We start from the raw sequence: 55,357 nt of genomic DNA on the forward strand, positions 1-55,357 counted from the left end.
AACAGGACCCTCAGCAAGTCCTATCGTTGCAGGTCAAGGGCACTTTCCGTGTTTCTGATCAACTCTTGGACAGCCCACCTCGTGAAAGCGCGAGGCTAGCCGTAGGAGGGCTGCTGTCGGCTGTCGTCGCCGTGATCGTTCCCGCTGTGACTGGCGGCTGAGCGGACACGACCGAGCGCCTGGGGCAGGTAGAAGGCACGGCGTGCATGGCTGCGACTGCGGCGGCCCGCTTCCGCTGCTCTGACCGGCGTGGGAGCGGAGATCCCGCCCGATCTCCGAGAGGTCTCGAAAACCGTTGGGGGCTCCCGCTCCCCTCCACCTACGATCCCGGACATGCCCCGACCCCACGGATTCACCTACCAGGACCACGCCAACGGCACCGTCCACATCACCCACCACGGCCGCCCCGCCACCACCCTCCAGGGCTCCCGCGCCGCCCAGTTCCTCGCCGAAGTCGAGTCGTCCGACCCCCAGCTGGTCATGGCCCGCTGGACCGGGAACTACAAGCACGGCAACGAGCGCACGGCCCGCGATCACCCCCGAAACCGGCGCTGACCCGAACGGTCTCGGGTAAGGGAACGGTAAAACGCCCCCGCTCGTTCACCCGGCATGACAGCTATGACCCCCGGCTCGAACATCCCTCTCTCCGCTGCGCGCGTGACGGTGGACGTCGCCGCCCCCGTGCGGCTCGACGTATCGGGCCTGCTGCTCACCGCCGACGGCAAGGTGCGCTCCGACGACGACTTCATCTTCTACAACCAGCCCCAGGGCCCCGGCGTGACGTACCGCTCAGGCGGTGGCACCAGCCCCGACGCGATCACCGTCGACACGTCGGCCGTTCCCCCCGGCATCGAGAAGATCGTCGTCACCGCCAGCCCGGACGCCGCCGGCCAGACCTTCCAGGGCATCGAACCGACGGCCACCATCCGCAACGCGGACGACAACAGCGTCCTGGCCACGTTCACACCCCCGCAGCTCGGTACCGAGACGGCACTGGTGATCGTCGAGGTCTATCTGCGGGGCGGCGCCTGGAAGGCCCGCGCGGTCGGCCAGGGCTACGCCAACGGGCTGGCCGGCATCGCCACCGACTTCGGCGTCACGGTCGAGGAGCCGGCCCCGGCCGCCCCCGTGGCCCCGCCGCAGCCCGCCATGCAGCCCCCGGCCGCCCCGCCGGCCCCGCCGATGTCCACTCCCCCGGCGCCGCAGGCCCCCGCCGCTCCCCCGGCCCCGCCCGCCCCACCCGCGCCCGCGCCCGGCGCCGGAAAGATCAACCTCGACAAGGGCCGCGTCAGCCTGCAGAAGAACCAGACCGTCTCCCTCGTCAAGGGCGGCCGCCCCCTGCTCTCCCAGGTCAAGATGGGCCTCGGCTGGGAGCCGGCGTACCGCGGCAAGGACATCGACCTGGACGCCTCGGTCATCGCGTACGGCCCGCAGCGCAACCACATCGACAGCTGCTACTTCGGCAAGCTCCAGATCGTGCAGGGCGCCATCCGCCACTCCGGCGACAACCTCACGGGTGAGGGCGGCGGGGACGACGAGGTCATCACCGTCGACCTCGGGCGCCTGCCCCAGGAGGTCACCGGCCTCGTCTTCACGGTCAACTCGTTCTCCGGCCAGAAGTTCACCGAGGTCGCCAAGGCCTACTGCCGACTGATCGACGCCGCCTCCGGCGAGGAACTGGTCCGCTTCGACCTCACCAGCGCCGAGGCGCAGACCGGCGTGATGATGGCCAAGTTGATCAAGCAGTTCTCCGGTGAGTGGGAGATGACGGCCATGGGCGACTTCGTCAAGTCCCGCACGGTGAGGGGGATGGTGAAGCCGGCGGCCCAGGCGCTGTAGACAGCCGTACGACGTCCAGGGCGCCCCCGGCCGAAGGGGGCGCCCGGCGCGACCGGAAGCCGGGATGGGGCTCGGGCCTCCCCGGTCACATCTTGGTGGCCCCCGCCGCCAGATCCCGCAGGAAGTGCCGCGCCCCGATCAGGAACACGATGATCAGCGGGATCACACTCATCAACGCCCCGGCCATCACGAGCGCGTAGTCGGCGTTGTACAGCACGTTGAGGTTCGCCAGGGCGACCTGGAGGGTGACCTTGTCCGGGTTGATCATGACGACCAGCGGCCAGATGTAGTCGTTCCAGAGGCCGATGAAGGTGAAGATGCCGAGGAAGGCGAGGGCCGGCCGGAACAGCGGCAGCGCGACCTGCCAGTAGAGGCGGAAGAAGCCCGCGCCGTCGATCCGCCCCGCGTCCAACAGCTCGTCCGGCAGCGAGTTCTGGGCGTACTGACGCATCCAGAAGATGCCGAAGGCGTTGGCCGCGCCCGGGATGATCAGAGCCTTCAGCGATCCGGCCCAGCCGAACTCGGCCATGGTGACGAACTGCGGCACCAGCGAGAGCTGCGCGGGGATCATGTAGGTGACCAGGAGCGTGCCGAAGAGGAACTTCTTGCCCGGGAACTCGTACTTGGCGAAGGCGAACGCGGCCAGCGAGTCGAAGAACAGCACCAGCGCGGTCCCGACCACGGACACGGCGATCGTGTTCCAGAGGGAGCCGAAGAAGTCGATGGTGTCGAGCACCCGACCCATGTTGTCCAGGAGATGCGGGCCCGGCACGAGTTTGGGCGGGTAGCTGTAGATGTCCTGGGTGGTGCCGGAGGCCATCACCACCAGCCAGTAGAAGGGGAACAGCGAGATCAGCACGCCCAGGAGCAGCGCTGCCCGGACGCATATCCGGGTGAGCCGGCTGCCGGAGCCGATGGCCAGCCCCGCGCTCCCGGCCGTCCTGCCGCCGGACGTCCTGCCGTCGGACGTCCTGTCGCCTGCCACCCTGGTGGCGGTCGTCCCGTCGTGATCAGCGGCCATCGCGAGCCCCCTTGCGGCGCAGCAGCCCGGCGAGGCCGGGGCGGCGGTCGTCGCGGTCGGATCCGGAGACCAGCCGCCAGTTGATGATCGTGAAGACGGCGATGATCGCGAAGAGGAGCCAGCCCATCGCGGCGCCGTAGCCGAACTGGTGCTCCTTGAAGGCCTTCTGCCACAGATAGAGCACGATGGTCATGCCTTCCTGGCCGGGTCCGCCCGTGGTTCCGACGTCGGTCGACTGGAAGAGCACCTGGGACTCGGTGAAGATCTGCAGGCCGTTGATGGTGGAGGTGACGGCCGCGAAGAGGACCACCGGCCGCAGTTGCGGCAGCACGACCCGGAAGAGGGTCTGCCAGCTGTTCGCGCCGTCGACCCGGGCGGCCTCGAAGTGCTCGGTGGGGATGGCCTGGAGGCCGGCCAGGAAGATCAGGGCGTTGTAGCCGACCCACCGCCAGATGATCATGAGGGAGACGGACGACTTGATGCCCCACTCGGAGGACAGCCAGCCGATCCCGTCCACCCCGATCGCCCTGAGCGCCGAGTTGGCGAGGCCCGACTGGGCGAAGACCGAGCCGAAGACGACAGTCATGGCGACCATCGAGGTGACGTTGGGGATGAAGTAGGCGACCCGCATCGCACCGCTGAAACGGACCTGCGAGTGCAGCAGGAAGGCCAGCACCAGGGCGAGGAACAGCATCGGCACCGTGGACAGGAACCAGATCTCGAAGGTGTTGAGCACCGAATGCCAGAACACCGGGTCCTGCAGCAGCCAGCCGTACTGCTGGAGTCCGACGAAACGCATGTCGCCGATGCCGTCCCAGTCCTGGAAGGACAGATAGAGGGAGTAGAGCACCGGGAAGGTACCGAAGACGGCGAACAGCACGTAGAACGGCGAGATGGCAAGGAGGGGCGGGAGGTGACGTCTGCGTCCGCCCGGGGCGTTGGACCGTGTACGGCGGACAGGGCGCCGTTCGTCGGCGGGCGGCGCGCCCGCCGGGTCGAGGACCGTGGCCATGTCAGCTCACCCCCAGTCGGGACAACGTGGTCTCAGCGGTGTTCACCGCGTCCCGCCAGGCCCGGTCGGGGTCCTTGCCGAGCATTTCCACGTTGGTCAGCTCCTGGAAGAACGGGGTGTTGGCGGTCTCCTCGTACGGGCTGAAGTAGTTGACCGGGGCCTTCTCGGCGGCCGGGCCGAAGACGTCGATGGGCTGCTGACCGCCGAAGAAGGGGTCCGGCTTGTGCATCGCCGGGTCGGCATAGGCGGCCGGAGTGGTGGGGAACAGGGAGATCTCCTGGTAGCTCTTGAGCTGGTTCTCCGGGCTGAGCAGCCACTTGAGGAAGGCGAACGCCGCCTCGGGGTCCCGGCAGTAGCGGGTCAGGGTCATGTACGAGCCGCCGTAGTTGGCCGGGCCGTCCGGCATGGTGGTCAGGCGCCAGGTCCCGGAGGTCTTCGGCGCGGAGTCCTTCAGGCCGTTGATGGCCCACACCGCGGTGGTCATCGTGGCGACCCGGCCGCCGCTCATGGCCGCGTTGAAGTCGGGCGTCCCGTCCGTGATCCTGCCGCTGAGCCGCTGGCGGAGGATCTCCACGGAGAGGTCCCAGCCGCGCTTGACGTGTTCCTGGTCGCCGATGAAGCGGTTGTCCTTGTCCACGAACTGCTGGGGGCTCTGGAGCAGGACCTGCTGGAAGACGTTGCCGATGTTGCTCACCAGGTACGGCTTGCCGGGCGCCTTCGCGCGCAGCGTCTTCCCGGCCGCGATGAACTTCTCCCAGGTGGGGATCTCCTCGGCGACGTCCGCCGGTTCGTAGGCCAGTCCGGCCTGCTGGAAGAGGTCCCTGCGGTAGTAGAGCGCGGTGGGGCCGGCGTCGAGGGGGAAGCCGATCATCCGGCCCGACGGGGTGAAGCAGCTCTTCCACTTCCAGTCGAGGTACCGGTCGCGGACGGACTCCGCGCCGAGCGTCCTGAGGTCGAGGAACTCGTCCTCGTCGGGGAAGAACGTGGCGAGGTTGTCGGAGTTCGCGACGGTGATGTCCGGAACGTAGGCGCGGGCGGCGAGGCTGGTGCGGACCTTGGAGTCGATTTCGCCGTCGGGGATCTGCGAACCCCGCACCCTCAGCCCCGGTACCCCGGGGACGCCGCGCTTGGCGGTGGCGAGCAGTTCGTCGCTGAGCGCGCCCTTCCAGTACCAGAGGCTGAGGTGGTTGGTGCCCGCGGAGGCCGATCCGCTGGGGGCTCCGCATCCCGACAGGCCCAGCAGGGCGGCACCCGCGCCGCCCAGCGAGGCCCCCAGAAATCGTCTGCGGGACATGGTTCGGTGTTCCATGGGGGGCGCACTCGCTTTCCGGACGTGCGTATGACAACGATGTCGACCACTTCGTCCCAGCGGCTCGGCATCGCGCTGTGGGGAGATTGCTGTGGGGAGAATCTGGGGTCCGTGAGCGTTCACGTGAACGTTGCCGTCGAGTATCGAGGCGGCCGAAAAGCAGTGTCAAGGGATGGGCACGGCTGATGTGTTGAGGGATTTCCGGCCAGGTGTCGGGGCATTTCCGGGTATGCGGTGGAGTGTTTCCGGCTGGGCGTCGAGGCGATGCCGACCGCGCCGGCGCGCGCTCCCGGCTGCGCGTGGGGCGTCACCGGCTACACGCCAAGGCGCCCTCGGCTCCGCCTGAGACTCCTGGGCACCGACCGCACGTCGAGACGACCCCGGCCTCCCCCGAGGCCCACCGACTACATGTCGAGACGGCCCCGACAGCACCCGAGCCATCACGGACGCCGGACCGCAGTCGAGACCGGCAGCGATGACGCGGCCCCTGCCGCACACCGATCGATGTGCGGTTGGTGATGCCGCAGGGGTGGCTGGGGTCGGTACGACCCGCCTGTGCGTGGCGCGATCCCGGCGGCACGTCGCCCGTGACCCGGCCCACCGGCACCGGCTTCGTGCGAGGTCTGGGCGCCGTCGCCCCGGCGGCGTGGCCGTCAGGTGGAGGCTCGCACCACCAGTTCGGGGACCACCCACGCCTCGGCACCCCGCAGCGGCTCCGCACCCGACCTCAGGCGGGCCACCTGGTCGACGGCCAGCCGTCCCAGTCGCCGCTTGTCGATGTGCAGGGTGGACAGCGCGGGCTCCACCAGCTCTCCCAGCGACAGCCCGTCGAAGCCCAGGACGGCCAGATCCTCCGGCACCCGCCGGCCCCGGCGCCGGGCGGCGCGCATGGCGCCGACCGCGATCAGGTCGTTGAAGCCGAAGACGGCGGTGACGTCGGGCCGGGCGTCCAGCAGTCGCTCCATCCCGGCCTCTCCCCCGGCCACGCTGTGCTCGGCGCACAGCGCGATCCAGCTGTCGTCGACCGGCAGGCCGTGCCGCCGGGCCTGCTCCAGGAAGGCCGCACGGCGCGGGCCGGGGCCGTGCACACCGTCCAGCATGCCGATCCTGCGGTGCCCCGCGCCCACCAGGTGGGCCATGCCCTCTGCGACACCGGCGGCGGCGTCGATCCCCACGGCCGCGAAACGGGTCTGCTGCGGGCCACGCTCCAGCAGCACCAGCGGTACGCCGCCGAGATGCCGGGCCAGCACGTCGTCCGGGCTCTTGAAGTAACCCACGATCGCGTCGGCCTGATGCGACAGGACGTCGAGCGCGTCCCGCTCCCGGGCCTCGTCGATGCGCGAGTCCCACATCACCACCTGCCAGCCCCGCTGCTCGGCCGCCTCCAGGACACCGGCGGCCACCTCGGGGAAGAAGGGGTTCATCAGATCCGGGATCACCAGCCCCGTCGTCACGGCACCCTTGCGCACCATGCCGCGCGCGAACCGGCTCGGCCGGTAGTCCAGCAGCCGAGCCGCCTCCAGCACCCGTTCCTTCGTGGCCGGGTCGATCTCACCCTTGTCGTTGACCGCGCGGGAGACCGTCTGCCGTGACACTCCGGCCAGCTTCGCGACATCGTGGATCGTGGCCCGGCGGCGGGTGCCGTCAGGCTGCTCGACACCCGGCTCCCGCTGCTGATCGTCCGCCCACACGCTGTGCACTGTAGCGCTCCGCTCGAAGGGCCGCGCAAGGGTCGTCGGTTGTCAGCGGCGCCGTTGTGGCTGGTCGCGCCCCGCGGCGGAGCCGCATGTCGATGCAGCCCAGCGCCCCGCCGCTCAGAACAGCGCGCTGTACGCGTTCAGCGCCGGCTGCCCGCCCAGGTGGGCGTACAGCACCGTGGAGTCGCGGCCGATCTCCCCGCGCTCGACCAGGTCGATCATCCCCGCCATCGACTTCCCCTCGTACACGGGATCGGTGACCATGCCCTCCGTGCCGGCCGCGAGCCGCATGGCCTTCAGCGTCGGCTCGTCCGGGATGCCGTATGTGCCCCCGTGGTACCGCTCGTCGAGCTCGACGTCGGCTTCCGTCAACTCGCGCTTGAGACCGATGAGTTGACCGGTGTTGTGGGCGATGCGGGCGACCTGGGTCCGGGTCTCGGCCGGCTTCGCGGAGGCGTCGATGCCGATGACACGCCGCGGCCGGCCGCCCGCCTCCTCGATCGCGGCGAAGCCGGCGACCATGCCGGCCTGGGTGGAGCCGGTCACCGAGCACACGATCACCGTGTCGAAGAAGACCCCCGACTCCCGCTCCTGCTCGGCGACTTCGTACGCCCACCCGGCGAAGCCGAGCCCGCCGAGCGGATGGTCGGACGCCCCGGCCGGGATGGCGTACGGCTTGCCGCCCGACTCCTCCACCTCCCTGAGCGCCTGCTCCCAGCTCTCCTTGAAGCCGATCCCGAACCCGGCCCGCACGAGGCGAACGTCGGCTCCGGCGAGGCGGCTGACGAGGATGTTGCCGACCTTGTCGTACACGGAGTCGGGCCAGTCCACCCAACTCTCCTGGATCAGCACGCACTTGAGCCCGGCCCGGGCGGCGACGGCGGCGACCTGGCGGGTGTGGTTGGACTGCACGCCACCGATCGAGACGAGCGTGTCGCAGCCCTGCGCGAGCGCGTCGGCGACGAGGTACTCCAGCTTGCGGGTCTTGTTGCCGCCGTAGGCGATCCCGGAGTTGCAGTCCTCCCGCTTGGCCCAGAGGGAGGCGCCTCCGAGGTGGGCGGTCAGGCGCTCCAGCGGGTGCACGGGTGACGGGCCGAAGAGGAGGGGGTAACGCTCGTAGGAGGAGAGGGACATGGGGCGCCTCCAGAGGCAGCGGCGTCGGTGTCGGCGTCGGTCGGTGTCTACGTCAGTCAGCGTCGGCGTCATCGGAGTCGGCCAGGTCGGCGAGGGTGCGCCAGATCTCCGCCGTGACCCGGACCGCCGCGTCCACGTCACCGGCGGCGCACGCCTCGATCAACCGCTCGTGCAGCCCGGCCGAACGGCAGGTCCCGCCCTCTCCGAAGCGCCGGCGCTCCAGGCGGCGGATGAGCGGGGTGTAGCGGGCGACGGTGGCGGTGGCGGCGCGGTTGCCGCTCACCCGCACCAGTACGTCGTGCAGCTCGTCGTCGGCCCGCAGGGCGAGGTCCACCTCACCGGCCGCGACGGCGGTGGCGAAGCGTTCGTTGGCGGTGCGCATGATCTCCACGTCCGCGGCCATCAGCCGGGGTACGGCGACCCTCGTCACCAGCTCGTGCATGGCGCCGACCACGGCGGCGGCGTCCCGGACGTCGGCGGCCACGACCGGTGTCACCCGGGTGTAGCTCTGGGGCTTGCTCTCCAGCAGTCCCTCGTCCACGAGCCGCGAGAACGCCTCACGCACCGGCGCCCGGGACAGCCCGAGCCGCTCCGCGAGATCGGCGTCCCGCACCACCGCGCCGGGCTCGATCTCCCCGGCCACGATGGCGTCCCGGATCGCTTCGTACGCCCGGTCCCTGAGCAGGGTCCGGCCTACGGGTCGTATCGCCTCCACGAACTGAAATGTTAGATGTCAATCCGGGGTCCGGACAAGGGTGTGGCCCGCACCCCCGTGAAGTGCGGGCCACGCTCAGGGCCGGTGCCTCAGGCCGCCCACGGCCAGTCGGCGTCCCGAGCGCTCTCCAGCAGCGGCACCATGCGGAAAGCCGCGTCCGACAGGCCCCCGAAGGTGTGCCTGTTCGCCCTGCCCGACGGGCCGTGGCCCGCGCGGTAGCCGGCGAGGTTCCAGGTGTAGACCGGCACCTGGTCGGGGACCTGCTGGGTCGGGTCGCCGTGCCGGTTGAACGTGTACTGCTCGTCGGTGACGATCAGCACCCGGTCCTGTCCCCGATAGTGCGCACGGACCGCCGAGGTGGTGTCCGTGCCGCCCAGGTCACCGAAGCGGCCAAGGATCTTCAGCACCGACTCCCCCTTGCGGAACTTCAGCCGCCGGCTGGTGGTACCGAACTCGACGAGGTCCGCGTCCTCGGCCCGCAGCGCCAGCGCCGTGCCGAAGATCGCCGCCGCGTCCGCCCGGTTGAGCTGCGAGCGGTCCGACAGCCGCGCCCACATCGAGCCCGAACGGTCGACGAGGACCAGCGTCCGGCCGGGCAGCGCGGGCACGTTGGCCAGCGAGTGGCCGAGCGCCTGCTCCAGCGGGTACGCCCAGCGCAGCGAGGGCGCGTGCTGGTACGCGGCCAGGTACCGGAAGGGGAACTGCCGCGACCGCGCGACCTCCGCCGGGTCGCTGATGCGCGCCGCGACCCGGGCCGCGACCTCGTCACCGACACCGGCCTGGTCGAAGTTCCGCAGGTTGCGGACCAGAGCCATGGCGCCCATGGACGGGATCACGGCCTCCCAGGCCGCCTTGTCCATCGGGCCCTGCAGCCAGCCGGCCAGCGCCTCCCACGTCATCCCGGCCGCGGCGAGCCGATCGGCACCGCCCTCGGACGTGACGACGGCACGCCGCTGCTCGACCGGCAGCGCCATCAGCTCGCGGTGCGCGGTGAGCACGGTGCTCGACGCGGGCGGCACGGCGGTGTCGGGGTTGTGCCGGCGGTCGAGCGCGTACCGGAACAGCTCGCCCTGCCACGGCTTGTCCGCGTCGGGCGCCGCGTGCACCAGGTTGAGGATGTCGCCGAACCGGTAGCCCTTGGTCGCGGTGTCGTACTTCAGCAGCGACTTGCCGCTGTAGAGACGCTGTACGGCGTCGGCGACACCACGCTTGACGGGCTTGGGGACATTGCGGCCGTACGTAGCCGTCCAGTACGCGAGCAGTTCGCCGGGCTCGTCCGGGCGCCGCAGCACGGAGGCGATGACCTGCCGGTTGGCCGGGCCGTCGGTGGCGCCCGCGTCGAGGCGGGCCTTCACGTACTCGGCGGCGCCCACGATCGAGGCCGTACGGAGGTTTCCCTCGCCGCGCAGCCAGCCGAGCAGGCCGGCCGTCCACGCGGGGTCCTCGACAGCGAGCTGCCGGACGAGGCGTGCGAACCGGTCGTCACGGTCGGCGCCGCTCTCGTAGAAGGTCCGCTGCGAGACGAAGTTGGCGACCGACAGCAGGAAGAGCTCGGAGCGCGTGTCCCGCTCACGGCCTCGGCCGCCCTCGTACGACCGCAGTACGCGTCCGGTGGAGGTGACACGCGAGGTGGGCTGCGCCCGCGCCGCCCTCTTGTTGAATCGCGCCATGGTGAATTCCCCCGAATTCATTGTTGTTTCGGAGGGAGGCGCAGCAAATGGAGGGTGACCGAGTTCGAAGTCGGCTGCGGTGACTATAAACTGGCGCGTCTTCCGTTCCGCCACATCGACTCTGGGTCGATGACGGGATTCGAACCCGCACGAGGGTCCAGCCCCCACCAGTTCCCGAAGTATCCGCTGCCTGCGCACCGGGCACCCACCATGAGCTGCGCCTCCCCGAGATCAGTGAACGCACCGGGAGGTGCATGAAGTTGTGGTGTCCAGAGTTCAGGCCGGCGGAACCGACATCAGGTGCTCTGCCGCTGAGCTACACCGGCACGTGGTACCGGTGGCGGGATTCGAACCCGCGGCCTCCCCATTTGGAGTGGAAGTAGGTCCTGCCTTCGCACCTGGACGTTCATCACTCTAAGAGGGCGGCCGCGAGACGGGCGAGCGAATTAATTACCCGCGCTTCTGACGCTTCCAGGGGCCGGTGATGGCGAGCATGATTCCGGGCGTCTGGATGTTGGCGTACAGCGTCCGGCCGTCGCAGGAGAAGGTGACGCCGGTGAACTCGCTGTACTCGGGCTCGTCCTCGGTGCCGATGTTGAGTTCGTTGCGGGCGATGGGGTACGTACGGCCGCTGTCGGTGGCGCCGAACAGGTGCTGGACGCCCTCACCGTCCTCGGCGATGACCAGGCCGCCGTACGGGGAGACGGTGATGTTGTCGGGGCCGTCGAAGGCGCCGTCCTTGGACGGGTCGGGGTTGACGCCGAGGAGGACCTTCAGGGTGAGGGTGCGGCGCTTGGGGTCGTAGAACCAGACCTGGCCGTCGTGCCGGCCGGGGCTCTCCTCGCGGGCGTAGGAGGAGACGATGTAGGTGCCGCCGTCGCCCCACCACATGCCCTCCAGCTTGCGGGCACGGGTGATCTCACCGTCGGCGAACTGCTTGCGGACGGGGGTGGTCCGCGCGTCGCGGTCGGGGACGTCCACCCAGTCGACGCCGTACACCGTGCCGATCCTCGTGGCGCGGGAGAGGTCGTCGACGAACTTGCCGCCGGAGTCGAAGCACTTGGGTGCCTGGAGGACACCGGCGTCGTCGGCCAGCGCGCGGAACCTGCCGCGGCCGTACGCGAAGCCCTTCGGCGGGGTCCAGCGGAAGAGCAGGCCGTTGGGCGCGGCGGCGTCCTCGGTGAGGTAGGCGTGGCCGCGCCTGGGGTCGATGACGACGGCCTCGTGGTCGTAGCGGCCGAAGAACTTCAGCGGCTTGGGGTTCCTGTTGGCGCGCCGGTCGCCGGGGTCGACCTCGAAGACGTAGCCGTGGTCCTTGGTCATGCCGTTGGTGCCGGCCTTGTCGGAGTTCTCCTCGCAGGTGAGCCAGGTGCCCCAGGGGGTGCTGCCGCCCGCGCAGTTGGTGGAGGTGCCGGCGATGCCGACCCACTCGGCGACCTGGCCGTCGGGGCGGACCTCGACGACCGTGCAGCCGCCGGCCGCGGCGGGGTCGTAGACGAGGCCCTCGGTGAGCGGGACGGGGTGCTCCCAGTTGGCGCGCGGGCCCTTCAGCTCGTGGTTGTTGACCAGGAGGGTGGTGCCGCGCGGGCCGTCGAAGGCGGCCGTGCCGTCGTGGTTGGACGGGGTGAACTCGCCCGACTCCAGCCTGGTCTTCCCGCTGTGGGTGATGACGCGGTACCTGAACCCGGCGGGCAGCGCGAGGATGCCCTCGGGGTCCGGGATCAGCGGTCCGTACCCGACACCCCCGCCGTGGGCGTCCGCGGACTCCTCGCTCGCGGTCTCGGACTCCGTGGACGCGAGCGCGTTCGGCGCCGTGGCGAGGACGCCGGTGCTGCCCGCCAGCGCGACACCGGCACCGGTGATCGCGGAGTTCCTGGCGAAGTCCCTGCGGGTGAGCGACATGGTGTCTCCTGTGACAGTGGGTGTGCCGTGGGAGGTGGCGGACTTCGGTCGGCGCAACGGTCCCGCCCATGTCTGAACACCGGTTGAACGCCAGGGGTCTTCAGGGCACCTGCTTCCATGAATCAACGCCGGGCGCGGCGACGTCCTCAGGGGCGCGGGACGGTGTCATTCGCGGCTCCGCCGCGTGGGCGCGACAGCCCCCACGCACCCGCACCCGCAAACGGCCGTCACCCACCCTGCTGCGACCGCGCCTTGAACGCGGCCTTCCGAGCCTCCTTGGCGATCTTCTTGTCCGGATGCAACCGCCCCATCGCCTCCAGCACATCCGCCGTGGCCGGGTGGTCCACCCGCCACGCCGCCGCGAAGAAACCGCTGTGCTGCGCGGCCAGCCCCTCCACCAGCGCCCGCAGCTCCTCGGAGTTCCCCTCGGCGGCCAGTTGCGCGGCAAGCGTGTCGACGGTCAGCCAGAACACCAGATCCTCGGACGGCGCGGGAACGCCGGAGAACCCGGCCTCGGTCAGCCACACCCGGGCGAGACCGCCCAGCTCCGGATCGTCGAGGACCTCCCGCAGCGCCGGCTCGGCCTCCGCGCCCACCAGGGACAGCGCCTGCTGGCAGCGCAGCCGCCGCAGCGGCGCCCCGGTGTCCAGGCCCCGTGCCGCGGCCAGCAACTCCCTTGCCGCGGCGAGGGGTTCGCGCCGGGCCAGCCACTGCTCGGTCTCGGCATGCGCGGCGGCCTGCGGGAAGACGGCCGTGCCGTCGAGCAGCGCGTCGGCGCCCTTGTCGGCGAGGTCCCCGACCGCGGGGGCGTCCAACCCGGACTCCAGCAGCCGCGACCGCAGCCCGAACAGGCCGAGCGGGGTCAGCCGCACCATGCCGTAGCGCGACACGTCGGTGTCGTCGACCGGGGCCGCCGTCTCCTCGGCGCCCTCGGCATCCGCCATGAGCGCCTCGTCCACCGGCTGGTACTCCACGAGGCCGACCGGCTCCAGCACCCGGAACTGGTCGTCGAGGCGCATCATCGCGTCGGAGACCTGCTCCAGCACGTCGTTCGTGGGCTCGCCCATGTCGCTGGGCACGATCATCGACGCGGCGAGGGCCGGCAGCGGCACGGGCCCGTCGCCGGGGCCGTCCTCGCTGACCGTGAGCAGATACAGGTTGCCGAGCACTCCGTCGAGGAACTCCGCCTCGGCCTCCGGGTCCCAGTCGAGCGAGGAGAAGTCGATCTCGCCCCCGGTGTCGACCAGGTCGACCAGGTCGTCGAGGTCGGGCACGCTCGCGTCGGCGAGCACCGCCTCCAGCGCCGTCAGCCACACCCCGAGCACGTCCTGCGGCGAACCGCCGGTCAGCAGCGCGAGGTCGGCGCCGGACGTGACCGTGCCCGCCTCCTCGTCGACGATCTCGACCAGCCCGGCGTCCACGGCCACCCGCCAGGCCTCGCTCGCGTACGCGGCGGCGTCGTCCCCGCTCAGCCCGAGCAGCTCGGCTGCGGCCGGCAGCTGCTCGTCGACGAGGCCGCCCCCGGCGTCGACCCGGGTGTCGGGTCCGGCCCAGCGGGCCAGCCGCGTGGCCCGGGAAAGCAACGGCGTGGACAGCGCGTCCCGCGCCAGCTCCGCTTCGGGGTGCAGCCGCGCCGGCGGCAGGGGGGAGCTGTCTGACATCGGCTGTTTCTCCTAGGGCGTTCTGCATGGCCGTAAGCGACACGGCCCTTGGCCGTACGCATCACGGCTCAACCGCTCAGCCTAGACGGATTTCCACCCATGCCACCCGGTTCATCTCCTCGTCGGGCCCTGTACATGGCCGAAACCTTGACAAGTGGCTTGACCAGGCAGGAGATTGACGCGCGTAGAAACCGAGCGGACATGTGTTCACTGTATTTTCTACGCGCGTCGCCGCCGCCCCACCGGTCGCGCCTGCACCCACCGTTCCACGCACCACCCTCGTCCCGGCGCTCATTCACGTCCCCGGAGGGATTTCCGTTGCCGAGCAAGAAGTCCGCGCGTCTCGCCGCGCTCACCGTCGCCGCCGTCTGTTCCGCGGCGTCCACCGTCGTCCTCACGGCTCCCGCGCACGCGGACTCCGTGCGCATCCATGACGTCCAGGGCAGCACGCGCATATCCCCGTACGCCGGCAAGGAGGTCACGGACGTGGCCGGAATTGTCACCGGCGTACGCACCTACGGATCCTCCAGAGGCTTCTGGATCCAGGATCCGCAGGCGGACGACAACCCGGCCACCAGCGAGGCCATCTTCGTCTACACCAACTCCACGCCGAAGGGTGTCGCCGTCGGCGACGCGGTCACGGTGTCGGGCACGATCCAGGAGTACGTCCCGGGCGGCGCCGCCACCGGCAACCAGTCGATCACCGAGATCACCAAGCCGACGTTCACCGTCGTCTCCAGCGGCAACGCCCTCCCGGCGGCCGTGGTCATCTCCGCCAAGTCCGTCCCGGCCGCGTACGCTCCGGCCGGCGACACCGCCGCGAACGGCTCGGTCAACGGCCTGACGCTCAGGCCCAAGGCGTACGCCCTGGACTACTACGAGTCCCTGGAGCACATGAACGTCCGGGTCGCCGACGCCCGGGTGGTCACCGGCACGGACGGCTTCAACGAGCTGTGGGTCACGGTGAAGCCGCGCGAGAACGCCAGTCGGCGGGGCGGTACGGTCTACGGCTCCTACGACTCGCAGAACACCGGACGCCTGCAGATCCAGTCCCTCGGCGCGGCCGCCGACTTCCCGAAGGCGAACGTCGGTGACACCCTCGCCGGCACCACCACCGGTCCCCTGGACTACACCCAGTTCGGCGGCTACACCCTCGTCGCGAGCGAGCTGGGCACCCTCAAGAGCGGTGGCCTGAAGCGGGAGACGACCCAGAAGCAGGGGCGTGGCGAGCTGGCGGTCGCGACGTACAACGTCGAGAACCTCGACCCGTCCGACACCACCTTCGCCGAGCACGCCGCCGCGATCGTGAACAACCTCCAGTCGCCCGACATCGTGTCCCTGGAGGAGATCCAGGACAACAACGGCGCGAAGAACGACGGTACGGTCGCAGCCGACCAGACGATGAAGAAGCTGATCGACGCGATCGCCGCGGCGGGCGGCCCGGCGTACGACTGGCGCTCCATCGACCCGGTCGACAAGGCCGACGGCGGTGAGCCGGGCGGCAACATCCGCCAGGCGTTCCTGTTCAACCCGGAGCGGGTCTCCTTCGTCGACCGTGCGGGCGGCGACGCCACGACGGCGGTCGGCGTGACCAAGGTGAAGGGCAAGGCCGCCCTGACGCTCTCCCCCGGCCGTATCGACCCGGCGAACGCGGCCTGGACGAACAGCCGCAAGCCGCTGGCCGGTGAGTTCACCTTCCGCGGCCGGACGGTCTTCGTGATCGCCAACCACTTCGCCTCCAAGGGCGGCGACCAGGCGCTGCACGCGCAGTACCAGCCGCCGGTCCGCAGCTCGGAGACCCAGCGCCACCTCCAGGCGACCGCGGTGAACGCGTTCGTGAAGGACATCCTGGCCGTCCAGAAGAACGCGGACGTCGTCACGCTCGGCGACATCAACGACTTCGAGTTCTCCGGCACCGCCAAGCTGCTGGAGGACGACGGCGCCCTGTGGTCGGCGATCAAGTCGCTGCCCAAGAGCGAGCGTTACTCCTACGTCTACCAGGGCAACGCCCAGACGCTGGACCAGATCCTGATCAGCCCGTCGATCCGGAACTCCTGCGACTTCGAGTACGACAGCGTGCACGTCAACTCGGAGTTCAACGACCAGATCAGCGACCACGACCCGCAGGTCCTGCGGTTCCGTCCATAGCCTCGGGTGAGTGTCAGGGCTGGCTGAACACGCCGTTCAGCCAGCCCTGCCAGGCGGCTTCGCACTCCTTGATGTCGGTGCCCGGCGTGAAGTCGTGCAGGGAGATGCCGACCGGATGGCCCCAGTGGTTGCGTCCGAAGACGCGGGTCAGGCCCCGGTCCGTGCGCAGCCCGATGAAGTACGGGTTGCGGAAGTCGACCACGGCGTCGAAGTCGTCGGGGCCGTGGACCGTCAGGCGCGTACCGGCGGCCACGTCCTCCCCGACACCGAGTGCCCGCCCGACGGCGGCGAGGGCGTCGGGCGCCTTCGCCGCGTCGGGGCCGTCGAACGTGGCGAAGGCGGCCGGCCGGGGCGCGAAGTGGACCAGGTACTCGCGCAGGGTGTGCAGATAGAAGTCGGTGTGCCGGGCGGCGCCGTCGTACTGGTTGTCCCAGTCGTCGACGAAGATGCCGCTGTGCACGTACCGCACCCAGGCGCGCCGGCCCTCGTCGCGCGGCTCGATGGTGTAGTCGAGCTGGTTCATCGTCTGCTCGGCGATGCCGTCGACGTCCTCGACACGGTTGGTGTAGCGGTGCGGCGGGTCCCAGGCGGTGACCGTCGACCCGAAGGGCCCCCGGCCGCCGGTCCGGGGCTCCGGCGGTTCCATCGGCCAGAGATAGCCTCCGGTCCCGGTGGTGACCGCCTCCCAGACCTGCTGAGGCGTGGCGTCGACCTCGAACTCGCGGGCGATCTCGAATTCCTTGGACATGGCGGGCTCCTACGTCCTACTGCTCGATTTCCTGGGTGGGCTGCTGGTCCTTGACCGTGGGGTGTACGGCGACGACGATCCGGTGATCGCGGCCGCCCTCGGCGTCGGGCGCGTCGTACTTCTGGATCAGCGCGCTCACGCCGACCGTCAACTCCTCGATGAACGCCGCCCGTTCGGCGGCAGAGGCGAACCTGACCTCGCCGTCGAGCGCGTACGTCGCCAGCCGCTTGCGGGCCTTCGCGGCGCCGGTGATCAGCGAACCGACGTCCCGTACGAGCCGGGCGCCGAGCGCCAGCAGCCAGCGGGCGGAGAGCTGGTCACGGAAGCGGTCCGGGTCGGGCTGCACGGCGGCGAGCGCGAGCGGCGAGATGACGTACGACGCGGCGGTCGCGCGCATGAGCCGCTCGGTGACATTGCCCTTGCGGCGCTCTCCGGCCAGCTCGACCAGTCCGTGCCGCTCCAGCGCCTTGAGGTGGTAGTTCACCTTCTGCCGGGGCAGTCCGACCCTGCCGGCCAGCATGGCGGCCGACGCGGGGCCGGCCGCCAGTTCGGCGAGCAGCCGGGCCCTTATGGGGTCCAGGGAGACGGCTGCGGCCTCGGGGTCCTCGATCACGGTGACGTCCAGCATGGGTCCACCGTCTCACCGAAAACTTTTTTTGTCCAGACGGGGCGAGTTGTCGGTGAAGGCTCCGGTCAGGCCGGTCAGCCCGGTCATGCGGGCATGAGGCCCAGCACGTGCTCGTACCGGCTGACGGCACCGCCCTTCGTCAGCCCCGGCCAGTTCTGCACGCGGTGCCACAGTTCCGTCGCCGAGCCGATACCGCTGCCCGGGGCGGCGAGGGCGTCGGCATGGGCCTGCGCGCTCTCCCACTCGGCGTAGTTGAGGACACGGGTGCCGTCGGTGCTCAGATGGAAGTGGGCGGAGATGCCGCCGGGGTGGGGGTTCGGCTCGCTCTGCAGCGCCTCGAACACGGCGTCGACCCAGGCGCGCTGCCGGTCGGGGTCGGGCCCCTCGAACTCGATGTCGACGATCACGACGCAGCCGGGGACGCGGGTGTCACCCTCCCGGCCGGCGCTGCGGTAGTGCCGGTAGCGGCCGAGCCCCAGCCGCTCGATGCCCGGCACGGCGGTGTCGATCTCGTCGACGCGCTCCTGCCTGTGGGTCTTCAGGAACCCCTCGTAGGCCGGTTCGCTGCGCCACTGCGAGTGGTGCAGGAGGGTGGAGCCGTCGTGCCCGGCGTAGACGTGGTAGCCGAGCAGGCCCTCGGCGGGCCACGGGCGGCGCTCCCACGTGGCCGCGATCGCCTCGACGGTCCGCTTCTGCCGCAGGGGTGTGCCCACCCGCCAGGTGCTGAAGAAGGTGGCACCCACCTCGGGGCGGGTGGGGTCGGGGTGGGCGTCGGTACGGCGGGTCACGGCGGCCTCCATGGACGGCAGGGGTGAAAGGTGATCGGTGGCCGCGATGCGCGGCCACCGATCACCTTTCGCCCTCAACCGAACTTGAGGTCAAGCGCCTGTTCAGCCGTGCCCGTGATGCCGGCACCGCAGCACCCCGGTCACGACCACGGCCCCCACCACCGCCCCCGCGATCAGCACCGGCCGCGGATGCCGCAGGCCGGCCTGGACGACGGTGCGCAGCGGGCGCGGGACGCTGTGCTCGACGACATGGCCCGCGTGGGTCGCCCGGTCCTGGACGGTGTGGCCGGTCCGGGTCGCCCGGTCCTGCACCGTGTGACCGGCCTGGGTCGCCCGGTCCTGCACGACGTGCCCGGCATGCGTGGCCTTGTCCTGCACCACGTGCCCGGCGTGGGTCGCCCGCTCCTGCACCAGGTGACCCGCCTGGGCCGCGCTGCTGCGCAGCTGCACGGTCATCGCACCCGCTTTGTCCTTCAGGTCGGCGGCACGGGCCATGGCCCGGCCCTTCACGTCCGCCTTCCCGGCCAACTCCTCCACGGTGTCGCCGAGTTCACCCCGCGTCTGCTCGATCTGGCGACGCAGTTCCTCGGGACCCTTGGCCCCGCCGCTCGCCTTGCCCGCCGCGGCCTTCCCCGCCGCAGCGGCCTTCGCGGAGCCCTTCTTCGCGGCTTCCCCACCGCCCGTAGCCCCCGCCTTCTTGTCCGTCATCGGTGCGCCCTTCCCTTCATCTCCTCGACATCGGCCCTGACGCTGCCGAGTGCTTCCTTGGGTGCGGGAGGCGCGGCGCGGCGCAGCTGGGCACGGCCGGTGGCGGCCAGCAGACCCGCGACGGCGAGCAGGACTCCCGTCACGATGAGTGCCGCGGCCCACACGGGCAGCGTCAGCGAGAGCGCGGCGGTGACCGCCGCGGCCAGGAACAGCACGCCTGCGTACGCGACGGCGCCCGCCGCACCCAGCAGTCCGCCGCCGCGGCCGGCGCGCCGGCCCTTCTCGGCGAGTTCCTCCTTGGCGAGGGCGACCTCCTGCCGCACGAGTCGGGAGAGCTGCTCGCCGGCCTGTCCTACGAGATCGCTCACCGAGCGCTGCTCGTCGCGCACCCGCTCGGGGACCATGGACCCGGTCACGGTGTTCCGCCTCCTCTCGGTTCGGAACACCCCGGGTACCCGGTGCGGCCCCCGCTATCCCTTCCGTCCGCCCCCCGGTCCGCGCTCGCCGAGCCGGGCCAGCTGGGTCTGGAACCAGTCGAGGCGGGCCTGCAACAGCGCCGCCTCGGCGGTGAGTTCGGGCACGCCGAGCTCACCGGCCGCGGCGAGGTCGGCGGCCGCCGCGGACGCCCCCGGCCCGGCCGCCACCCGCAGCCCGTCCCCCGCCAGCCGGGCGAACCCGGCGAGCGGGACGGACGTACGGCCGCGCAGGCAGCCCGCGCAGGAAGGGGCGAGCGCGCGCCAGCCGGGGCGGCCCCAGCCGGCGTCGGCCAGGGAGGCGGCTACGCTGCCGCAGGCACAGGGCGGGGCCGTGGCGGTGCGCACCCGTTGACGGGCGTAGCGGAAGCCGCGCTCGAAGCGGATGTAGCGGCCCAGCACGGTGACTTCGAGCAGTACGGCCGCCCGGTGCCCGGCCGTGCACAGCAGCGCCTCGGCCGCCGTACGGTCGTGCACGCAGTGGAAGCCGCAGTCGCAGCGGCGGCTCGGCGCCCGGTGCCGCAGGCCGTAGACACAGGAGGCGTCGGCCACGACCCCGTACGGCAGCGCGCCGCCCAGCGACACACCGGTGAAGCCTGCCCGGGTGCCGTCCTGGGACAGCATCGGGTGGGCGATCTTGTATCCGGTCGGCGGCTCCGTCGGGCGTTCCTCCGGAAGCCGCAGTCTCATCGGGCGACCGGGGCCTCTTCGGGAGCCTTCAGTTCCTCGATCTCCTCGGGAAGCCGGAGTTCGGGCTCCTCCTCGCGGGTCTGCGGCCGCTCCTGCGCGACTCCGGTGGCGAGTGCCTTGCCGAGCTTCATGACGCCTCCCATGACCAGGGCACGATGACCGTCCTGGCCATGGTGACCCATGACGCCCGAGTTGGACATAGGGCCTGCGAAGGGCCCAACGGACTCCCATCCCACAGCAATACTTATCAATACCTCGTAGAAAAATTAAGTGGAGCTTCACGGTCGACCTGTCGAGACTACTTCCATGACGACCACTCCCTCCCCCGCCCCGCCCTTCGGCCGCGCCCTGTGCGCCATGATCACTCCCTTCACCGAGGCGGGATCGCTGGACCTCGACGGTGCGCAGCGGCTGGCCGACCGGCTGGTGTCCGAGGGGTGCGACGGGCTCGTGCTCTCGGGTACGACGGGCGAGTCGCCGACCACGACGGACGCCGAGAAGTCGGAGCTGATCAGGGCCGTGCGGGCGGCGGTGGGCGACCGGGGGTCGGTCGTCGCGGGCGTGGGCACCTCCGACACCCGGCACACCGTCGAGCTGGCCCTGGCGGCCGAGAAGGCGGGCGCCGACGGCCTGCTGGTGGTCGCGCCGTACTACAGCAAGCCCCCGCAGGACGCCGTCGAGGCGCACTTCCGCGAGGTCGCGGACGCTGCCGGACTGCCCCTCGCGCTGTACGACATCCCGGGCCGCACCGGGACCCGGATCGAACCGGAGACGCTGATCCGGCTCGCGGAGCACCCCCGGATCGTGGCGGTGAAGGACTGCTCCTACGACTTCCTGGGCGCCCAGAAGGTGCTCTCGCGCACGGAGTTGGCGTACTACGCGGGGTGCGACGAGCACAATCTGGCGCTGTACGCGGTGGGCGGCACCGGCTACATCAGCACGGTCGCCAATGTCGTGCCCTCCCGGCTCCGGGCGGTGCTCGACGCGTTCGAGGCGGGCGACACCCCCGTGTCCGCCCGCCTCCAACAACGCGCCACGCCGCTCATCGAGTCGATGATGTCGGCGGGGCTGCCCGGCGCGGTCACCGCGAAGGCCCTGCTCCATGAACTGGGCCTGCCCGCGGGTCCCGTCCGCGCACCGCTGCGGCCCGCCGGCCGCGAGGCGGTCGACGGACTGCTGGCGGCCTACGAGGAGCTCGTCGCCGCCTGATCAGCGCTCGGCGAAGACGGGCTCCCAGCGCCCGGCGTCACCGTCGTTGCCCATGCGGAAGCCGCTCAGGGGGACGGTCTTGGCGCTGCCGATGGTGACCTTCACGAGCCGCTGGTGGAACTCGTTCTTGCCGTCCTTCGCGATGTCCCAGGCGATCAGCGAGGTGTCGCCGACCCAGGCGAGCAACTGCTGCCCGCGTACCTCGGTCTTGTGGCCGGTGCGGGCCTCGACGACCCAGGAGGACGTCTTCCACTTCTTGCCCGCGAAGTCACCCGCGACCAGCCTGCCGCTGGGCGACTGCCACGCTTCGACGTACCACTGCAGGTGCTTCTGGTCCGCCGGCACCTCGACCTCGGCGCCCGTGAGGTCGTAGAACTGCTTGCCGATGGCTCCCATGGGGTTGCCGGCCCAGACATGCCTGCCGTCGGGGCTCAGTGCGAAGTCCTGGCGGGCGTTGAGGAAGCCTTCGCCCATGGGGTCGTTCGGGTCGCCTTCGAGCTCGACCTCGCTCCAGGAACCCTTTCCGGAGGCCACGTCGAGGACGTAGAACCCGGTACGGGTCGACGGCTGCTTCTGGTCCCAGTAGTCGGAACCCTCCGTCTTGACCAGCTGGTCGGGGTTCTCGCCGTAGGTCGTCGCGACCAGCTTCAGACCGTCGCGCGAGAAGGAGAGTCCGGCGACCTTGTGGTCGACCTCGATCCACCGCGCGACCTTCCCGGTGGCCAGGTCGAGCAGGCCGATCCGCGAGGCCGGCAGGTTCCGCTCCAGCACGGCGGCGGTCTTCATGCCCGGCGCGACGGCGACGTAGGACCACTTGGTGGTCTTCACGTACCGGTCCGTCCTCTGGTCCAACAGCCAGTAGTCGCGGACGCGTTCGGCCTGGCCGGCGGAGTGCTTGACGGTCCGCGGGACGTAGTAGGCGGCCAGCACCGTGTTCCCGGCCGAGATCAGCTCGCGCGGCGGCGACTGGTCCGGATGTGCGATGTCCTTGTTCTTCTGTACGACGTCCGCGGGCCGCACGTCCTCCTTCCCGGAGTCCAGCAGCGGTACCGCCACGCCGATGGCGACGACGGCCGCGGTGGCCGCGGCGACAGAGGCGATCCGCCGGGTGCGTCGGCGCCGGCGGACCACCAGGACCCGGTCGGCGAGCCCCGGTCCGGCCGACGTCTGTTCGTCGGCCAGCTCCCGCAGGGAGTCACGCACGAGTTCCTCGACGTTCACGGTCGTACCTCCACGGGCGAGAAGTCACGGGACGGCGGCGACTCGACGGCTGCCGGGCCCAGGGCCGACAGCTCGGGCGCGAGCGCGCGCAGCCGGGCCAGCGAACGGTGGGTGGTGGACCGTACGGTGCCCACGGAGCAGCCCAGGACGCGGGCCACGTCGGCCTCGGGCAGGTCCTCGAAGTAGCGCAGCACCAGCACCATGCGCTGCCGCGCCGTCAGCCGGGCCAGCGCCCCGCGCATCAGCAGCCGCAGCTCCGCGTCGGGCGCGGCGTCCGGGCTCGCGCCGGTCTCGGGCGGTTCGGCGACGGTGAGTTCGCGCCGGCGCCACTTCAGCCGCCAGCGGCTGATCTGCTGCCGGTACAGGATCTGCCGTACGTACGCCTCCGGCTCGTCGATGCGGTGCCAGCGGTCGGCCGCCTTGACCAGGGCGTTCTGCAGAAGGTCCTCCGCGGCGTGCCGATCGCCGCCGCTCAGCAGCACCGCGGTCCTCAACAGCGCGGACGACCGGTTCTCCACGAACTCCCGAAACCTGTCCTGCGCTTCGGCATCCATCGTCACCTTCTCTTCCCCCGGGCCGGCCCGGCGCCCGCCTCTCCTACTCCTGGTGACGCGTGCGGCGGGCTGCCGCTATGCCGGCACACGGAAAAAAGATCGGCGAACGGACCGGGGCCCGTACCGCACAGGATGCGGTACGGGCCCCGGGGCACGCGATCAGCCCCACTTGTACCCGTCGCCGAAGAGCAGGAAGTGCTCCAGCACATCCTCCATCGGATCGTCCACCTGCCCCACGTTGACCAGCCCGATCCGGGGGCCGTTGTGCGAGGCCGTGTTGGTCTCGTCGGCGTACGCGCTGCCCGCCGGCAGCCAGCACGCCGCCCCCGCGGCCAGCGCACCCACGACCAGGCGGAGTACGACCCTGGTCCGCGCGCTCGTCTTCACTCGGCCCGTCATCGGCCCTCATTTCTTCGGTTCGGCGTGTGATCGGAAACTGCGTCCAACCGTTCATCTGCCTGGACCGCGATGAGGTCACGTCAAGTAACCCGTACGTGAGGGCGCCGGGTTGCCGCGGACGGGGTCGGTCATGGCCGTGAGTAGTCTGACGTGCGTCACCTCACCACTACTGGCCTGCCTTGGAGAACACTTGCCGCCGCTCCAGCGAATCACCTCACGCAACGCGCGCTTCCAACAGTGGGAGTCGCTGCTGACCAACCGGAACAAGCGAACGCGAGCGCGTGAGTTCCTGGTGCAGGGTGTTCGCCCGATATCGCTGGCGGTGCGGTACGGCTGGCCCGTCAAGGCGCTGCTCTACGACGGCAAGCGGACGCTGTCGCAGTGGGCGCGGGAGCTGCTGCGGACCGTCGACGCCGAGCGGGTCGCCATGGCGCCGGACATGCTGGCGGATCTCGGGGAGAAGAGCGAGAGCGCGCCGGAGCTCGTCGCCGTCGTGGAGATGCCGGCCGACGACCTCGGTCGCCTGACGCCCGGCGACGACTTCCTGGGCGTCCTGTTCGACCGGCCGACCAGCCCTGGGAACATCGGCAGCGTCATCCGGTCGGCGGACGCCTTCGGCGCGCACGGGCTCATCGTCTCGGGACACGCCGCCGACGTGTACGACCCCAAGTCCGTGCGGGCGAGCACGGGTTCCCTGTTCGCCGTACCGGCCGTACGCGTTCCCTCCCCCGGTGACGTGATGGCCTGGATCGACGCGCGGCGGGCCGTGGGGCAGCCGATCGTCCTGGTCGGCACCGACGAGAGGGGGGACTGCGACGTCTTCGACTTCGACTTCACCCAGCCGGTGCTGCTGCTGATCGGCAACGAGACATCCGGGCTGAGCAGCGCCTGGCGGGACCTGTGCGACCACACGGTCAGCATTCCGATGACCGGCTCCGCGAGTTCGCTGAACGCCGCGAACGCCGCGACCGCCGTGCTGTACGAGGCTTCCCGGCAGCGGATCGCCGCACGCAGGCGTGCGGCCTGACGGCTCGGCGCCACAGCGGTGGGAAGCACACGAGCAGTCGTTCGTCAGCCGGTCCGGCGCGGGCCGAGAAGTGCCGGCGCGGCCGCTGCACCAAGCTGAGTCCTGGCAGGACGCCGAACTCCACCCCATCCGAGGAGAACAGTTGCTTCTCAGCGACGCCGATGGGCTTTTCGCTGCCCTGGCCGCTCTGAGACTGCCCCGCGACGACTACGTCGTGTGCGGCTCCGCGGCCCTGTACGTACGTGGGTTACGCGCGCGCATGGGCGACCTCGACGTCCTCGCACGCGGCGAAGCCTGGCAGTGCGCCCTTCGCCTCGGCGCACCGGAGCCCACCGTCTCCGGGTACGGGCTCAGGGTCGTCCATCCGACCGCCGGCATAGAGATCATGGACCGTTGGACCCCGGGGTGGTCGACGGACCGGCTCATCGATGACGCCGACGTCATCGACGGGGTCCCCTTCATGCGCCTGGGTGACATCCTGCGGTGGAAGATCGCCGCTGCCAGGCCCAAGGACCAGGCCGACATCACGGCCATCCGTCACCTCTACCGTGTCTGGACCGGCGAGGCGGAGCCACTCCTCCCGCGCGCCCCTGACACCTCGGACGCCTGGCGGGAAACACGAGCCGACACACGAGCGCCCTCCCCCGGCCCGGGGGAGGGCGCTCAGTGATGACCTACGTCGACGGTCAGTTGTGGCTGTGCAGGATCTCGTTCAGCCCGCCCCACACCGCGTTGTTCGGGCGGGCCTCGACCGTGCCGGTGACCGAGTTGCGGCGGAAGAGGATGTTGGAGGCGCCGGACAGTTCGCGGGCCTTGACGATCTGGCCGTCGGGCATGGTGATGCGGGTGCCGGCCGTGACGTAGAGGCCGGCCTCGACGACGCACTCGTCGCCGAGCGCGATGCCGACGCCCGCCTCGGCGCCGATCAGGCAGCGCTCGCCGATGGAGATGATCACGTTGCCGCCGCCGGACAGCGTGCCCATCGTCGACGCGCCGCCGCCGATGTCGGACCCGTCGCCGACGATGACGCCCGCGGAGATGCGGCCCTCGACCATGGAGGTGCCGAGGGTGCCGGCGTTGAAGTTGACGAAGCCCTCGTGCATGACGGTGGTGCCCTCGGCGAGGTGGGCACCGAGGCGGACCCGGTCGGCGTCGGCGATGCGGACGCCCTTGGGGGCCACGTAGTCGGTCATCCGCGGGAACTTGTCGATCGAGGTCACCTGGAGGTGCAGGCCCTCGGCACGGGCGTTCAGGCGGACCTTCTCGACGTCGTCGACGGCGACCGGGCCGAGCGAGGTCCAGGCGACGTTGGCGAGGAAGCCGAACTGGCCCTCCAGGCTCAGGCCGTGCGGCTTGACCAGACGGTGGGAGAGCAGGTGCAGGCGCAGGTAGACGTCGTGCGCGTCGATCGGCTTCTCGTCGAGCGAGGCGATGACCGTGCGGACCGCGACGACCTCGACGCCCCGGCGGGCGTCCGGACCGATCGCCTTCGCGGCGCCCTCGCCGAGCAGCTCGACAGCGCGCTCGGCGGACAGCCGCTCGCTGCCGGAGGGACCAGGGCCACTCGTGGCAGTCACAGCGACGAGCTCGGGCGCGGGGAACCAGGTGTCGAGAACGGTGCCGTCATCAGCGATGGTGGCGAGGCCGGCGGCCACGGCGCCGGTGGTACGAGGAGCAGTCGTGTCGGTCATGAGGGCAACCTAACCGGCGGGGGGCCGCCCGGGCCAACCGGCGAGAGGGACGTCTCAGGGTACGAGCGGGTCGCGGACCTCAAAGGGGCCCGGCCGGGCTCCCCGGGCTTCCCGGGCTCCCCCGGGTTCAGGGGATCACCCGCCGCAGCACCTCGCGCGCATACCCCTCGTCGTACGGGACCTCGGTGAGCAGCACCTGAAGACAGATCCCGTCCAGCAGCGCCACCAGCGCCCGTGCCGTGACCGCGTCCGTGCGGCGGGCCAGCCGGTCGGCGAGGTCCCGCGCCCACTCGGCGGCGACCGGGCGCAGGGCGGGCCGGCGCAGGGCGGCGAGGTACAGCTCGTACTCCAGCTCCACGCCGGTGCGGTCGCCCGCGAGCCACTCGCCCATCCAGCCGGCCAGCTCGGCGGCCAGGTCGGTGTGCGGGTCCTCCAGTGCGCCGCGGGAGGCGATCACCTTGGCGAAGCCCTCGTTCGCCTGGCGCAGGGCGGCCACGAGCAGGTCGTCGAGGGTCTTGAAGTGGTACGTCGTGGAGCCGAGCGGCACATCGGCCTCGGCGGCCACGGTGCGGTGGCTCAGCCCGGCGATGCCCTTCTCCCCCACCACCCGGATGGCCGCGTCGATGATCCGCTGACGTCGCTCGGGGTCGTAGCGCCGGGCCATCAGTGCGCACCGCCCAGGTTCAGCACGACCACTCCGACGATGATCAACGCGATGCCGGCGGCCTTGACGGTCGTCATCCCCTCCCCCAGGAACAGGATCCCGATGGTGGCGATGGCCGCGGTACCGACGCCGGCCCAGATCGCGTAGGCCGTGCCCATGGAGACGGACTTCAGCGTCTGGGCGAGCAGCGTGAAGGAGACCAGGTATCCGAGGGCGGTCAGCAGGGACGGCCACAGCCTGCTGAAACCGTCGCTGTACTTCATGGCGGTCGTGGCGGCCACCTCGGCCGCTATGGCTCCGGCGAGCAGCAGGTATCCCATGTGTACGAGCGTACACAACGTTGCGTACGGCTGTACACAGGGGTGTTCCGGTGGCCTGGGTGGGCGCGGCCGTCGCGGCCACCGGGACAGCGACGCGGAGACGGCTCGCTCCGAACAGTGGATACGGCTCTTTCCGAACAGCTACTCCAACACCCCTGTACCCACTAGTGTTTTACCGTTCACATACCGGGCCTTCGCAGCCGCGGCTGCTGTCGCGTGACGTCGCTGGAGGAACAGCGCATGCCAGAAATCAAGCCCCGGCCGCCTCAGGACCAACCTTGGGAGAACGGCTGGGCCCCGGACACCTCCCGGGCACCGGGGACGCGCCGTCTGTGGCTGGCGGGCACGATGGCGGTGGCGACGATCGTCGCGTGCGCCACGGCCATCGTCGTGACGGAGCGGGCACCTGACGAGCGGTCACGTTCGGCGCCGGCCGACGACAACGCCTCGATCCCCGGCCTGATCTCCTTCGCCACCCCGTCGGAGACTCCCCCGAAGGGCAAGAGCGGCCTGGCGACGGACGAGGCGACGACCAGGGCGCCCAGCCAGCAGGGCGCCGGCACGCCCAAACCCGCGCCGGAGCCGTCCAAGTCGCCCTCCCACGAGGCGAGTTCACCACCCGCCCCGAAGCCCCCGGCCGTCACATGGCGATCCGTCCGCTCGGTCAACTACCCGGACCACTACTGGCACGTGAGCGGCGACTACGTGGCCCTGGACCCGGTCCGCGGCTCGGAATCCCGCGAGGACTCCACCTTCAAGCAGGTCAAGGGCCTGGCCGACGGCTCCTGTTACTCCTTCACCACCCGCGACGGCAGCTACCTCCGCCACCGCAACTTCGTCCTGCGCGCCGAACCCCGCGACGGCTCCTCCCAGTTCGGACGGGACGCCACCTTCTGTCCCCGCGGTTCCTCCTACTCCGGCGCGATCATGCTGGAGTCGGTGAACTACCCGGGCTACTTCCTGCGCCACAGGAACTTCGTCGTCCGCCTCGAACGCTTCGAGTACAGCTCCCTGTACCTGGCGGACTCGTCGTTCCATCTGGTGGGCGGGCTGGCCTGAGCACGGGAAAGCGGCGGCACCCCGAAGGTGCCGCCGCATTTCCGCAAGCCTCGAAGTCCCGGCGAACCGGGATTCTCAGACGTTGAACCCGAGCGCCCGAAGCTGCTCCCGGCCATCGTCCGTGATCTTGTCCGGACCCCACGGCGGCATCCACACCCAGTTGATGCGCAGCTCGCTGACGAGACCGTCCGTGGCGGACTTGGCCTGGTCCTCGATGACGTCCGTCAGCGGGCAGGCCGCCGAGGTCAGGGTCATGTCGAGCGTCGCGATGTTCGCGTCGTCGATGTGGATGCCGTAGATCAGGCCGAGGTTGACGACGTCGATGCCCAGCTCGGGGTCGACCACGTCGTACAGCGCCTCACGGACCTCTTCCTCCGAGGCCGGCTTCATCTCAACGGTCTCGCTCATGCCGTCTTCCTTTCGGCGTCGGCTCCGCCCAGCACCTGGGCCGTCGCGTCCTTCCACGCCATCCAGCTCAGGAGGGCGCACTTGACCCGGGCCGGGTACTTGGAGACCCCGGCGAACGCGACCGCGTCCTCCAGGACCTCCTCCATGGCGTCGTCGGGCTCGATCTTCCCCTTGGACTGCATCAGCTCCAGGAAGGTCTCCTGGATCTTCTGCGCGTCGGAGAGGTCCTTGCCGACGAGGAGATCGTTCAGCACGGACGCGCTCGCCTGGCTGATGGAACAGCCCTGGCCCTCGTACGAGACGTCCTCGATCTTCGTACCGTCGTACTTCACGCGCAGGGTGATCTCGTCGCCGCACGTCGGGTTCACGTGGTGCACCTCGGCGTCGCCATCCCGCAAGCCCCGCCCGTGCGGGTGCTTGTAGTGGTCCAGGATGACTTCCTGGTACATCGAATCCAGCTTCATGCGTCGCTCGTCCCGTCCCGTCAGCCGAAGAAGTTCCGTACGTGCTCCAGGCCGTCCACCAGAGCATCGATCTCGGTCGGCGTGGAGTACAGATAGAACGACGCTCGTGTGGTCGCAGGAATTCCGTAGCGCAGGCAGACCGGGCGGGCGCAGTGGTGGCCGACCCGGACCGCGATGCCCTGCTCGTCGAGGACCTGGCCCACGTCGTGCGGGTGGATGTCGCCGAGCGTGAAGGAGATCGCGGCTCCGCGGTCCTCGGCCGTCGTCGGGCCGATGATCCGCAGGTCGGGGACCTCCCCGAGCCGCTTCACCGCGTACTCGGTGAGCGCGTGCTCATGGGCGAGGATCTTGTCCATGCCGATCGAGTTGAGATAGTCGATCGCCGCGCCCAGGCCGACCGCCTGCGAGACCGGCGGCGTGCCCGCCTCGAACTTGTGCGGGGCCGGAGCGTACGTCGACGAGTGCATCGACACGGTCTCGATCATCTCGCCGCCGCCGAGGAACGGGGGCAGGTCCTCCAGCAGCTCCTGGCGGCCCCAGAGGACGCCGATGCCGGTCGGGCCGCACATCTTGTGGCCGGTGAAGGCCACGAAGTCGGCCTGGAGCGACTGCACGTCCATCGGCATGTGCGGCGCCGCCTGCGAGGCGTCGATGCAGACCAGCGCACCGACCTCCTGTGCGCGGCGCACTATCGCCTCGACCGGGTTGAGGGTGCCCAGGATGTTCGACACCAGCACGAAGGAGACGATCTTCGTCTTCTCCGTGATGATCTCGTCGATGTTGGACAGGTCGAGGCGGCCGTCGTCGGTGAGACCGAACCACTTCAGCTTCGCGCCCGTGCGCTGCGCGAGCAGCTGCCACGGCACGATGTTGGAGTGGTGCTCCATCTCCGTGATGACGATCTCGGTCTCGTGGTCCACCCGGTAGGGCTCGTCGGCCCAGCCCAGCATGTTGGCCACGAGGTTGAGCGACTCGGAGGCGTTCTTGGTGAAGATCACCTCGTCGCGCGAGGGCGCGTTGATGAACTCCGCGACCTTGTCGCGCGCGCCCTCGTACAGCGCCGTGGCCTCCTCGGCGAGGACGTGCACGCCGCGGTGGACGTTGGCGTTGTGCTGCTCGTAGTACTCGGAGAGCACGTCGAGCACCTGGCGCGGCGTCTGCGAGGTCGCCGCGTTGTCCAGGTACACGAGCTTCTTGTCGCCGTGGACGACGCGGTCCAGGATCGGGAAGTCCTTGCGGAGCGCCTCGGTGTCGAGGAGGCCCGGCAGCTGTGTCACGCGGATGCGCCACCCTTCACGTACTTGTCGTAGCCCTCGGCCTCGAGCTGGTCCGCGAGCTCCGCGCCGCCGGACTCGGCGATACGGCCGTTCGCGAACACGTGCACGTGGTCGGGCTTGATGTAGCGCAGGATGCGCGTGTAGTGCGTGATCAGCAGGGTGCCGACCTCACCGGTCTCACGGACCCGGTTCACGCCCTCGGAGACGACGCGCAGGGCGTCGACGTCCAGGCCGGAGTCGGTCTCGTCGAGGATCGCGATCTTCGGCTTGAGCAGCTCCAGCTGAAGGATCTCGTGGCGCTTCTTCTCGCCGCCGGAGAAGCCCTCGTTGACGTTGCGCTCGGCGAAGGACGGGTCCATGGAGAGGCGCTCCATGGTCTCCTTGACCTCCTTCACCCAGGTACGCAGCTTGGGGGCCTCGCCGCGGATCGCGGTGGCGGAGGTGCGCAGGAAGTTGGAGACCGAGACGCCGGGGACCTCGACCGGGTACTGCATCGCCAGGAACAGGCCCGCGCGGGCGCGCTCGTCGACGGACATCTCCAGGACGTCCTCGCCGTCGAGGGTGACGGTGCCGCCGGTGATCGTGTACTTCGGGTGACCCGCCAGGGAGTAGGCGAGAGTCGACTTGCCCGAGCCGTTGGGGCCCATGATGGCGTGCGTCTCGCCCTGCTTCACGGTGAGGTCGACGCCCTTGAGGATTTCCTTCGTGGCGTTGTCGGCCTCGACGGTGACGTGCAGGTCGCGGATTTCAAGCGTTGCCATGGGTGCCTCAGGACTCCTGGTTGAGGGAGACGAGCACGTCGTCCCCTTCGATCTTTACGGGGTATACGGGGACGGGGCGCGTCGCGGGGAGGCCGGACGGCTTGCCGGTGCGCAGGTCGAACGCGGATCCGTGCAGCCAGCACTCGATCTGGCAGTCCTCCACCTCGCCCTCGGAGAGCGAGACGTTCGCGTGCGAGCAGATGTCGTGGATCGCGAACACCTCCCCCTCGGTCTGCACGACCGAGACCGGCGTGCCGTCGAGTTCCACCCGCTTCGGGGTGTCCTCCTCCAGCTCGCTCAGCCCACAGGCGCGTACGAAAGCCATCAGACCGTGGCCTCCAGCTCCTCGTCGATCTTCACGAGGAGTCGCTCTTCGATGTCATCGACGCCGATCTGCTGGACGAGCTCGGCGAAGAAGCCGCGCACCACCAGGCGACGGGCCTCGTCGGCCGGGATGCCGCGGGCCATCAGGTAGAAGAGCTGCTCGTCGTCGAAGCGGCCGGTCGCGGAGGCGTGGCCGGCGCCGACGATCTCGCCGGTCTCGATCTCGAGGTTCGGCACGGAGTCGACGCGGGCACCGTCGGTCAGAACCAGGTTGCGGTTCATCTCGTAGGTGTCCGTGCCCTCGGCCTTGGCCTCGATGAGGACGTCGCCGATCCACACCGCGTGGGCGGCCTCGCCCTGCAGCGCGCCCTTGTAGACGACGTTGGACTTGCAGTGCGGGACGTTGTGGTCGACCAGGAGGCGGTGCTCCTGGTGCTGACCGGCGTCCGTGAAGTACAGCCCGAACAGCTCGGCCTCGCCGCCGGTACCGGCGTAGGAGACGCGCGGGTGCAGCCGTACGACGTCGCCGCCGAAGGTCACCACGACCGACTTGAAGCTGGCGTCGCGCCCGATGAGGGCGTTGTGCTGGGCCACGTGCACGGCCTTGTCGTCCCAGTCCTGGACGGAGACGACGGTCAGCTTGGCGCCGTCGCCCAGGATGTAGTCGACGTTGGCGGCGAGCACCGCGTCACCGCTGTGGTCGATGACGACGACGGCCTCGGCGAAGGCCTTCAGCTCGATGACCTGGTGGCCGTAGGCCACCCCGCCCTCACCGTGCACGGCGATGCGGATCGGCTCGGTGAGCACCGTCTCCTTGGGGACGGTGACCACGCCGGCCTTCTCGAACGCCGAGTACGCCTGGGCGGCGACGCGGTCCACCGGGGTGCCCGCCCTGCCGATCCGGGCGTCGTCGCGGCCGACGGCCTCGACGGTGACGCCCTCGGGGGCCTGGACGTCCACCTTCACGCCGGTGCCGCCTGCGACGGCGGTGCCGTCGTGCAGCCCGCGCAGGCGCTCCAGCGGGGTGAACCGCCACTCCTCCTCGCGACCGTGCGGGACCGGGAAGTCCGCGACGTCGAAGGACGGGGGCGCGCTCATGCGCGTGGCGACGGTCGACTCGGCGGCCACCGCGATCTGGCCCGCGGTGGTGGACCCCACGGGGATGTTCTGAGCCTCAGCCATGGCTGTCGGTCTGCTCTCTTCCTACGTCAGATTTCGCTAGCTGCTTCTCGAAGGGCGGTCTTAACCGACCGCGCCTTCCATCTGCAGCTCGATCAGCCGGTTGAGCTCGAGGGCGTACTCCATGGGCAGCTCCTTCGCGATGGGCTCGACGAAGCCGCGCACGATCATCGCCATCGCCTCGAACTCGCTCAGACCGCGGCTCATCAGGTAGAAGAGCTGGTCCTCGGAGACCTTGGAGACGGTGGCCTCGTGGCCCATGGACACGTCGTCCTCACGGACGTCCACATAGGGGTACGTGTCGGAGCGGGAGATGGTGTCGACGAGCAGCGCGTCGCACAGCACGTTCGACTTGGATCCGGCGGCGCCCTCGCCGATCTCGACGAGACCGCGGTAGGACGTGCGACCGCCACCGCGCGCCACGGACTTCGAGACGATGTTGGAGGAGGTGTTCGGCGCCATGTGGACCATCTTGGAGCCGGCGTCCTGGTGCTGCCCCTCGCCCGCGAAGGCGATCGACAGGGTCTCGCCCTTGGCGTGCTCGCCCATCAGGTAGACGGCCGGGTACTTCATCGTCACCTTGGAGCCGATGTTGCCGTCGATCCACTCCATGGTCGCGCCCTCGTAGGCGACGGCGCGCTTGGTGACCAGGTTGTAGACGTTGTTCGACCAGTTCTGGATGGTCGTGTAACGGCAGCGGGCACCCTTCTTCACGATGATCTCGACGACCGCGGAGTGCAGGGAGTCCGACTTGTAGATCGGGGCGGTGCAACCCTCGACGTAGTGGACGTAGGCGTCCTCGTCGACGATGATCAGCGTCCGCTCGAACTGGCCCATGTTCTCCGTGTTGATACGGAAGTAGGCCTGGAGCGGGATCTCGACGTGCACGCCCTTCGGCACGTAGATGAAGGAACCGCCCGACCACACCGCGGTGTTCAGCGACGCGAACTTGTTGTCGCCGACCGGGATGACGGTGCCGAAGTACTCCTTGAAGAGCTCCGGGTGCTCCTTCAGCGCGGTGTCGGTGTCGAGGAAGATGACGCCCTGCTCCTCCAGGTCCTCGCGGATCTGGTGGTAGACGACCTCGGACTCGTACTGGGCCGCGACACCGGCGACGAGGCGCTGCTTCTCCGCCTCGGGGATGCCGAGCTTGTCGTACGTGTTCTTGATGTCCTCGGGCAGGTCCTCCCAGGATTCCGCCTGCTTCTCCGTGGAGCGTACGAAGTACTTGATGTTGTCGAAGTCGATGCCGGAGAGGTCCGAGCCCCAGTTCGGCATGGGCTTCTTGTCGAACAGGCGCAGACCCTTGAGGCGAAGCTTGGTCATCCACTCCGGCTCGGACTTCTTCGCGGAGATGTCCTTGACGACATCCTCGCTCAGACCGCGCTTCGCAGAGGCGCCGGCTTCGTCGGAGTCGGCCCAGCCGTATTCGTACTTACCCAGACCCTCGAGCTCAGGGTGGGCAGTCTCCTCGATGGGGAGAGTCATGCGGGGTTCCTCCCGGCCGTGCTTGCGGATGCGTTATCGGTGTTCTGGGAAATCTTCGGGATGAACGTCGTGCAGACGCCGTCGCCGTGCGCGATGGTCGCCAGTCTCTGGACGTGCGTTCCGAGCAGCTCCGCGAAGATCTCCGTCTCCGCCTCGCACAGCTGGGGGAACTGCTCCGCCACATGGGCGACCGGGCAGTGGTGCTGGCAGAGCTGCTCGCCTTTTTGAGGGAGGGGTGCGCTGCGCGCCGTAGCAGCGTACCCGTCCACGCTCAGGGCCTTGGCCAGCGCTTCGGTGCGCTCATCCGGGCTGACGGCCTCGATCGCCTTGCGGTACGCGCTCGCCTGGGCGGCGATGCGGGCGCGGGCGAAGGCGACGACCGCCTCCTGCCCGCCCTCGCGCTCGGCGATCCACTTCAGGGCGTCCGCGGCGAGCTTGTCGTACGACTGGTCGAAGGCGTCGCGGCCGCAGTCGGTGAGCGCGAAGACCTTGGCGGGACGGCCACGCGTGCGCGTGCCGTACACCCGTTGCTCCCGGGCCTCCACGACATCGTCCGCGACCAGCGCGTCCAGATGCCTGCGGACGGCGGCCTGGGTCAGTCCCAGCCGGCCGGCCAGCTCCGCGACGGTCGACGGCCCGTGGTCCAGGATGGACCGCGCGACCCGGTTGCGCGTCGAGCGCTCTCCGGTCGCGAGCTCCTCCTGAGGGGCCCCCATGGGGGTCTCCCGAGCCTCGCCGACGTTTTTCACAACGCCATTGTTGCGTAATTCCTCAAAGCCAGGCAAGCCGCGCCCGGGCACCTCGACGGTGCCCTGCGTCACTTAGGTATACCTAATCTGACCTGCGGAAATGATCACTGATCGATCAAATCGGTGGCGCCGCGAGGCGCCCTGCGGGACACTCCGGAAGCATGTCGACACCCCCTCCGACCGGCCCTCTTGTCACCCGGGACACCCTCCGCGCACATCTGCGCGAGCTCGGCGTCCAAAGCGGTGAAACCCTCCTCGTGCACTCCTCGCTCAGTTCGCTCGGCTGGGTCTGCGGAGGCGCCGTCGCGGTCGTTCAGAGCCTGCTCGACGCGCTCGGCCCCAACGGCACACTGGTGGTCCCCACCCAGACCGGAGACCTCTCGGACCCGGTGGTGTGGGGCAACCCTCCGGTGCCCGAGGAGTGGTGGGAGACCATTCGGGCGACGATGCCCGCCTACGACCCTCTGATCACGCCCACGCGCGGGGTCGGCGTCGTCGCGGAGACCGTACGGACCTGGCCGGGCGCCCTGCGCAGCGCTCATCCCCAGACGTCGTTCGCCGCCGTCGGCCCGCGCGCGGAGCGGATCGTCGAGGGACATGACCCGGACTGCCGGCTCGGCGAGCGCAGCCCGCTGGCCCGGCTGGAGGAGTCCCACGCGCGCGTGCTGCTGCTCGGCGCCGGTTACGACGCGTGTACCAGCTTCCATCTCGCCGAGTACCGGATCCCGACGCCGCTGGTGAAGGTGGGGCGGCCGGGGCCCACCGGCTGGGAGGTGGTGACCGAGACGTCGATCACCTCGGAGCGGTTCGACGAGCTGGGGCACGACTTCGAACGGGACCGCCCCGTCGTACGCGGGAAGGTGGGCGCGGCCGACGCACGGCTGTTCCCGGTCACGGACGCGGTGGCGTACGCGGTGCGGTGGCTGGAGATACACCGGCCCCGCGCGGAGGAGATCTGAACCCGACGGCGCCATGAGAGCGGAACCGAACCCCATGGAGTGATGTGCACTCGGCCGTGTGGGAGATGCGCACCCGGCCGTTCGGGTCACCTGCCACGAACCTAGACTCTGGAGCCATGCGAACTGAGCCCGTGCTCCAGGTCCAGGCCCTGGTGAAGCGGTACGGCGGCAAAACCGCGGTGGACGGCCTCGACCTGGTGGCCCGGGCCGGTGTCACCGCCGTACTCGGACCCAACGGCGCGGGCAAGACGACGACCGTCGAGACCTGCGAGGGATACCGCAAGCCGGACTCCGGCACGGTGCGCGTGCTGGGCCTGGACCCGGTGAGACAGTCCGGCGAGCTGCGGCCCCGCATCGGCGTGATGCTCCAGTCCGGCGGCGTCTACTCGGGCGCGCGGGCCGACGAGATGCTGCGCCATGTCGCCAAGCTGCACGCGCATCCCCTGGACGTCGACGCCCTTGTCGAGCGGCTCGGGCTGGGCAGCTGCGGCCGGACCGCCTACCGCCGGCTCTCCGGCGGCCAGCAGCAGCGGCTGGCGCTCGCCATGGCCGTGATCGGCCGTCCGGAGCTGGTGTTCCTCGACGAGCCGACCGCCGGGCTCGATCCGCAGGCCCGCCGCGCCACCTGGGACCTGATCCGGGACCTGCGCGCCGACGGCGTCTCCGTGATCCTCACCACTCACTACATGGACGAGGCCGAGCAGCTCGCCGACGACGTCACGATCATCGACGCCGGCCGGGTCATCGCCCAGGGCTCCCCGGAGGAGCTGTGCCGGGGCGGCGCCGAGAACACCCTCCGCTTCACCGGCCGCCCCGGCCTGGACGTGGGCTCCCTGCTGAAGGCCCTGCCCGCCGACTGCACGGCCGCGGAGCTGACGCCGGGCTCGTACCGGGTCGTCGGCAAGGTCGACCCGCAGCTGCTCGCGACGGTCACGTCGTGGTGCGCGCAGCACGGGGTGATGCCGGAGAAGATCTCGGTCGAGCGGCACACCCTGGAAGACGTCTTCTTGGAGCTCACCGGTAAGGAGCTGCGCTCGTGACCGCCGTCGGCACAGGTACAGGTAGCGATACGGGTACGTACGTTCCGAAGCCGGGGGCCGCCCCCCTCCCCCGCATGATCGCGGCCCAGGCCGCACTCGAGACGAAGATGCTGCTGCGCAACGGCGAGCAGCTGCTCCTGACGGTCGTCATCCCCACCCTGCTGCTGGTCCTCTTCAGCTCGGTGGACATCGTCGACACGGGCGCCGGCGAGGCCGTCGACTTCCTCGCCCCGGGCATCCTCGCGCTCGCCGTGATGTCGACGGCGTTCACGGGGCAGGCGATCGCCACGGGCTTCGAACGCCGGTACGGCGTGCTGAAGCGGCTGGCCTCCTCGCCGCTGCCCCGCTGGGGCCTGATGACGGCGAAGACGGTCTCGGTGCTGGTCACCGAGGTCCTCCAGATCGTTCTGCTGACGGTGATCGCCTTCGCGCTGGGCTGGTCACCGCACGGAAACCCGGCGGCGGTCCTGCTTCTGCTGGTCCTCGGGACGGCCGCGTTCTCCGGGCTCGGCCTGCTGATGGCCGGCACGCTCAAGGCGGAGGCGACGCTCGCGGCCGCCAACCTCGTCTTCCTGCTGCTGCTCGTGGGCGGCGGGGTGATCGTGCCGCTGGAGAAGTTCCCGCCCGGGGCCCAGGACGTGCTCGGCCTGCTCCCCGTCTCGGCGCTCTCCGACGGACTGCGCGACGTGCTCCAGCACGGGGCCGCGATGCCCTGGGGCGACCTGGGGATCCTGGCCGTGTGGGCGGTGCTCGGACTGTCGGCGGCCGGACGCTGGTTCCGCTGGGAGTAGCCCGGGCGACGGGCGAGCGGGACCCTCGTGAAAGCGTGCACAAGCGGCCGCCTACGATAGGGCGCGTGCCAAAGCTGACCCGCGCCGACGCCGTAGCGGCCGTGCGCAACCCCCTCGCCTTCATCGCCGCACGCTGGACCCCCACCCCGAGAACGGTCCAACGGGCGGCCCTCGCCGCGCTCGTGATGGCGGTGCTCATCGTGGTCACCGGCGGTGCGGTGCGGCTCACCGGGTCCGGGCTCGGCTGCCCGACCTGGCCCAAGTGCACCGACGACTCGCTCACCGCCACCCGCGAGATGGGCCTGCACGGCGCCATCGAGTTCGGCAACCGCATGCTGACGTACGTGCTGTGCGCGGCGGTCGGCTGGGCGATCATCGCCGCGCGTGCCACGAAGCCGTACCGGCGTGACGTCACCCGCCTGGGCTGGGCGCAGTTCTGGATCGTGATGAGCAACGCGGTGCTCGGCGGCATCGTCGTCCTGGTCGGCCTCAACCCGTACACGGTCGCGGCCCACTTCGTGGCGACATCCGCCCTCATCGCGGTCGCCACGGTGATGTGGCAGCGCACCCGGGAGGGCGACTCGGCGCCGCGACCGCTGGTCGGCAAGGCGGTGCAGCAGCTGGTGTGGGTGCTGGTCGGCGCCTCGGTGCTGCTGATCCTGGTCGGCACGGTGGTCACCGGCGCGGGCCCGCACGCGGGTGACTCCAGTGAGGTCGAGCGGATGCCGGTCGACTGGGAGACCGTCACCAAGCTGCATGCCGTGCTGGCCTGGATCGTGGTCACGCTGACGTTCGCCCTGTGGTTCGTCCTCAAGGCGGTCGACGCCCCGAAGGGTCCCCTGAACCGCACCCGCGACCTGTTCCTGATCCTCCTCGCCCAGGGCGTCATCGGTTACGTCCAGTACTTCACGGACCTCCCGGAGATCCTGGTCGGCCTGCACATGTTCGGCTCGGCCGTGACGTGGATCGCGGTACTGCGTGTGCTGCTGGCCCTGCGGGAACGGTCGTTCGACGAGGCGGGGATCCCGGCCCCGGCGGCCGGGGCGACGGTCGGCACGCGCGCGTGAGTCAGCCGTACGTCGCCACCAAGGCGTCGATCGCCGGTCCCAGGTAGCCGCGGGTCAGCCCGGCTCTGCGCGCCACCCACCCGTCGGGCGGCGGCGCGGAGCCGTCGTAGCGGCGCCTGCGGATGTCCTCGACGACCTCGACAGGTGCCCCGAGGCCGGGGAGCAGGTCCAGGGCCTCCCGCTTGGAGATCAGCCGCCCGTCGCGCAGGGTGACGCCCGCGCGGGCGTACGTGATCGTCCCGAGGTCGACCCACACATCCCTGGTCCACAGCGAGGCGTTGTCGACCGCCGGCCGCCAGAACTCCCGCTGGTCGCGTACGACGAAGTCGGCGAGCTCCCGGTCCGGCACCGGCGGCAACAGGCCGGCGGGCGCCTTGCCGTGCAGCACTCGGCCGAAGGCGTGCAGCTCGCGCCGGGTCACCGGGGTCACCGTCCGTTTGAACAAGATCTCGTGCGCCCAGGTGAGGTGGCGTCGGTCGGCGTCGTCCGCCGTGTCCGGTGTCAGATACGTGCAGTGCAGCAGCGCGGCGAGCGGATCGGACCGCAGCCGGGCGTGGACCTTCGCCACCTGCCAGACGGTGCGGGGCGTGAGCGGGCCGTCCAGCACGGCGATCAGGTCCAGGTCACTGCGGCCCTCCTGGTAGTCGCCGCCGGCGAGGGAGCCGTGCGCCCAGACGGCGACGGGAGCCAGCGGTGCGAGCTCACCGAGGAAGCGATCGAGTAAGGCATCGGTCGGCATCCGCCCAGTCTGTACGGCTCACTCCACCCCGTACACCCGTCTGGCATTGCCCGCCGCCACCATTCCCGCCACCCGTTGCGCGTCTCCCAGGGACCACGAGCCCTCGGCGACCCAGCCGCCGAGCACCCGGGCGAGGGCCTCGCGGAACAGGCGCGCCCCGACCACGTGCAGCTCGGGCAGGCCCTGTGCCCCGCTGGAGAAGAGGATCTTGCCGAAGGGGGCGAGTTCCAGGATCTCGGCGAGGATCGTGGCCGCGCGGGCGCCCGTGCGGACGAGGGCGGCACCCGAGTCGGCGTAGACGTGCGAGAAGACGCCGGCCAGGTGGGCGGCGTGGCGGTGGTACGGATAGCCGTGCAGCAGGACCAGGTCGGTGCCGAGGCCGGCCGTGGCGCGGACGAAGTCCGTGAGCAGCACCGGGTCCGTGCGGTCGATGCGCAGGCCCGGCTCCCCCAGCCCCGCGTGCAGCTGCAGGGGCAGGCCCGAGGCCACCGCGATCCACAGCAGATGCCGTAGCAGGACCGGATCGCTCAGCTCGCCGCCGACCCTGCGCGCCGCCAGCCAGCGCCCCGCCGCGCCCCGTACCTCTCCCGGCCCGGGCGGCTCGGGCGCGAGCGCGAGGCCGTGCCGTACGCCTGCCACGGACGTGAAGGCCACCGCGTTCGCCGCCGCGCCGTGCACCGACTCGGCGAGGTTGGCGAGGAAGGACTCGACCGTGCCCGAGGTGTCGGCGACCTGTTCGGCGAGGAGTTCGAGCCGCACGATCTCGTGGGCCTCGGCGGACGCGGTGGACGCCATCTCCGGGGGACCGGTGAGATCGCCGGGCAGACCGGTGTCGATCAGGTACGTCGTGATGCCGCTGCCCCGCAGCAGGCGCCGGCCCGCCTCCAGTACGCCGAGCTCACGGCGCCGGGCCAGATAGCGGGCGGGAGCGCAGTGCGGTTCCAGGCCGAGTAACGGCGGGCACCAGCGGCGTACGGCGAAACCGGTCTGGGTGTCGAAGAGCGTGGTGCCGGGCGCCGGTGGGCCCTCGGTGCGGGCCAGCTGGGCCTCGAAGGTGCCGAGGCCCAGCTCCGTTCTCAGGACCCCGTGGCAGTACTGGTCCACGAGGGACGGCGTTTCGATCATCCGGGCTCCCCGTCAGGTGGACCGTGTGTTCCTCACAGGTCCTAACGGGTGAACCGGGCATCAGGTGTTGGTGTCACCCACCCCGTGCGAAACGCCGACAGGTCTCAGCCGTTGCTCGGGCCGCCGACCTGGATGCCCGCCATGCGGCTCCACTCGTACGGGCCGGTCTTCACCTTCGCCGCGAACTCGCCGTCGAACGCCTCGTGGACCGTGACGCCGGCCTGGCCGACCGCCTGCTCGGCGGTCTCGTAGGACGGTGCCACCAGGTCGCCCCAGCCGCCGTCCGCACCGACGAGCACGATGCGGGCGCCGCGCTGTCCGATGTACGCGACCTGGGCCTCGGCGCCACCGTGGGACTTCGCGAAGGCGTTGATCTGCTTGGCCAGCTTGGCCACTTTGTCTGCCATGGCCAGGATGCTACCCACGAGTAGGGCGAATGGCGACGGGCGGGGTCCGTGACCCCCGCCTCAGAGACCCCTACCGCAGGAAGGGGTCCACCGCCACGGCCACGAACAGCAGCGACACATAGGTGATCGACCAGTGGAACAGGCGCATCTCCTTCAGCTTCACGCCCGTCGCCTCGGCCTTCGCGCGGTTCTGGAGCGCGTGCGCCTCCCAGAGCCACCAGCCGCCCGCGGCCAGCGCGACCGCGGTGTAGAACCAGCCCGTGTAGCCCAGCGGCGTCAGCAGGAGGGACACCGCCACCATCACCCAGCTGTAGATGACGATCTGCTTGGCGACGACCTTGTTGGAGGCGATGACGGGGAGCATGGGCACGCCCACGCGCGCGTAGTCCTCCTTCACCTTCATGGACAGCGGCCAGTAGTGCGGCGGCGTCCAGAAGAAGATCACCAGGAAGAGGATGAGCGGCGCCCAGGTGAGGGAGTTCGTGACGGCCGTCCAGCCGATCAGCACCGGCATACAGCCCGCGATGCCGCCCCACACGATGTTCTGCGACGTGCGGCGCTTGAGGATCATCGTGTAGACGACGACGTAGAAGAGGAGCGCGCCGAGGGAGAGCCAGGCGCTCAGCCAGTTGACGGTGAGGCCGAACAGCAGCGTGGAGGCGATGGCCAGCGTGATGCCGAAGGCCAGGCACTCGCGTGGGCTGACCATGCCGGTGACCAGCGGGCGCTGCGAGGTGCGGTCCATGAGCGCGTCGATGTCGCGGTCGATGTACATGTTCAGCGCGTTGGCGCCGCCCGCGGACAAGTAGCCGCCGACGCAGGTGAGCAGCACCAGACCGAGGTCGGGTACACCCTGCTCGGCCAGGAACATCACCGGAACGGTGGTGATGAGCAGCAGCTCGATGATCCGTGGCTTGGTCAGCGCCACGAACGCCTTGACCCGGGCCCCGATCGGCCGCCGGCTCGGGCTCTGGCTCGTCCCGATAATCCCCGCTGGACGGGATTCAACGGCCGTCACGCACACCCCTGACAGAGACATCCCAGCAAGCCTCCCCGTGTGAAGTCCCGGTAAAGGCTCGCGCGTACCACGCCACTGTAGACGTTGCCCAGACCCGGACATTCGCGGGGGTGGGGTCGTGTTGGAGGAGGGCGTCCGACGGGCGCACGACGGCTCGATTGAGCACCCGGATGAGCGCCTGCGTATTCACTTGCCGAGTGCGGAACCACCTAGTCGGGAGGCACATCCCGGCGACTCCCGGCAGTCTGGAATGACTCGAAAAAACGCACGTACTTCCGGGGGTAGGCTCGACAACGGCCGGCCGACGCCGAGTACGCCGGCAGCCGGTGGGCGTATGTGCCCGTGACACCGGCAACCGACATGTGGAGAGGAGCCCTGACCCAGGGTGAGCACCAAGCCGACCACCACAGACCTCGAGTGGACCGAACTGGACCAGCGGGCCGTGGACACCGCCCGAGTCCTGGCCGCCGACGCCGTACAGAAGGTCGGTAACGGCCATCCGGGTACGGCGATGAGCCTGGCGCCTGCCGCCTACACCCTCTTCCAGAAGGTGATGCGGCATGACCCGGCGGACGCCGACTGGGTCGGACGCGACCGCTTCGTGCTGTCCGCCGGCCATTCGTCCCTGACCCTCTACACCCAGCTCTACCTGGCCGGTTTCGGCCTGGAGCTGGACGACCTGAAGGCGTTCAGGACGTGGGGTTCGAAGACCCCCGGCCACCCGGAGTACGGCCACACCACGGGCGTCGAGACGACGACCGGCCCGCTGGGCCAGGGTGTCGCCAACGCCGTCGGCATGGCGATGGCCGCCCGCTACGAGCGCGGTCTGTTCGACCCGGAGGCCGCCGAGGGCACCTCCCCGTTCGACCACTTCGTCTATGTCATCGCCGGTGACGGCTGCCTCCAGGAGGGCATCTCCGCCGAGGCGTCCTCGCTGGCCGGGCACCAGAAGCTCGGCAACCTGGTCCTGCTGTGGGACGACAACCACATCTCGATCGAGGGCGACACGGAGACGGCCGTCTCCGAGGACACCGCCAAGCGGTACGAGGCGTACGGCTGGCACGTGCAGCGCGTCGAGCCGCAGGACAACGGCGACCTCGACCCGGCCGCCATCTACGACGCCATCCAGCAGGCCAAGGCGGTCACCGACAAGCCGTCCTTCATCGCGATGCGCTCGATCATCGCCTGGCCGGCCCCGAACGCGCAGAACACCGAGGCCGCCCACGGCTCGGCGCTCGGCGACGACGAGGTCGCGGCCACCAAGCGCGTCCTCGGCTTCGACCCGGAGCAGTCCTTCGAGGTCGCGGGCGAGGTCATCGGCCACACCCGGGGTGCCCTGGAGCGCGGCCAGGCGGCCCGTGCCGTGTGGGAGAAGTCCTTCCAGCAGTGGCGGGACAACAACGCCGAGCGCGCCGCGGAGTTCGACCGCATCAGCAAGGGCGAGCTGCCCACCGGCTGGGAGGAGAAGCTTCCGGTCTTCGAGCCCGGCAAGGGCGTCGCGACGCGTGCCGCGTCCGGCAAGATCCTCCAGGCGCTGGGTGCGGTCGTCCCGGAGCTGTGGGGCGGTTCGGCCGACCTGGCCGGCTCGAACAACACGACGATCGACAAGACGTCGTCGTTCCTCCCGGCGGACAACCCGCTCCCGGAGGCAGACCCGTACGGCCGTACGATCCACTTCGGTATCCGCGAGCACTCCATGGCCGCGGAGATGAACGGCATCGCGCTGCACGGCAACACCCGCATCTACGGCGGCACGTTCCTCGTGTTCTCCGACTACATGCGCAATGCCGTACGCCTGTCGGCGCTGATGCACCTGCCGGTGACGTACGTGTGGACGCACGACTCCATCGGTCTGGGCGAGGACGGTCCGACGCACCAGCCGATCGAGCACCTGGCGTCGCTGCGCGCGATTCCGGGGCTGAACGTGGTCCGCCCGGCCGACGCCAACGAGACCGCGATCGCCTGGCGCGAGATCCTGTCGCGTTACACCAAGGAGTTCGGCAAGGGCGCCCCGCACGGCCTCGCGCTGACCCGTCAGGGTGTGCCGACCTACGAGACCAACGAGGACGCCGCGCGCGGCGGTTACGTGCTGTTCGAGGCCGACGGCGGCGAGCCGCAGGTCGTGCTGATCGCGACCGGTTCCGAGGTGCACGTCGCCGTCGGGGCGCGCGAGGAACTCCAGGCCGGCGGGGTGCCGACGCGGGTCGTGTCCATGCCGTGCGTGGAGTGGTTCGAGGAGCAGGACCAGGGGTACCGGGACAGCGTCCTGCCGCCGGCCGTCAAGGCGCGGGTCGCGGTGGAGGCCGGGATCGGTCTCACCTGGCACAAGTACGTCGGGGACGCGGGTCGCATCGTTTCCCTGGAGCACTTCGGTGCTTCGGCCGACGGCAAGGTCCTTTTCCGGGAGTACGGCTTCACTGCCGAGAACGTGGCTGCCGTCGCGCGGGCTGTGCTTGATTCGACTACGGGCCTCGCCGCGACCCAGCGCTGACGCTCATATACGAGACGTAGGAGTTTGATTTTCCATGACAGACGCACTGAAGCGCCTCTCCGAGGAGGGCGTCGCGATCTGGCTGGACGACCTGTCGCGCCAGCGCATCACGTCCGGCAATCTCGCCGAGCTGATCGACCAGCAGCACGTCGTGGGTGTCACGACCAACCCGTCGATCTTCCAGAAGGCGATCAGCGGCGGTGACGGCTACGAGCAGCAGGTCGCCGACCTCGCCGCCCGCAAGGTGACCGTCGAAGAGGCGATCCGCATGATCACCACGGCGGACGTCCGGGACGCCGCCGACATCCTGCGCCCGGTCTTCGACGCCACCGGCGGTCAGGACGGCCGGGTCTCCATCGAGGTCGACCCGCGGCTCGCGCACAACACCGGTGCGACCGTCGCCGAGGCCAAGCAGCTGGCCTGGCTGGTCGACCGTCCGAACACCCTGATCAAGATCCCGGCCACCAAGGCGGGCCTCCCGGCGATCACCGAGGTCATCGGCCTCGGCATCAGCGTCAACGTCACGCTGATCTTCTCGCTGGAGCGCTACCGCGAGGTCATGAACGCCTACCTCGCGGGCCTGGAGAAGGCCAAGGCCAAGGGCCTGGACCTGTCCAAGATCCAGTCGGTGGCGTCCTTCTTCGTGTCCCGTGTGGACACCGAGATCGACAAGCGGCTCGACGCGCTCGGCACCGACGAGGCCAAGGCCGCGCGCGGCAAGGCGGCCGTGGCCAACGCGCGGCTCGCCTACCAGGCGTACGAGGAGGTCTTCTCCTCCGACCGCTGGAGCGCGCTGGAGAACGCGGGCGCCAACAAGCAGCGTCCGCTGTGGGCGTCGACCGGCGTGAAGGACCCGGCGTACAAGCCGACCCTCTACGTCGACGACCTGGTCGCCCCGAACACGGTCAACACCATGCCCGAGGCCACCCTCCAGGCCACGGAGGAGAAGGGCGAGATCACCGGCAACTCCATCGCCGGCACCTACGAGCAGGCCCGTGCGGACCTGGACGCCGTCGAGCGCCTCGGCGTCTCGTACGACGACGTGGTGCAGCTGCTGGAGGACGAGGGCGTCGAGAAGTTCGAGGCGTCCTGGAACGACCTGCTCAAGTCGACCGAGGCAGAGCTGGAGCGCCTCGCCCCCTCGGAGGGCTGATCCCTTGTCACCCTTTACCGTCACGGAAGCGAACCCGCTTCGTGACGCCGCCGACCGACGGCTCCCGCGTATCGCGGGGCCGTCGGGCCTGGTGATTTTCGGCGTTACGGGCGATTTGTCACGTAAGAAGCTGATGCCGGCGGTTTATGACCTCGCCAACCGGGGTCTGCTGCCGCCGGGTTTCTCGCTGGTCGGCTTCGCCCGCCGCGAGTGGGCCAACGAGGACTTCGCTCAGGAGGTCCACGACGCGGTCAAGGAGCACGCCCGCACCCCCTTCCGTGAGGAGGTCTGGCAGCAGCTCATCCAGGGCATGCGCTTCGTGCAGGGCACCTTCGACGACGACGACGCCTTCGAGCGGCTGCGCGGCACCATCGAGGAGCTGGACAAGGCCCAGGGCACGGGCGGCAACTTCGCCTTCTACCTCTCGGTGCCGCCGAGCGCCTTCCCGGTGGTCATCCAGCAGCTGAAGAAGCACGGCCTGGCCGACCAGACGGGCGGCTCCTGGCGCCGCGCGGTCATCGAGAAGCCGTTCGGGCACAACCTGGAGTCGGCCGAGGAACTCAACAAGGTCGTCCACGAGGTCTTCGCCCCGGACCAGGTCTTCCGCATCGACCACTACCTGGGCAAGGAGACCGTCCAGAACATCCTGGCGCTGCGGTTCGCCAACACGATGTTCGAGCCGATCTGGAACCGGTCCTTCGTGGACCACGTGCAGATCACCATGGCCGAGGACATCGGCATCGGCGGCCGCGCCGGCTACTACGACGGCATCGGCGCCGCCCGTGACGTCATCCAGAACCACCTGCTCCAGCTGATGGCGCTGACCGCCATGGAGGAGCCCGCCTCCTTCGACGCGGACGCGCTGGCGGCGGAGAAGACCAAGGTGCTCGGTGCCGTACGGCTGCCGAAGGACCTCGGCCGGGACACGGTGTTCGCGCAGTACGCGGCCGGCTGGCAGGGCGGCGAGAAGGCCGTCGGGTACCTCCAGGAGGAGGGCATCGACGCCAAGTCGAAGACCGACACGTACGCCGCGATCAGGCTGGGGATCGACAACCGCCGCTGGGCGGGCGTCCCCTTCTACCTGCGCACCGGCAAGCGTCTCGGCCGCCGGGTCACCGAGATCGCGGTCGTCTTCCAGCGCGCCCCGCACTCCCCCTTCGACCACACGGCGACGGAGGAGCTCGGCAAGAACGCGATCGTCATCCGCGTCCAGCCGGACGAGGGCGTCACGGTCCGCTTCGGCTCGAAGGTGCCGGGCACGTCGATGGAGATCCGGGACGTGTCGATGGACTTCGCGTACGGCGAGTCCTTCACGGAGTCCTCGCCCGAGGCGTACGAGCGCCTGATCCTGGACGTCCTGCTCGGCGACTCCAACCTCTTCCCGCGCACCGAGGAGGTCGAGCTGTCCTGGAAGATCCTCGACCCGATCGAGGAGTACTGGGACCAGCACGGCAGGCCCGCCCAGTACCCGGCCGGTACCTGGGGCCCCGTCGAGGCGGACGAAATGCTCGAGCGAGACGGACGGAGCTGGCGCCGGCCATGAAGATAGACCTGACCGACACCACGGCCAGCAAGATCAACAAGGCGCTGGTGCAGGGCCGCCGGGCCATCGGCACGCCGGCCGTCGGCATGGTGCTCACGCTGGTCATCGTGACGGACGAGGAGAACGCCTACGACGCCCTGAAGGCCGCCAACGACGCCTCGCACGAGCACCCCTCGCGCACGCTCGTGGTCATCAAGCGCGTCTCGCGTTCGCCCCGCGACCGTACGCAGTCCCGGCTGGACGCCGAGGTGCGGGTGGGCGCCGACGCCGGCAGCGGCGAGACGGTGGTGCTGCGCCTGTACGGCGAGGTGTCCGACCACGCGCAGTCCGTCGTCCTCCCCCTGCTCCTGCCGGACGCCCCGGTGGTGGTCTGGTGGCCGGTGAACGCGCCGCTCGACCCGGCGAACGACCCGCTGGGCGCGCTGGCCCAGCGCCGGGTGACCGACACCTACGCCTCGGAGCAGCCGGTACGGGAGCTGTCGTCCCGCGCCGACGCCTACACGCCCGGCGACACCGACCTGTCCTGGACCCGGATCACGCCGTGGCGGTCGATGCTCGCGGCGGCTCTGGACCAGGTGGTCTGCGAGGTGAGGGCCGTCGAGGTGGAGGGCGAGGAGTTCAACCCGAGCTGTGAGCTGCTGGCGATGTGGCTCGCGGACCGGCTGGACGTCCCCGTCAAGCGGTCGCTGTCGTCGGGCCCCGGTCTGACGGCGGTGCGCATGGACACCGACTGCGGCCCGATCACGCTGGACCGTGCGGACGGCTCCCTGGCTACCCTCTCCATCCAGGGCCAGCCGGACCGCGGGGTGGCGTTGAAGCGGCGTGAGACGGCCGAGCTGATCGCGGAGGAACTGCGGCGGCTCGACCCGGACGACACGTACGCGTCGGCGCTGCGGTTCGGGGTGGAGCGGCTCAACTCCTCCGCCGCGTCGTCTTCGGCGGTTCGGAGTGCGGAGGCCGCCGAGGCCGCGGTGGCCAAGGCCGTGCAGGCCGTCGCCCTGGCCGAGGCCGCTGTGGCCAGGGCCGAGGAGCCGCCTGCCGAGGAGGCCGCGGCCGAGAAGCCGCCTGTCGGGGAGGCGCCTGTCGGGGAGGCGAGGGCCCAGAAGCCGCCTGTCGCGGAGGCCGGGGAGGGATCACCGGCCAAAGGAGCAGCGGTCGCGACGCCCGCCGAAATCGCTGCGAAAGCTGCCGCGAAGGAAGCGAAGGCGCAGGAACCGGTGACGAAGGCGGCGGCGAAGTGAGTACTCCGCAGTTGGTCGTGCACCACGACAAGGAGCTGATGGCGCAGGCCGCGGCGGCCCGGCTGATCACGAAGATCGTGGACGCCCAGGCCTCCCGGGGCTCGGCATCCGTGGTCCTCACCGGCGGCCGCAACGGCAACGGCCTGCTGGCCGCGCTCGCGGCCGCCCCCGCGAGGGACGCGATCGACTGGGGCCGCCTGGACCTCTGGTGGGGCGACGAACGCTTCCTCCCCGAGGGCGATCCCGAGCGCAACGTCACGCAGGCGCGTGAAGCCCTGCTGGACGCGGTGCCGCTGGATCCGAAGCGGGTGCATGCCATGCCCGCGTCGGACGGGCCGTTCGGGGCGGACGTGGAGGCGGCGGCCGCCTCGTACGCGGAGGAACTGTCGAGGGCGGCGGGCCCGGAGAACCACGGCGCGGTGCCCACCTTCGACGTCCTGATGCTGGGCGTGGGTCCCGACACTCACGTGGCCTCGCTGTTCCCGGAGCTTCCCGCGGTACGGGAGACGGACCGCTCCGTCGTCGGCGTCCATGGCGCGCCGAAGCCTCCGCCCACCCGTGTGACCCTCACGCTCCCCGCGATCCGGGCGGCGCGGGAGGTGTGGCTGCTGGCGGCCGGCGAGGACAAGGCGCGGGCGGCGGCGATCGCCCTCTCGGGCGCGGGTGAGATCCAGGCGCCGGCGGCCGGGGCGTACGGGCGTTCCAGGACCCTGTGGTTGCTGGACTCCGCGGCGGCGTCGCAGCTGCCGCGGTCGCTGTATCCGCCGGCGTCGCCCTGAGCGGGCGGGGCGGCGGGGGGTTGTTCCCGCCCCCGCCGCCCCTACCCGTCCCATCCTCCTGGGGCTCCGCCCCAGACCCCGCTCCTCAAACGCCGGAGGGGCTGGATACACGCACCCGACGTCCGAGCCAAGCCCCACCCACCCGCAGGGGGCTCAGCCCTCACGGACCCGGACCGGGATCGTCAGCCCGCCCGAAATCCGGGCACAAGGCCGCCACCGTCCCGAGCCCCCACCCACCCGCAGAGGGCTCAGCCCTCACGGACCGGACCGGGAATCGTCAGCCCGTACGAAATTCGAGCACGAGCCCGCCACCGTCCCAAGCCCCCACCCACCCGCACGGGGCTCAGCCCTCAGGTTTGTCAGCCCGTCCGGCGTTTGAGGACGAGGCCCTTTCGGGACCGAAAGCGGGGGGCTGGGGGCGGCAGCCCCCTGGGATGGGACGGGTAGGGGCGGCGGGGGCGAGGAACCCCTACTTCACCGAACCCGCCATGACGCCCTGCACGAAGTGCCTCTGGAACGCGAAGAACACCACCACCGGCACCACCAGCGACACGAACGCCCCCGGCGCCAGCACATCGATGTTGCTGCCGAACTGCCGTATCTGCGACTGGAGTTCCACGGTGAGCGGCTGCGACGCGCTGTCCGCGAACAGCAACGCCACCAGCATGTCGTTCCACACCCACAGGAACTGGAAGATGGCCAGCGAGGCGATCGCGGGCCGCCCCACCGGAAGCACCAGCCGGGTGAAGATCCGCCACTCGCTGCCCCCGTCCATCCGTGCCGCCTCCAGCATCTCCTTCGGCATCTCGGCGAAGTAGTTCCGCAGCAGGAACACCGCGAACGGCAGCCCGTACGCCACATGGAAGAGGACGACCCCGGGAATCGTGCCGAACAGCCCCAGCTGGCCGAAGAGTTTGGCGACCGGGAGCAGGCCGATCTGCACGGGGACCACCAGCAGCGCCACCACGACCAGGAAGATCGCCTCACGCCCGGGGAAGTCCAGCCATGCGAAGGCGTACCCCGCGAGCGCCGCGAGGACGACGACCAGCGCAGTCGCGGGCACCGAGATCAGCACGGTGTTCCAGAAGGCCTGGCTGATCCCGGCGTTCCCCAGCAGGGCCGAGTAGTTGTCGAAGGACAGCTGGCCCGGAGTGGTGAACACCGTCCACCAGCCGCCCGTGGCCGTGTCCTCGGCGGACCGCAGGGACGACACGAACAGCCCGGCGAGCGGTGTCAGCCACACCAGCCCGACCACCACGAGAAGCGCCTGGACGAGCCCGTTGCCCAGCCCACGCCTGACCGCGTTCATCGCTGACTCCCTCGGAAACGGCGGACGTTGAAGACCATGGCCGGGATGACCAGCAGCAGAAGCAGGACGCCCAGCGCGCTGCCCAGCCCCTGGTTGTTGCCGCCGCCGAACGACACCAGCCACATCTGCGTCGCGAGCACGGTCGCGTCCTCCTGCACCGGCCCGGGCGCGATGATGTAGACGAGGTCGAAGACCTTCATCACGTTGATCACGAGGGTCACGAAGACCACCGTCAGGACCGGCGCCAGCAGCGGCACCGTGATCCGCCGGAAGATCTGCCACTCGTTCGCGCCGTCCATCCGCGCCGCCTCCAGCGCGTCCCGGGGGAGGGCCGAGAGCCCGGCGCCGATCAGGACCATGGCGAAGCCCGTCCAGATCCACAGGTACGCCCCGATGATCGCCGGTGTCACGAGTGTGGGACCGAGCCAGGAGATGCCCTCGTAGGGTGCGGCGAAGTTCGAGGCCGGCAGCTTCACCGTGTACGAGCCCTCGCCCAGCCCCTCGAAGCGGAAGGAGCCGTCGGACGCCGTGGTCGTCGAGGCGACCGCCTTCCCGGCCCGCACCGCCTCGACCGTCATCTCCGGCAGCCCGCGCTCCCGCCGGTCGACCTTGCCCTGCTCCCCTCCCCCACCGGGCGTGAAGTCGAGGTACACGACGCCGCGCAGCTCACCGGGGCCCGCCTGCTGCCCCGCTGCCGCATAGGCCGGCTCGGTGCCCCCGGGCAGGTCGTCGGGCAGGACGCCGACCAGACCCAGCGTCACCGCCTCGCCCGGCGACGCGGTCGCGCTGGTGCGGTACGAGCCGTCCGTCCCCTTCGCCAGTCCCTGCCCGTCGCGGGCCCGGGCCGTCGGATACGTCGACGTGCCCTGGAAGGCGTCGTGCACGGAGACGGCCGCGGCGTTCAGCACGCCCTTGTCCGGGTCCTCGTCGTACGCGAGCCGGAAGATGATGCCGGCCGCGAGGAAGGACACGGCCATCGGCATGAACAGCAGCAGCTTGAACGCGGTGGCCCAGCGGACCTTCTCCACCAGCACGGCCAGGATCAGGCCGAGGCCCGTGAGCAGGGCCGGGGCCACCACCACCCAGATCGTGGTGTTGCGGACGGCCTTGAGGGTGGCCGGGTCGCGGAACATCTCGGCGTAGTTCTCGCCGCCCACGAACCGGGTGCCGGAGGCGTCGAAGAAGCTGCGTCCGACGGAGAAGAGCACGGGGTAGACGACCAGCGCGCCCAGCAGGAGCAGCGCGGGGAAGACGAAGAGCAGGGCGATGATCCGGGCGCGCCGCCGGGTGCGCCGGCTTCGCGCCTGGCCGGCGCCCGCGGAGGGCGCCGGGCTCGTCTCTTTCACGAGTGTCGCGGCCATGACCGGTCAGCCCTGGCCCTCGTACGCCTTGGCCGCCGCGGCCTCCAGCTGCGCCGCGGTCGCCTTCGGGTCCGACGGGTCGCGCAGGAAGTCCTGGAGGAGCTTCCACTCGCCCGCGCCCTTGGTACCGCCGAAGGCGGCCGGGGCCTGGTCGGACATGTCGAAGCGGACCGAGTCGCCCGCCGAGACGAGGGACTTGGCGGTCGCGCGGGTGACGTCGTCGCCGTAGGACGCGAGGTCGAGGTTCTTGTTCGGGGACAGGAAGCCGCCCGCCTCGGCCCACACCGCCGCGGCCTCCGGCGTCGCCAGGTACTCCAGCAGTGCCATGCCGGCCTTCTGGTTCTTGCCGTCCTTCAGGACGACGGCCGCGTCGCCGCCGCTGACCACCGGCGCCTTGCCGCCGCCGACGGCCGGGAAGGGGAAGAAGTTCGCGTCCTCGCCTATCGACTTGCCGAACTGGTCCTTGGCGACGCCCGCGACGAAGTCGCCCTCGTAGACCATGCCCGCCTCGGGCTTGGGCCCGAACACCTTCTCCACCGAGCCGGGGAAGTCGGTGTTGAGGGCGCCCTTCTGCCCGCCCGCGATCAGCTGCTTGTCCTTGAACAGCTTGCCGAGGGTGGTGAGCGCCTCGACCACCGACGCGTCGGTCCACTTCAGCTTGTGTGTGGCGAGGGCGTCGTACTTCTCGGGTCCGGCCTGGGAGAGGTAGACGTTCTCGAACCAGTCGGTGAGGGTCCAGCCGTCCTGCCCGGCGACCGAGAAGGCGGCGAGGCCCGAGTCGGAGACGGTCTGTCCGGCCTTCAGCATGTCGTCGTACGACTTCGGCGGCTCGACGCCCGCCTGGGCGAGGGCGTCGGGGCTGTACCAGACGGTCGACTTGTGGGCGGCCTTGAAGTAGAGGCCGTAGAGGGTGTCGTCGACGCTGCCGTAGTTCTTCCACACGGGTGCGAAGTTGGCGTCCACGGACTGCTGGGCGGTCTTGGACAGCGGCTTGAGCCAGTCGCTCTTCGCGAACTGCTGGAGCACGCCGACCTGGGGGACCATCACCACGTCGGGGGCGTTGCCGCCCTCGATCTTGCTGCCGACGACGGTGGAGACGTTGTCGCCGGTGGACGTGAACTGGGTCTTGGCGCCGGTCTTCTCGGTGAACGCGTCGAGCACCTTCTGGAAGTTCTTCTGCTCGGTGCCGGACCAGACACCGGCCACGGTGACCGTCTGTCCGCTGAGCGCCTTGTCACCGCCGCCCGCGGAGACCGGCCCGCCGCCGCAGGCGGTCGCGCCGAGTGCCAGGACGAGAGCGGTACAGCCGGTGAGCAGGGTGGTACGTCGTCGCATCATCATCGATGTCCCTTCGAGGGTGGGGAATTGACGGAGGATCAGGACGGGCCGAGGGGGCGGGGAGGTCAGGCGAGTGCGGGCTCGGCTGTTCCGTCGCTCATCCACCAGGCCGCCGTGGAGCCGGGCAGTACCCCGGCCGGGCAGGGGCCGCTCGACAGCAGCGGGGTGCCGGAGACCGGCGCGGGGGTGGGTGCCGTGCCGAAGTTGACGGCGCAGACGAGGCCGTCGCCGCGGACGAAGGCCAGGACGCCGGGCGGGCTGTCCAGCCAGCGCAGCGTGCCCTCGCCCAGCTGGGGCAGTGCGTCGCGCAGTTGCAGGCCGTCGCGGTAGAGGTGCCAGAAGGAGCGGGTGTCGGCGAGGGCGCGGTCGGTGGCGTACTCGGCGAAGTACTCCGGCTGTGGCAGCCAGGGCTTGGCGCTGTCCGCGCCGGAGGTGAAGCCGAAGGGCGACGCCTGTCCCGACCACGGCAGCGGCACCCGGCAGCCGTCGCGGATACGGGCCCGGCTACCGGTGCGGCGGAAGATCGGGTCGGTGAGCACGTCGTCGGGCAGGTCGACGACCTCGGGCAGGCCCAGTTCCTCGCCCTGGTAGATGTACGCGCCTCCGGGCAGCGCCAGCATCAGCAGCGCGGCGGCGCGGGCGCGGGCGGCGCCGAGGCCGCTGCCCTCGGTGGCGGGTTCGCCGTAACGGGTGACGGTGCGGACCTGGTCGTGGTTGTTGAGGACCCAGGTGACCGTCGAGCCCGTGCCGGCTATGTCCTGCATGGCCTCGGAGATGACCTTGCGGAAGGCGTCGGCCTCCCAGGGTGCGCTGAGCAGGTCGAAGAAGAAGGCCTGGTGGAGTTCGTCGGGGCGGACGTACCGGGCGTGTTCACGCGCGGTGGGGACGGACACCTCGCCGACGAGCAGCCGCTCGCGGCCGTCACCGGCGGTGTACTCCTCGCACAGGGAACGCCACCGGCGCCACACCTCGTGCACCTCGGGCTGGTTCCAGGCGAGCGGGTTGACCGAGTCGCGGGTGCGGGCGTCGGCCTCCGGGTCGTCCGAGTCGGGCAGCTCGGGGTGCTTGAAGAGACCCGCGGCGACGTCGATGCGGAATCCGTCGATGCCCCGGTCCAGCCAGAAGCGGAGGATGCGGTCGAACTCGGCGCCGATCTCGGGGTTGCGCCAGTTCCAGTCGGGCTGCTCGGGCGCGAACATGTGCAGGTACCACTGGCCGGGCCGCCCGTCCGCCTCGGTCACCCGGCTCCAGGCCGGGCCGCCGAACATGGAGTGCCAGTTGTTGGGCGGCTCGGACCCGTCGGGGCCCCGGCCGTCGGCGAAGTGGAAGCGGGCGCGGGCGGCGCTGCCGGGTTCGGCGTTGAGCGCCTCCTCGAACCACGGGTGCTCGCTGGAGCAGTGGTTGGGGACGATGTCGAGCAGCACCTTGACGCCGAGCCGCCGAGCCGCCGCGACCAGCTGGTCGAACTCGGTGAGGTCACCGAAGAGCGGGTCGACGCCGCAGTAGTCGGCGACGTCGTAGCCGTGGTCGTGCTGCGGCGAGGGATAGAAGGGGCTCAGCCAGATCCCGTCGACCCCGAGCTTCTTCAGATACGGCAGCCCGGCCCGGACGCCGGCGAGATCACCGACACCGTCGCCGGTGCTGTCGAGGAAGCTGCGGACGTACACCTGGTAGATCACCGCGTCGCGCCACCAGTGGTGCCTGTTCAATCCATTGCCCTGTCTGTGCATGGGAACTGCTGCATGGGAACTGCTGCATGGGTACTGCTGCATGGGAACTGCAGAACTCGTTATGCATGCATGTTAAGTAGGCGTGTCGCGAGGGTGTCAACGAGTAAGACGCAAGCTACCGAAGAGTTCGCCAGTAAAATCTGGACTTATCCACCAGAAACGACCCGAGAAGAGACCTCGGCGTTACTTAACAAGTAACTATCGAGAGGAGATGGCGTCGAGCTCCCGCGCCAGCCGCCGCACCGCCGACTCGGGCGTCTCACGCCCGGTCATCGCGTCGTGCACGACCGCCTGCACGACCAGGCTCACCTGGTCGTAGCGCGGGCTCT

The 55,357-nt window shown here is 70.3% G+C and carries 55 protein-coding genes (1 of these 55 cut by a window edge); 16 read left to right on the forward strand and 39 right to left on the reverse strand.

Annotated features, from left to right (window positions below):
- Positions 1-333 precede the first annotated feature (333 nt).
- Entirely contained in the window at positions 334-555 is a 222-nt protein-coding gene (locus ACFU95_RS08560; protein WP_383823678.1) for a hypothetical protein, read from the forward strand.
- Positions 556-618: 63 nt separating this feature from the next.
- Positions 619-1,839, forward strand: coding sequence for a TerD family protein (locus tag ACFU95_RS08565; RefSeq protein WP_383824332.1), 1,221 nt, complete (start codon positions 619-621; stop codon positions 1,837-1,839).
- 85 nt (positions 1,840-1,924) lie between these two features.
- On the opposite strand, the gene ACFU95_RS08570 is transcribed toward ACFU95_RS08565, so the two are convergent.
- The 9 genes from ACFU95_RS08570 to ACFU95_RS08610 form a co-directional block, all read right to left on the reverse strand.
- Entirely contained in the window at positions 1,925-2,860 is a 936-nt protein-coding gene (locus ACFU95_RS08570; RefSeq protein ID WP_383823680.1) for a carbohydrate ABC transporter permease, read from the reverse strand.
- Complete coding sequence (locus tag ACFU95_RS08575) at positions 2,850-3,872, reverse strand: carbohydrate ABC transporter permease (RefSeq protein ID WP_383823683.1); 1,023 nt, start codon at positions 3,870-3,872, stop codon at positions 2,850-2,852. The genes ACFU95_RS08570 and ACFU95_RS08575 overlap by 11 nt, the downstream gene beginning before the upstream one ends.
- A 1-nt stretch (position 3,873) precedes the next feature.
- The gene (locus tag ACFU95_RS08580) at positions 3,874-5,166 is read right to left on the reverse strand and encodes an ABC transporter substrate-binding protein (protein WP_383823686.1); all 1,293 of its coding nucleotides are present in this window, start codon (positions 5,164-5,166) and stop codon (positions 3,874-3,876) included.
- 668 nt (positions 5,167-5,834) lie between these two features.
- Positions 5,835-6,872 carry a LacI family DNA-binding transcriptional regulator gene (locus tag ACFU95_RS08585; RefSeq protein ID WP_383823689.1) on the reverse strand — a complete coding sequence of 346 codons (1,038 nt, stop codon included), beginning with the start codon at positions 6,870-6,872 and terminating at the stop codon, positions 5,835-5,837.
- A gap of 123 nt (positions 6,873-6,995) precedes the next feature.
- Positions 6,996-8,012 (reverse strand): 1-aminocyclopropane-1-carboxylate deaminase, encoded by a 1,017-nt coding sequence (locus ACFU95_RS08590; protein ID WP_383823692.1) that lies wholly within the window; start codon positions 8,010-8,012, stop codon positions 6,996-6,998.
- Between the two features lie 52 nt (positions 8,013-8,064).
- Positions 8,065-8,727, reverse strand: a complete 663-nt coding sequence (locus ACFU95_RS08595) for a GntR family transcriptional regulator (RefSeq protein ID WP_383823695.1) — start codon at positions 8,725-8,727, stop codon at positions 8,065-8,067.
- An 89-nt stretch (positions 8,728-8,816) separates the two neighbouring features.
- On the reverse strand, positions 8,817-10,397 hold the full coding sequence (locus ACFU95_RS08600; protein ID WP_383823698.1) for a TROVE domain-containing protein: 1,581 nt from the start codon (positions 10,395-10,397) through the stop codon (positions 8,817-8,819).
- Between the two features lie 450 nt (positions 10,398-10,847).
- A complete protein-coding gene (locus ACFU95_RS08605) occupies positions 10,848-12,299 on the reverse strand; it encodes an alkaline phosphatase PhoX (protein ID WP_383823701.1) in 1,452 nt (483 codons plus the stop codon).
- Positions 12,300-12,526: 227 nt separating this feature from the next.
- Positions 12,527-13,960 carry a hypothetical protein gene (locus ACFU95_RS08610; RefSeq protein WP_383823703.1) on the reverse strand — a complete coding sequence of 478 codons (1,434 nt, stop codon included), beginning with the start codon at positions 13,958-13,960 and terminating at the stop codon, positions 12,527-12,529.
- Between the two features lie 318 nt (positions 13,961-14,278).
- Here ACFU95_RS08610 and ACFU95_RS08615 point away from each other — a divergent pair, with 318 nt between their 5' ends.
- Complete coding sequence (locus ACFU95_RS08615) at positions 14,279-16,108, forward strand: endonuclease/exonuclease/phosphatase family protein (RefSeq protein WP_383823706.1); 1,830 nt, start codon at positions 14,279-14,281, stop codon at positions 16,106-16,108.
- A gap of 13 nt (positions 16,109-16,121) precedes the next feature.
- On the opposite strand, the gene ACFU95_RS08620 is transcribed toward ACFU95_RS08615, so the two are convergent.
- The 7 genes from ACFU95_RS08620 to ACFU95_RS08650 form a co-directional block, all read right to left on the reverse strand.
- Entirely contained in the window at positions 16,122-16,856 is a 735-nt protein-coding gene (locus ACFU95_RS08620; RefSeq protein ID WP_383823708.1) for an SRPBCC domain-containing protein, read from the reverse strand.
- Positions 16,857-16,872: 16 nt separating this feature from the next.
- A complete protein-coding gene (locus ACFU95_RS08625; RefSeq protein WP_383823710.1) occupies positions 16,873-17,484 on the reverse strand; it encodes an ArsR/SmtB family transcription factor in 612 nt (203 codons plus the stop codon).
- Between the two features lie 83 nt (positions 17,485-17,567).
- Positions 17,568-18,272: an antibiotic biosynthesis monooxygenase gene (locus tag ACFU95_RS08630; RefSeq protein WP_383823714.1), complete on the reverse strand. Its 705-nt coding sequence runs from the start codon at positions 18,270-18,272 to the stop codon at positions 17,568-17,570.
- 102 nt (positions 18,273-18,374) lie between these two features.
- Positions 18,375-18,980, reverse strand: a complete 606-nt coding sequence (locus tag ACFU95_RS08635) for a DUF3618 domain-containing protein (protein ID WP_383823717.1) — start codon at positions 18,978-18,980, stop codon at positions 18,375-18,377.
- The gene (locus ACFU95_RS08640; protein WP_383823720.1) at positions 18,977-19,396 is read right to left on the reverse strand and encodes a phage holin family protein; all 420 of its coding nucleotides are present in this window, start codon (positions 19,394-19,396) and stop codon (positions 18,977-18,979) included. The genes ACFU95_RS08635 and ACFU95_RS08640 overlap by 4 nt, the downstream gene beginning before the upstream one ends.
- 54 nt (positions 19,397-19,450) lie before the next feature.
- Complete coding sequence (locus ACFU95_RS08645; protein ID WP_383823723.1) at positions 19,451-20,143, reverse strand: hypothetical protein; 693 nt, start codon at positions 20,141-20,143, stop codon at positions 19,451-19,453.
- Positions 20,140-20,274 carry a hypothetical protein gene (locus ACFU95_RS08650; protein ID WP_383823726.1) on the reverse strand — a complete coding sequence of 45 codons (135 nt, stop codon included), beginning with the start codon at positions 20,272-20,274 and terminating at the stop codon, positions 20,140-20,142. The genes ACFU95_RS08645 and ACFU95_RS08650 overlap by 4 nt, the downstream gene beginning before the upstream one ends.
- Before the next feature lie 175 nt (positions 20,275-20,449).
- Here ACFU95_RS08650 and dapA point away from each other — a divergent pair, with 175 nt between their 5' ends.
- Entirely contained in the window at positions 20,450-21,352 is a 903-nt protein-coding gene (gene dapA / locus ACFU95_RS08655) for a 4-hydroxy-tetrahydrodipicolinate synthase (protein ID WP_383823728.1), read from the forward strand.
- Here dapA and ACFU95_RS08660 read toward each other — a convergent pair whose 3' ends face one another.
- From ACFU95_RS08660 to ACFU95_RS08670, 3 genes are all read right to left on the reverse strand, one after another.
- Complete coding sequence (locus ACFU95_RS08660; RefSeq protein WP_383823731.1) at positions 21,353-22,573, reverse strand: WD40 repeat domain-containing protein; 1,221 nt, start codon at positions 22,571-22,573, stop codon at positions 21,353-21,355.
- Complete coding sequence (locus ACFU95_RS08665; protein WP_383823733.1) at positions 22,570-23,127, reverse strand: SigE family RNA polymerase sigma factor; 558 nt, start codon at positions 23,125-23,127, stop codon at positions 22,570-22,572. The genes ACFU95_RS08660 and ACFU95_RS08665 overlap by 4 nt, the downstream gene beginning before the upstream one ends.
- A 159-nt stretch (positions 23,128-23,286) precedes the next feature.
- The gene (locus ACFU95_RS08670) at positions 23,287-23,526 is read right to left on the reverse strand and encodes a hypothetical protein (RefSeq protein ID WP_383823736.1); all 240 of its coding nucleotides are present in this window, start codon (positions 23,524-23,526) and stop codon (positions 23,287-23,289) included.
- A gap of 190 nt (positions 23,527-23,716) precedes the next feature.
- On the opposite strand from ACFU95_RS08670, the gene ACFU95_RS08675 reads away from it, so the two are divergent.
- Together ACFU95_RS08675 and ACFU95_RS08680 are read left to right on the forward strand one after the other, a co-directional pair.
- Complete coding sequence (locus ACFU95_RS08675) at positions 23,717-24,553, forward strand: RNA methyltransferase (RefSeq protein ID WP_383823739.1); 837 nt, start codon at positions 23,717-23,719, stop codon at positions 24,551-24,553.
- A gap of 142 nt (positions 24,554-24,695) precedes the next feature.
- Entirely contained in the window at positions 24,696-25,223 is a 528-nt protein-coding gene (locus ACFU95_RS08680) for a hypothetical protein (protein WP_383823742.1), read from the forward strand.
- A 16-nt stretch (positions 25,224-25,239) separates the two neighbouring features.
- On the opposite strand, the gene dapD is transcribed toward ACFU95_RS08680, so the two are convergent.
- The 3 genes from dapD to ACFU95_RS08695 form a co-directional block, all read right to left on the reverse strand.
- Complete coding sequence (dapD, locus tag ACFU95_RS08685) at positions 25,240-26,244, reverse strand: 2,3,4,5-tetrahydropyridine-2,6-dicarboxylate N-succinyltransferase (protein ID WP_383823745.1); 1,005 nt, start codon at positions 26,242-26,244, stop codon at positions 25,240-25,242.
- Positions 26,245-26,371: 127 nt separating this feature from the next.
- Positions 26,372-26,908, reverse strand: coding sequence for a TetR/AcrR family transcriptional regulator (locus tag ACFU95_RS08690; RefSeq protein ID WP_383823748.1), 537 nt, complete (start codon positions 26,906-26,908; stop codon positions 26,372-26,374).
- On the reverse strand, positions 26,908-27,228 hold the full coding sequence (locus ACFU95_RS08695; protein ID WP_383823751.1) for a DMT family transporter: 321 nt from the start codon (positions 27,226-27,228) through the stop codon (positions 26,908-26,910). The genes ACFU95_RS08690 and ACFU95_RS08695 overlap by 1 nt, the downstream gene beginning before the upstream one ends.
- Before the next feature lie 240 nt (positions 27,229-27,468).
- Between ACFU95_RS08695 and ACFU95_RS08700 the strand changes: the two genes are divergently transcribed.
- A complete protein-coding gene (locus ACFU95_RS08700; RefSeq protein ID WP_383823754.1) occupies positions 27,469-28,287 on the forward strand; it encodes an AbfB domain-containing protein in 819 nt (272 codons plus the stop codon).
- A gap of 75 nt (positions 28,288-28,362) precedes the next feature.
- Here ACFU95_RS08700 and ACFU95_RS08705 read toward each other — a convergent pair whose 3' ends face one another.
- From ACFU95_RS08705 to ACFU95_RS08740, 8 genes are read right to left on the reverse strand one after another with little or no spacing between them, the layout of a single operon-like run.
- Positions 28,363-28,695, reverse strand: a complete 333-nt coding sequence (locus ACFU95_RS08705) for a metal-sulfur cluster assembly factor (RefSeq protein WP_028809645.1) — start codon at positions 28,693-28,695, stop codon at positions 28,363-28,365.
- Entirely contained in the window at positions 28,692-29,159 is a 468-nt protein-coding gene (sufU, locus tag ACFU95_RS08710) for a Fe-S cluster assembly sulfur transfer protein SufU (RefSeq protein ID WP_383823757.1), read from the reverse strand. Before sufU ends, ACFU95_RS08705 begins: the two co-directional genes overlap by 4 nt.
- Positions 29,160-29,179: 20 nt before the next feature.
- Positions 29,180-30,436 carry a cysteine desulfurase gene (locus tag ACFU95_RS08715; RefSeq protein WP_383823760.1) on the reverse strand — a complete coding sequence of 419 codons (1,257 nt, stop codon included), beginning with the start codon at positions 30,434-30,436 and terminating at the stop codon, positions 29,180-29,182.
- Entirely contained in the window at positions 30,433-31,197 is a 765-nt protein-coding gene (sufC, locus tag ACFU95_RS08720; protein ID WP_383823762.1) for a Fe-S cluster assembly ATPase SufC, read from the reverse strand. Before sufC ends, ACFU95_RS08715 begins: the two co-directional genes overlap by 4 nt.
- Before the next feature lie 7 nt (positions 31,198-31,204).
- Complete coding sequence (locus ACFU95_RS08725; protein WP_383823764.1) at positions 31,205-31,522, reverse strand: non-heme iron oxygenase ferredoxin subunit; 318 nt, start codon at positions 31,520-31,522, stop codon at positions 31,205-31,207.
- Entirely contained in the window at positions 31,522-32,703 is a 1,182-nt protein-coding gene (sufD, locus tag ACFU95_RS08730; RefSeq protein WP_383823767.1) for a Fe-S cluster assembly protein SufD, read from the reverse strand. The genes ACFU95_RS08725 and sufD overlap by 1 nt, the downstream gene beginning before the upstream one ends.
- 60 nt (positions 32,704-32,763) lie before the next feature.
- Positions 32,764-34,188: a Fe-S cluster assembly protein SufB gene (sufB, locus tag ACFU95_RS08735; protein ID WP_383823769.1), complete on the reverse strand. Its 1,425-nt coding sequence runs from the start codon at positions 34,186-34,188 to the stop codon at positions 32,764-32,766.
- On the reverse strand, positions 34,185-34,937 hold the full coding sequence (locus tag ACFU95_RS08740) for a helix-turn-helix transcriptional regulator (protein ID WP_383823772.1): 753 nt from the start codon (positions 34,935-34,937) through the stop codon (positions 34,185-34,187). Before ACFU95_RS08740 ends, sufB begins: the two co-directional genes overlap by 4 nt.
- A gap of 161 nt (positions 34,938-35,098) precedes the next feature.
- On the opposite strand from ACFU95_RS08740, the gene ACFU95_RS08745 reads away from it, so the two are divergent.
- From ACFU95_RS08745 to ACFU95_RS08760, 4 genes are all read left to right on the forward strand, one after another.
- Positions 35,099-35,896: an aminoglycoside N(3)-acetyltransferase gene (locus tag ACFU95_RS08745; RefSeq protein ID WP_383823775.1), complete on the forward strand. Its 798-nt coding sequence runs from the start codon at positions 35,099-35,101 to the stop codon at positions 35,894-35,896.
- Between the two features lie 116 nt (positions 35,897-36,012).
- On the forward strand, positions 36,013-36,936 hold the full coding sequence (locus ACFU95_RS08750; protein WP_383823778.1) for an ABC transporter ATP-binding protein: 924 nt from the start codon (positions 36,013-36,015) through the stop codon (positions 36,934-36,936).
- Positions 36,937-37,010: 74 nt separating this feature from the next.
- Complete coding sequence (locus tag ACFU95_RS08755) at positions 37,011-37,727, forward strand: ABC transporter permease (RefSeq protein WP_383823781.1); 717 nt, start codon at positions 37,011-37,013, stop codon at positions 37,725-37,727.
- A 74-nt stretch (positions 37,728-37,801) separates the two neighbouring features.
- Positions 37,802-38,794: a heme A synthase gene (locus ACFU95_RS08760; RefSeq protein WP_383824335.1), complete on the forward strand. Its 993-nt coding sequence runs from the start codon at positions 37,802-37,804 to the stop codon at positions 38,792-38,794.
- 1 nt (position 38,795) lies between these two features.
- Here the strand turns inward: ACFU95_RS08760 and ACFU95_RS08765 are convergent, their stop codons facing one another.
- The 4 genes from ACFU95_RS08765 to ACFU95_RS08780 all read right to left on the reverse strand — a co-directional run bounded on the left by ACFU95_RS08765 (position 38,796) and on the right by ACFU95_RS08780 (position 42,104).
- Positions 38,796-39,533 (reverse strand): nucleotidyltransferase domain-containing protein, encoded by a 738-nt coding sequence (locus tag ACFU95_RS08765; protein ID WP_383823784.1) that lies wholly within the window; start codon positions 39,531-39,533, stop codon positions 38,796-38,798.
- Positions 39,534-39,551: 18 nt separating this feature from the next.
- Positions 39,552-40,658: an amidohydrolase family protein gene (locus ACFU95_RS08770; RefSeq protein ID WP_383823787.1), complete on the reverse strand. Its 1,107-nt coding sequence runs from the start codon at positions 40,656-40,658 to the stop codon at positions 39,552-39,554.
- Positions 40,659-40,762: 104 nt separating this feature from the next.
- Entirely contained in the window at positions 40,763-41,065 is a 303-nt protein-coding gene (locus tag ACFU95_RS08775; RefSeq protein WP_383823790.1) for a hypothetical protein, read from the reverse strand.
- A gap of 70 nt (positions 41,066-41,135) precedes the next feature.
- Complete coding sequence (locus ACFU95_RS08780; RefSeq protein WP_383823793.1) at positions 41,136-42,104, reverse strand: heme o synthase; 969 nt, start codon at positions 42,102-42,104, stop codon at positions 41,136-41,138.
- Positions 42,105-42,468: 364 nt separating this feature from the next.
- Here ACFU95_RS08780 and tkt point away from each other — a divergent pair, with 364 nt between their 5' ends.
- The 5 genes from tkt to pgl are packed head-to-tail and all read left to right on the forward strand — an operon-like array spanning position 42,469 to position 49,290.
- Complete coding sequence (tkt, locus tag ACFU95_RS08785) at positions 42,469-44,574, forward strand: transketolase (RefSeq protein ID WP_383823795.1); 2,106 nt, start codon at positions 42,469-42,471, stop codon at positions 44,572-44,574.
- A 34-nt stretch (positions 44,575-44,608) separates the two neighbouring features.
- Positions 44,609-45,727 carry a transaldolase gene (tal, locus tag ACFU95_RS08790; RefSeq protein WP_383823799.1) on the forward strand — a complete coding sequence of 373 codons (1,119 nt, stop codon included), beginning with the start codon at positions 44,609-44,611 and terminating at the stop codon, positions 45,725-45,727.
- Between the two features lie 4 nt (positions 45,728-45,731).
- The gene (gene zwf, locus ACFU95_RS08795; protein ID WP_383823802.1) at positions 45,732-47,270 is read left to right on the forward strand and encodes a glucose-6-phosphate dehydrogenase; all 1,539 of its coding nucleotides are present in this window, start codon (positions 45,732-45,734) and stop codon (positions 47,268-47,270) included.
- Positions 47,267-48,511, forward strand: a complete 1,245-nt coding sequence (gene opcA, locus ACFU95_RS08800; protein ID WP_383823805.1) for a glucose-6-phosphate dehydrogenase assembly protein OpcA — start codon at positions 47,267-47,269, stop codon at positions 48,509-48,511. Before zwf ends, opcA begins: the two co-directional genes overlap by 4 nt.
- Entirely contained in the window at positions 48,508-49,290 is a 783-nt protein-coding gene (gene pgl / locus ACFU95_RS08805) for a 6-phosphogluconolactonase (protein ID WP_383823808.1), read from the forward strand. Before opcA ends, pgl begins: the two co-directional genes overlap by 4 nt.
- A gap of 469 nt (positions 49,291-49,759) precedes the next feature.
- Here pgl and ACFU95_RS08810 read toward each other — a convergent pair whose 3' ends face one another.
- From ACFU95_RS08810 to ACFU95_RS08830, 5 genes are all read right to left on the reverse strand, one after another.
- Positions 49,760-50,599: a carbohydrate ABC transporter permease gene (locus ACFU95_RS08810; RefSeq protein ID WP_383823811.1), complete on the reverse strand. Its 840-nt coding sequence runs from the start codon at positions 50,597-50,599 to the stop codon at positions 49,760-49,762.
- Positions 50,596-51,960 carry an ABC transporter permease subunit gene (locus ACFU95_RS08815; RefSeq protein WP_383823814.1) on the reverse strand — a complete coding sequence of 455 codons (1,365 nt, stop codon included), beginning with the start codon at positions 51,958-51,960 and terminating at the stop codon, positions 50,596-50,598. The genes ACFU95_RS08810 and ACFU95_RS08815 overlap by 4 nt, the downstream gene beginning before the upstream one ends.
- Positions 51,961-51,966: 6 nt before the next feature.
- On the reverse strand, positions 51,967-53,298 hold the full coding sequence (locus tag ACFU95_RS08820; RefSeq protein WP_383824338.1) for an ABC transporter substrate-binding protein: 1,332 nt from the start codon (positions 53,296-53,298) through the stop codon (positions 51,967-51,969).
- A 65-nt stretch (positions 53,299-53,363) separates the two neighbouring features.
- Complete coding sequence (locus ACFU95_RS08825) at positions 53,364-55,028, reverse strand: glycoside hydrolase family 13 protein (protein WP_383823816.1); 1,665 nt, start codon at positions 55,026-55,028, stop codon at positions 53,364-53,366.
- Between the two features lie 198 nt (positions 55,029-55,226).
- Positions 55,227-55,357, reverse strand: partial view of an ABC transporter substrate-binding protein gene (locus ACFU95_RS08830; RefSeq protein ID WP_383823818.1) — the 3' end only. Its footprint extends 1,141 nt past the window's final position; 131 of the gene's 1,272 nt are visible here — the last part of the coding sequence; its start codon lies beyond the right edge, outside the window; its stop codon occupies positions 55,227-55,229.

The sequence above is a fragment of the Streptomyces sp. NPDC057623 genome, from assembly GCF_042800355.1.
In the GTDB taxonomy this organism is placed as follows: Bacteria; Actinomycetota; Actinomycetes; order Streptomycetales; family Streptomycetaceae; genus Streptomyces.

Bases quoted from the DNA above. Each gene is read 5' to 3' on its own strand.
- ACFU95_RS08560 (WP_383823678.1), top strand. From the start codon at position 334: ATGCCCCGACCCCACGGATTCACCTACCAGGACCACGCCAACGGCACC.
- ACFU95_RS08565 (WP_383824332.1), top strand. From the start codon at position 619: ATGACCCCCGGCTCGAACATCCCTCTCTCCGCTGCGCGCGTGACGGTG.
- ACFU95_RS08570 (WP_383823680.1), bottom strand. From the start codon at position 2,860: ATGGCCGCTGATCACGACGGGACGACCGCCACCAGGGTGGCAGGCGAC.
- ACFU95_RS08575 (WP_383823683.1), bottom strand. From the start codon at position 3,872: ATGGCCACGGTCCTCGACCCGGCGGGCGCGCCGCCCGCCGACGAACGG.
- ACFU95_RS08580 (WP_383823686.1), bottom strand. From the start codon at position 5,166: ATGTCCCGCAGACGATTTCTGGGGGCCTCGCTGGGCGGCGCGGGTGCC.
- ACFU95_RS08590 (WP_383823692.1), bottom strand. From the start codon at position 8,012: ATGTCCCTCTCCTCCTACGAGCGTTACCCCCTCCTCTTCGGCCCGTCA.
- ACFU95_RS08600 (WP_383823698.1), bottom strand. From the start codon at position 10,397: ATGGCGCGATTCAACAAGAGGGCGGCGCGGGCGCAGCCCACCTCGCGT.
- ACFU95_RS08605 (WP_383823701.1), bottom strand. From the start codon at position 12,299: ATGTCGCTCACCCGCAGGGACTTCGCCAGGAACTCCGCGATCACCGGT.
- ACFU95_RS08610 (WP_383823703.1), bottom strand. From the start codon at position 13,960: ATGTCAGACAGCTCCCCCCTGCCGCCGGCGCGGCTGCACCCCGAAGCG.
- ACFU95_RS08620 (WP_383823708.1), bottom strand. From the start codon at position 16,856: ATGTCCAAGGAATTCGAGATCGCCCGCGAGTTCGAGGTCGACGCCACG.
- ACFU95_RS08625 (WP_383823710.1), bottom strand. From the start codon at position 17,484: ATGCTGGACGTCACCGTGATCGAGGACCCCGAGGCCGCAGCCGTCTCC.
- ACFU95_RS08635 (WP_383823717.1), bottom strand. From the start codon at position 18,980: ATGACGGACAAGAAGGCGGGGGCTACGGGCGGTGGGGAAGCCGCGAAG.
- ACFU95_RS08645 (WP_383823723.1), bottom strand. From the start codon at position 20,143: ATGAGACTGCGGCTTCCGGAGGAACGCCCGACGGAGCCGCCGACCGGA.
- ACFU95_RS08650 (WP_383823726.1), bottom strand. From the start codon at position 20,274: ATGAAGCTCGGCAAGGCACTCGCCACCGGAGTCGCGCAGGAGCGGCCG.
- dapA (WP_383823728.1), top strand. From the start codon at position 20,450: ATGACGACCACTCCCTCCCCCGCCCCGCCCTTCGGCCGCGCCCTGTGC.
- ACFU95_RS08665 (WP_383823733.1), bottom strand. From the start codon at position 23,127: ATGGATGCCGAAGCGCAGGACAGGTTTCGGGAGTTCGTGGAGAACCGG.
- ACFU95_RS08670 (WP_383823736.1), bottom strand. From the start codon at position 23,526: ATGACGGGCCGAGTGAAGACGAGCGCGCGGACCAGGGTCGTACTCCGC.
- dapD (WP_383823745.1), bottom strand. From the start codon at position 26,244: ATGACCGACACGACTGCTCCTCGTACCACCGGCGCCGTGGCCGCCGGC.
- ACFU95_RS08690 (WP_383823748.1), bottom strand. From the start codon at position 26,908: ATGGCCCGGCGCTACGACCCCGAGCGACGTCAGCGGATCATCGACGCG.
- ACFU95_RS08695 (WP_383823751.1), bottom strand. From the start codon at position 27,228: ATGGGATACCTGCTGCTCGCCGGAGCCATAGCGGCCGAGGTGGCCGCC.
- ACFU95_RS08700 (WP_383823754.1), top strand. From the start codon at position 27,469: ATGCCAGAAATCAAGCCCCGGCCGCCTCAGGACCAACCTTGGGAGAAC.
- ACFU95_RS08705 (WP_028809645.1), bottom strand. From the start codon at position 28,695: ATGAGCGAGACCGTTGAGATGAAGCCGGCCTCGGAGGAAGAGGTCCGT.
- sufU (WP_383823757.1), bottom strand. From the start codon at position 29,159: ATGAAGCTGGATTCGATGTACCAGGAAGTCATCCTGGACCACTACAAG.
- sufC (WP_383823762.1), bottom strand. From the start codon at position 31,197: ATGGCAACGCTTGAAATCCGCGACCTGCACGTCACCGTCGAGGCCGAC.
- ACFU95_RS08725 (WP_383823764.1), bottom strand. From the start codon at position 31,522: ATGGCTTTCGTACGCGCCTGTGGGCTGAGCGAGCTGGAGGAGGACACC.
- sufD (WP_383823767.1), bottom strand. From the start codon at position 32,703: ATGGCTGAGGCTCAGAACATCCCCGTGGGGTCCACCACCGCGGGCCAG.
- sufB (WP_383823769.1), bottom strand. From the start codon at position 34,188: ATGACTCTCCCCATCGAGGAGACTGCCCACCCTGAGCTCGAGGGTCTG.
- ACFU95_RS08745 (WP_383823775.1), top strand. From the start codon at position 35,099: ATGTCGACACCCCCTCCGACCGGCCCTCTTGTCACCCGGGACACCCTC.
- ACFU95_RS08750 (WP_383823778.1), top strand. From the start codon at position 36,013: ATGCGAACTGAGCCCGTGCTCCAGGTCCAGGCCCTGGTGAAGCGGTAC.
- ACFU95_RS08755 (WP_383823781.1), top strand. From the start codon at position 37,011: ATGATCGCGGCCCAGGCCGCACTCGAGACGAAGATGCTGCTGCGCAAC.
- ACFU95_RS08765 (WP_383823784.1), bottom strand. From the start codon at position 39,533: ATGCCGACCGATGCCTTACTCGATCGCTTCCTCGGTGAGCTCGCACCG.
- ACFU95_RS08770 (WP_383823787.1), bottom strand. From the start codon at position 40,658: ATGATCGAAACGCCGTCCCTCGTGGACCAGTACTGCCACGGGGTCCTG.
- ACFU95_RS08775 (WP_383823790.1), bottom strand. From the start codon at position 41,065: ATGGCAGACAAAGTGGCCAAGCTGGCCAAGCAGATCAACGCCTTCGCG.
- ACFU95_RS08780 (WP_383823793.1), bottom strand. From the start codon at position 42,104: ATGTCTCTGTCAGGGGTGTGCGTGACGGCCGTTGAATCCCGTCCAGCG.
- tal (WP_383823799.1), top strand. From the start codon at position 44,609: ATGACAGACGCACTGAAGCGCCTCTCCGAGGAGGGCGTCGCGATCTGG.
- opcA (WP_383823805.1), top strand. From the start codon at position 47,267: ATGAAGATAGACCTGACCGACACCACGGCCAGCAAGATCAACAAGGCG.
- ACFU95_RS08810 (WP_383823811.1), bottom strand. From the start codon at position 50,599: ATGAACGCGGTCAGGCGTGGGCTGGGCAACGGGCTCGTCCAGGCGCTT.
- ACFU95_RS08815 (WP_383823814.1), bottom strand. From the start codon at position 51,960: ATGGCCGCGACACTCGTGAAAGAGACGAGCCCGGCGCCCTCCGCGGGC.
- ACFU95_RS08820 (WP_383824338.1), bottom strand. From the start codon at position 53,298: ATGATGCGACGACGTACCACCCTGCTCACCGGCTGTACCGCTCTCGTC.
- ACFU95_RS08825 (WP_383823816.1), bottom strand. From the start codon at position 55,028: ATGCACAGACAGGGCAATGGATTGAACAGGCACCACTGGTGGCGCGAC.